Origin of the sequence: Paenibacillus plantiphilus, assembly GCF_927798095.1 — a bacterium.
In the GTDB taxonomy this organism is placed as follows: Bacteria; Bacillota; Bacilli; order Paenibacillales; family Paenibacillaceae; genus Paenibacillus_Z; species Paenibacillus_Z plantiphilus.
Window position 1 is genome coordinate 1 of the sequence record NZ_CAKMMF010000024.1, and the last position, 57,671, is coordinate 57,671.

Annotated in this window: 58 protein-coding genes (1 of these 58 running past the window's edge); 50 read left to right on the plus strand and 8 right to left on the minus strand. The window is 49.9% G+C overall.

Annotated elements, in window-relative coordinates; translation table 11 throughout:
* Positions 1 to 460: 460 nt before the first annotated feature.
* On the minus strand, positions 461 to 1,054 hold the full coding sequence (locus L6H65_RS19000) for an HAD-IA family hydrolase (protein WP_236344237.1): 594 nt from the start codon (positions 1,052 to 1,054) through the stop codon (positions 461 to 463).
* A 113-nt stretch (positions 1,055 to 1,167) separates the two neighbouring features.
* On the opposite strand from L6H65_RS19000, the gene L6H65_RS19005 reads away from it, so the two are divergent.
* From L6H65_RS19005 to L6H65_RS19015, 3 genes are read left to right on the plus strand one after another with little or no spacing between them, the layout of a single operon-like run.
* On the plus strand, positions 1,168 to 3,150 hold the full coding sequence (locus L6H65_RS19005) for an RsmB/NOP family class I SAM-dependent RNA methyltransferase (protein ID WP_236344238.1): 1,983 nt from the start codon (positions 1,168 to 1,170) through the stop codon (positions 3,148 to 3,150).
* On the plus strand, positions 3,151 to 3,927 hold the full coding sequence (locus L6H65_RS19010) for a pseudouridine synthase (protein ID WP_236344239.1): 777 nt from the start codon (positions 3,151 to 3,153) through the stop codon (positions 3,925 to 3,927).
* A gap of 58 nt (positions 3,928 to 3,985) precedes the next feature.
* Complete coding sequence (locus L6H65_RS19015) at positions 3,986 to 4,780, plus strand: Cof-type HAD-IIB family hydrolase (RefSeq protein ID WP_236344240.1); 795 nt, start codon at positions 3,986 to 3,988, stop codon at positions 4,778 to 4,780.
* Positions 4,781 to 4,899: 119 nt separating this feature from the next.
* Here the strand turns inward: L6H65_RS19015 and L6H65_RS19020 are convergent, their stop codons facing one another.
* Together L6H65_RS19020 and L6H65_RS19025 are read right to left on the minus strand one after the other, a co-directional pair.
* Complete coding sequence (locus tag L6H65_RS19020; RefSeq protein WP_236344241.1) at positions 4,900 to 4,992, minus strand: dihydroorotate dehydrogenase; 93 nt, start codon at positions 4,990 to 4,992, stop codon at positions 4,900 to 4,902.
* Between the two features lie 211 nt (positions 4,993 to 5,203).
* On the minus strand, positions 5,204 to 6,610 hold the full coding sequence (locus L6H65_RS19025; RefSeq protein WP_290370457.1) for an RsmB/NOP family class I SAM-dependent RNA methyltransferase: 1,407 nt from the start codon (positions 6,608 to 6,610) through the stop codon (positions 5,204 to 5,206).
* A gap of 298 nt (positions 6,611 to 6,908) precedes the next feature.
* On the opposite strand from L6H65_RS19025, the gene L6H65_RS19030 reads away from it, so the two are divergent.
* Entirely contained in the window at positions 6,909 to 7,457 is a 549-nt protein-coding gene (locus L6H65_RS19030) for a nucleotidyltransferase family protein (RefSeq protein ID WP_236344242.1), read from the plus strand.
* 31 nt (positions 7,458 to 7,488) lie between these two features.
* Here the strand turns inward: L6H65_RS19030 and L6H65_RS19035 are convergent, their stop codons facing one another.
* Entirely contained in the window at positions 7,489 to 8,241 is a 753-nt protein-coding gene (locus tag L6H65_RS19035) for an MBL fold metallo-hydrolase (RefSeq protein ID WP_236344243.1), read from the minus strand.
* Positions 8,242 to 8,449: 208 nt separating this feature from the next.
* Here L6H65_RS19035 and L6H65_RS19040 point away from each other — a divergent pair, with 208 nt between their 5' ends.
* The 16 genes from L6H65_RS19040 (at position 8,450) to L6H65_RS19115 (ending at position 22,387) form a co-directional block, all read left to right on the plus strand.
* Positions 8,450 to 8,617, plus strand: coding sequence for a hypothetical protein (locus L6H65_RS19040; protein ID WP_236344244.1), 168 nt, complete (start codon positions 8,450 to 8,452; stop codon positions 8,615 to 8,617).
* A gap of 54 nt (positions 8,618 to 8,671) precedes the next feature.
* Positions 8,672 to 9,553 carry a hypothetical protein gene (locus L6H65_RS19045; protein ID WP_236344245.1) on the plus strand — a complete coding sequence of 294 codons (882 nt, stop codon included), beginning with the start codon at positions 8,672 to 8,674 and terminating at the stop codon, positions 9,551 to 9,553.
* Positions 9,554 to 9,639: 86 nt separating this feature from the next.
* Positions 9,640 to 10,248 carry a LysE family translocator gene (locus L6H65_RS19050; protein WP_236344246.1) on the plus strand — a complete coding sequence of 203 codons (609 nt, stop codon included), beginning with the start codon at positions 9,640 to 9,642 and terminating at the stop codon, positions 10,246 to 10,248.
* A gap of 577 nt (positions 10,249 to 10,825) precedes the next feature.
* The gene (locus L6H65_RS19055) at positions 10,826 to 11,269 is read left to right on the plus strand and encodes a Fur family transcriptional regulator (RefSeq protein ID WP_236344247.1); all 444 of its coding nucleotides are present in this window, start codon (positions 10,826 to 10,828) and stop codon (positions 11,267 to 11,269) included.
* Positions 11,270 to 11,512: 243 nt separating this feature from the next.
* A complete protein-coding gene (locus tag L6H65_RS19060) occupies positions 11,513 to 12,802 on the plus strand; it encodes a Calx-beta domain-containing protein (RefSeq protein ID WP_236344248.1) in 1,290 nt (429 codons plus the stop codon).
* A gap of 307 nt (positions 12,803 to 13,109) precedes the next feature.
* Complete coding sequence (locus tag L6H65_RS19065; protein ID WP_236344249.1) at positions 13,110 to 14,309, plus strand: GTP-binding protein; 1,200 nt, start codon at positions 13,110 to 13,112, stop codon at positions 14,307 to 14,309.
* A gap of 226 nt (positions 14,310 to 14,535) precedes the next feature.
* Positions 14,536 to 15,018 (plus strand): SRPBCC family protein, encoded by a 483-nt coding sequence (locus tag L6H65_RS19070; protein WP_236344250.1) that lies wholly within the window; start codon positions 14,536 to 14,538, stop codon positions 15,016 to 15,018.
* A gap of 70 nt (positions 15,019 to 15,088) precedes the next feature.
* Positions 15,089 to 15,709 carry a M24 family metallopeptidase gene (locus L6H65_RS19075; protein ID WP_236344251.1) on the plus strand — a complete coding sequence of 207 codons (621 nt, stop codon included), beginning with the start codon at positions 15,089 to 15,091 and terminating at the stop codon, positions 15,707 to 15,709.
* Between the two features lie 27 nt (positions 15,710 to 15,736).
* Positions 15,737 to 16,195 (plus strand): GNAT family N-acetyltransferase, encoded by a 459-nt coding sequence (locus L6H65_RS19080; protein ID WP_236344252.1) that lies wholly within the window; start codon positions 15,737 to 15,739, stop codon positions 16,193 to 16,195.
* 54 nt (positions 16,196 to 16,249) lie between these two features.
* Positions 16,250 to 18,211, plus strand: a complete 1,962-nt coding sequence (locus L6H65_RS19085) for a dihydroorotate dehydrogenase (protein WP_236344253.1) — start codon at positions 16,250 to 16,252, stop codon at positions 18,209 to 18,211.
* A 73-nt stretch (positions 18,212 to 18,284) separates the two neighbouring features.
* Positions 18,285 to 18,794, plus strand: a complete 510-nt coding sequence (locus tag L6H65_RS19090; RefSeq protein ID WP_236344254.1) for a GNAT family N-acetyltransferase — start codon at positions 18,285 to 18,287, stop codon at positions 18,792 to 18,794.
* 54 nt (positions 18,795 to 18,848) lie between these two features.
* Entirely contained in the window at positions 18,849 to 19,634 is a 786-nt protein-coding gene (locus tag L6H65_RS19095) for a GNAT family N-acetyltransferase (protein WP_236344255.1), read from the plus strand.
* Positions 19,635 to 19,663: 29 nt separating this feature from the next.
* A complete protein-coding gene (locus L6H65_RS19100) occupies positions 19,664 to 20,536 on the plus strand; it encodes an aminoglycoside adenylyltransferase domain-containing protein (protein WP_236344256.1) in 873 nt (290 codons plus the stop codon).
* Between the two features lie 13 nt (positions 20,537 to 20,549).
* Complete coding sequence (locus L6H65_RS19105) at positions 20,550 to 20,990, plus strand: VanZ family protein (protein WP_236344257.1); 441 nt, start codon at positions 20,550 to 20,552, stop codon at positions 20,988 to 20,990.
* 1 nt (position 20,991) lies between these two features.
* Complete coding sequence (locus tag L6H65_RS19110; RefSeq protein ID WP_236344258.1) at positions 20,992 to 21,453, plus strand: GNAT family N-acetyltransferase; 462 nt, start codon at positions 20,992 to 20,994, stop codon at positions 21,451 to 21,453.
* Positions 21,454 to 21,559: 106 nt separating this feature from the next.
* The gene (locus L6H65_RS19115; protein WP_236344259.1) at positions 21,560 to 22,387 is read left to right on the plus strand and encodes an HAD family hydrolase; all 828 of its coding nucleotides are present in this window, start codon (positions 21,560 to 21,562) and stop codon (positions 22,385 to 22,387) included.
* An 828-nt stretch (positions 22,388 to 23,215) separates the two neighbouring features.
* On the opposite strand, the gene L6H65_RS19120 is transcribed toward L6H65_RS19115, so the two are convergent.
* Positions 23,216 to 24,568, minus strand: a complete 1,353-nt coding sequence (locus L6H65_RS19120) for an ABC transporter substrate-binding protein (RefSeq protein ID WP_236344260.1) — start codon at positions 24,566 to 24,568, stop codon at positions 23,216 to 23,218.
* A gap of 590 nt (positions 24,569 to 25,158) precedes the next feature.
* Here L6H65_RS19120 and hisA point away from each other — a divergent pair.
* The 3 genes from hisA (at position 25,159) to L6H65_RS19135 (ending at position 29,590) form a co-directional block, all read left to right on the plus strand.
* Positions 25,159 to 25,920, plus strand: coding sequence for a phosphoribosylformimino-5-aminoimidazole carboxamide ribotide isomerase (gene hisA, locus L6H65_RS19125; RefSeq protein WP_236344261.1), 762 nt, complete (start codon positions 25,159 to 25,161; stop codon positions 25,918 to 25,920).
* Positions 25,921 to 26,164: 244 nt separating this feature from the next.
* Positions 26,165 to 27,304: an N-acetylmuramoyl-L-alanine amidase family protein gene (locus L6H65_RS19130; RefSeq protein WP_236344262.1), complete on the plus strand. Its 1,140-nt coding sequence runs from the start codon at positions 26,165 to 26,167 to the stop codon at positions 27,302 to 27,304.
* A gap of 759 nt (positions 27,305 to 28,063) precedes the next feature.
* Complete coding sequence (locus L6H65_RS19135) at positions 28,064 to 29,590, plus strand: Calx-beta domain-containing protein (protein WP_236344263.1); 1,527 nt, start codon at positions 28,064 to 28,066, stop codon at positions 29,588 to 29,590.
* A gap of 114 nt (positions 29,591 to 29,704) precedes the next feature.
* On the opposite strand, the gene L6H65_RS19140 is transcribed toward L6H65_RS19135, so the two are convergent.
* Entirely contained in the window at positions 29,705 to 30,232 is a 528-nt protein-coding gene (locus L6H65_RS19140) for a hypothetical protein (RefSeq protein ID WP_236344264.1), read from the minus strand.
* A 508-nt stretch (positions 30,233 to 30,740) separates the two neighbouring features.
* On the opposite strand from L6H65_RS19140, the gene L6H65_RS19145 reads away from it, so the two are divergent.
* From L6H65_RS19145 to L6H65_RS19175, 7 genes are all read left to right on the plus strand, one after another.
* Positions 30,741 to 32,072 (plus strand): DL-endopeptidase inhibitor IseA family protein, encoded by a 1,332-nt coding sequence (locus L6H65_RS19145; RefSeq protein WP_236344265.1) that lies wholly within the window; start codon positions 30,741 to 30,743, stop codon positions 32,070 to 32,072.
* Positions 32,073 to 32,190: 118 nt separating this feature from the next.
* Positions 32,191 to 33,129, plus strand: coding sequence for a cysteine synthase A (cysK, locus tag L6H65_RS19150; protein ID WP_236344266.1), 939 nt, complete (start codon positions 32,191 to 32,193; stop codon positions 33,127 to 33,129).
* A gap of 112 nt (positions 33,130 to 33,241) precedes the next feature.
* Complete coding sequence (purN, locus tag L6H65_RS19155; protein ID WP_236344267.1) at positions 33,242 to 33,832, plus strand: phosphoribosylglycinamide formyltransferase; 591 nt, start codon at positions 33,242 to 33,244, stop codon at positions 33,830 to 33,832.
* Positions 33,833 to 33,856: 24 nt separating this feature from the next.
* Positions 33,857 to 34,279 (plus strand): metallothiol transferase FosB, encoded by a 423-nt coding sequence (gene fosB, locus L6H65_RS19160; protein WP_236344268.1) that lies wholly within the window; start codon positions 33,857 to 33,859, stop codon positions 34,277 to 34,279.
* Between the two features lie 68 nt (positions 34,280 to 34,347).
* The gene (locus L6H65_RS19165; protein ID WP_236344269.1) at positions 34,348 to 34,938 is read left to right on the plus strand and encodes a DUF4269 domain-containing protein; all 591 of its coding nucleotides are present in this window, start codon (positions 34,348 to 34,350) and stop codon (positions 34,936 to 34,938) included.
* 183 nt (positions 34,939 to 35,121) lie between these two features.
* Positions 35,122 to 35,844 (plus strand): HEAT repeat domain-containing protein, encoded by a 723-nt coding sequence (locus tag L6H65_RS19170; protein WP_236344270.1) that lies wholly within the window; start codon positions 35,122 to 35,124, stop codon positions 35,842 to 35,844.
* Between the two features lie 66 nt (positions 35,845 to 35,910).
* Positions 35,911 to 36,597 (plus strand): hypothetical protein, encoded by a 687-nt coding sequence (locus L6H65_RS19175; protein WP_236344271.1) that lies wholly within the window; start codon positions 35,911 to 35,913, stop codon positions 36,595 to 36,597.
* A gap of 231 nt (positions 36,598 to 36,828) precedes the next feature.
* Here L6H65_RS19175 and L6H65_RS19180 read toward each other — a convergent pair whose 3' ends face one another.
* Positions 36,829 to 37,380 (minus strand): dihydrofolate reductase family protein, encoded by a 552-nt coding sequence (locus L6H65_RS19180; RefSeq protein ID WP_236344272.1) that lies wholly within the window; start codon positions 37,378 to 37,380, stop codon positions 36,829 to 36,831.
* 323 nt (positions 37,381 to 37,703) lie between these two features.
* Here L6H65_RS19180 and L6H65_RS19185 point away from each other — a divergent pair, with 323 nt between their 5' ends.
* The 17 genes from L6H65_RS19185 (at position 37,704) to queC (ending at position 51,917) form a co-directional block, all read left to right on the plus strand.
* The gene (locus L6H65_RS19185; RefSeq protein WP_236344273.1) at positions 37,704 to 38,594 is read left to right on the plus strand and encodes an ATP-binding cassette domain-containing protein; all 891 of its coding nucleotides are present in this window, start codon (positions 37,704 to 37,706) and stop codon (positions 38,592 to 38,594) included.
* Positions 38,591 to 40,675, plus strand: a complete 2,085-nt coding sequence (locus tag L6H65_RS19190; protein ID WP_236344274.1) for an ABC transporter permease — start codon at positions 38,591 to 38,593, stop codon at positions 40,673 to 40,675. The genes L6H65_RS19185 and L6H65_RS19190 overlap by 4 nt, the downstream gene beginning before the upstream one ends.
* Positions 40,672 to 41,385 (plus strand): hypothetical protein, encoded by a 714-nt coding sequence (locus L6H65_RS19195; RefSeq protein ID WP_236344275.1) that lies wholly within the window; start codon positions 40,672 to 40,674, stop codon positions 41,383 to 41,385. Before L6H65_RS19190 ends, L6H65_RS19195 begins: the two co-directional genes overlap by 4 nt.
* Positions 41,386 to 41,388: 3 nt before the next feature.
* The gene (locus L6H65_RS19200) at positions 41,389 to 42,024 is read left to right on the plus strand and encodes an RNA polymerase sigma factor (RefSeq protein WP_236344276.1); all 636 of its coding nucleotides are present in this window, start codon (positions 41,389 to 41,391) and stop codon (positions 42,022 to 42,024) included.
* A complete protein-coding gene (locus tag L6H65_RS19205) occupies positions 42,021 to 43,007 on the plus strand; it encodes a hypothetical protein (RefSeq protein ID WP_236344277.1) in 987 nt (328 codons plus the stop codon). Before L6H65_RS19200 ends, L6H65_RS19205 begins: the two co-directional genes overlap by 4 nt.
* A complete protein-coding gene (locus L6H65_RS19210) occupies positions 43,004 to 43,696 on the plus strand; it encodes an ATP-binding cassette domain-containing protein (protein ID WP_236344278.1) in 693 nt (230 codons plus the stop codon). The genes L6H65_RS19205 and L6H65_RS19210 overlap by 4 nt, the downstream gene beginning before the upstream one ends.
* Positions 43,697 to 43,816: 120 nt before the next feature.
* On the plus strand, positions 43,817 to 44,290 hold the full coding sequence (locus tag L6H65_RS19215; protein ID WP_236344279.1) for a GyrI-like domain-containing protein: 474 nt from the start codon (positions 43,817 to 43,819) through the stop codon (positions 44,288 to 44,290).
* 28 nt (positions 44,291 to 44,318) lie between these two features.
* On the plus strand, positions 44,319 to 45,275 hold the full coding sequence (locus tag L6H65_RS19220) for a DMT family transporter (protein ID WP_236344280.1): 957 nt from the start codon (positions 44,319 to 44,321) through the stop codon (positions 45,273 to 45,275).
* On the plus strand, positions 45,241 to 45,723 hold the full coding sequence (locus L6H65_RS19225) for a hypothetical protein (protein WP_236344281.1): 483 nt from the start codon (positions 45,241 to 45,243) through the stop codon (positions 45,721 to 45,723). Before L6H65_RS19220 ends, L6H65_RS19225 begins: the two co-directional genes overlap by 35 nt.
* Entirely contained in the window at positions 45,695 to 46,450 is a 756-nt protein-coding gene (locus tag L6H65_RS19230; protein ID WP_236344282.1) for an HAD family hydrolase, read from the plus strand. Before L6H65_RS19225 ends, L6H65_RS19230 begins: the two co-directional genes overlap by 29 nt.
* A 102-nt stretch (positions 46,451 to 46,552) precedes the next feature.
* Complete coding sequence (locus L6H65_RS19235) at positions 46,553 to 47,365, plus strand: PhzF family phenazine biosynthesis protein (protein WP_236344283.1); 813 nt, start codon at positions 46,553 to 46,555, stop codon at positions 47,363 to 47,365.
* 62 nt (positions 47,366 to 47,427) lie between these two features.
* Positions 47,428 to 48,150 (plus strand): metallophosphoesterase family protein, encoded by a 723-nt coding sequence (locus tag L6H65_RS19240; protein WP_236344284.1) that lies wholly within the window; start codon positions 47,428 to 47,430, stop codon positions 48,148 to 48,150.
* 88 nt (positions 48,151 to 48,238) lie between these two features.
* Positions 48,239 to 48,571, plus strand: coding sequence for a PadR family transcriptional regulator (locus L6H65_RS19245; RefSeq protein ID WP_236344285.1), 333 nt, complete (start codon positions 48,239 to 48,241; stop codon positions 48,569 to 48,571).
* Positions 48,568 to 49,881, plus strand: a complete 1,314-nt coding sequence (locus tag L6H65_RS19250; RefSeq protein ID WP_236344286.1) for an FtsW/RodA/SpoVE family cell cycle protein — start codon at positions 48,568 to 48,570, stop codon at positions 49,879 to 49,881. Before L6H65_RS19245 ends, L6H65_RS19250 begins: the two co-directional genes overlap by 4 nt.
* 88 nt (positions 49,882 to 49,969) lie before the next feature.
* A complete protein-coding gene (gene queD, locus L6H65_RS19255) occupies positions 49,970 to 50,449 on the plus strand; it encodes a 6-carboxytetrahydropterin synthase QueD (protein ID WP_236344287.1) in 480 nt (159 codons plus the stop codon).
* Entirely contained in the window at positions 50,442 to 51,200 is a 759-nt protein-coding gene (locus L6H65_RS19260) for a 7-carboxy-7-deazaguanine synthase QueE (protein WP_371877737.1), read from the plus strand. The genes queD and L6H65_RS19260 overlap by 8 nt, the downstream gene beginning before the upstream one ends.
* Before the next feature lie 15 nt (positions 51,201 to 51,215).
* Entirely contained in the window at positions 51,216 to 51,917 is a 702-nt protein-coding gene (queC, locus tag L6H65_RS19265; protein WP_236344288.1) for a 7-cyano-7-deazaguanine synthase QueC, read from the plus strand.
* 118 nt (positions 51,918 to 52,035) lie between these two features.
* On the opposite strand, the gene L6H65_RS19270 is transcribed toward queC, so the two are convergent.
* Positions 52,036 to 53,238, minus strand: coding sequence for a GGDEF domain-containing protein (locus L6H65_RS19270; RefSeq protein WP_236344289.1), 1,203 nt, complete (start codon positions 53,236 to 53,238; stop codon positions 52,036 to 52,038).
* Between the two features lie 205 nt (positions 53,239 to 53,443).
* Between L6H65_RS19270 and L6H65_RS19275 the strand changes: the two genes are divergently transcribed.
* The 3 genes in view from L6H65_RS19275 to L6H65_RS19285 are tightly spaced (at most 17 nt apart) and all read left to right on the plus strand, a layout consistent with a single transcriptional unit that may run on beyond the window.
* Positions 53,444 to 54,586: a glycosyltransferase family 4 protein gene (locus tag L6H65_RS19275; RefSeq protein WP_236344290.1), complete on the plus strand. Its 1,143-nt coding sequence runs from the start codon at positions 53,444 to 53,446 to the stop codon at positions 54,584 to 54,586.
* Positions 54,587 to 54,603: 17 nt separating this feature from the next.
* Positions 54,604 to 56,100 carry a metallophosphoesterase family protein gene (locus L6H65_RS19280; RefSeq protein ID WP_236344291.1) on the plus strand — a complete coding sequence of 499 codons (1,497 nt, stop codon included), beginning with the start codon at positions 54,604 to 54,606 and terminating at the stop codon, positions 56,098 to 56,100.
* Between the two features lies 1 nt (position 56,101).
* On the plus strand, positions 56,102 to 57,671 hold the 5' end (the start) of the coding sequence (locus tag L6H65_RS19285; RefSeq protein WP_236344292.1) for an AAA family ATPase. 2,084 nt of this gene lie beyond the right edge of the window; 1,570 of the gene's 3,654 nt are visible here — the first part of the coding sequence; its start codon is at positions 56,102 to 56,104; the stop codon falls past the right edge of the window.

The following is a 57,671-nucleotide window of genomic DNA, read 5'->3' on the forward strand; positions in this document are numbered from 1 at the left end:
GAAAAACCGGCTTACAGCAGGAAAACTAGTCGATACTCATGTTCGATGCAGCCAATAAGACGGAAAAATCCGCTTACAGCGTATCATCCGCGCAGAAAGCAAGCTGTAGCACGGAAAAACCATCTTACAGCAGGAAAACTAGCCGATTCTCATGTTCGATGCAGCCAATAAGACGGAAAAATCCGCTTACAGCGTATCATCCGCGCAGAAAGCAAGCTTTAGCGCGGAAAAACCGGCTTACAGCAGGAAAACTAGCCGATACTCATGTTCGATGCAGCCAATAAGACGGAAAAATCCGCTTACAGCGTATCATCCGCGCAGAAAGTAAGCTGTAGCGCGGAAAAAACGGCTTACAGCAGGAAAACTAGCCGATATTCATGTTCGATGCAAATTTAATGTGGGCAGGGATAAGCGATTGCTGAGAAACCAAACCAATTAGCATTCGTTCAATCAATCTGTATTAGTAGGATGCAGATAGTTGAGGGATCACCTGCCCGAGCCATCTGCCTTCCTCGTCTGCAAGCAGTGTATGCCAGCCTAGACGCGAGGCTTCAAGCAGATTGGTCTCTTTATCATCGACGAACAAGATACGCTGGTTCGGATTTAAACGCGATGCCGCCAATTTGTAAATGTCCAGATTCGGTTTAGCCACTCCGACTATGCTGGATATGGTCATGCTTGTTATGAATTGCTGGACTTCGGTCAAGCGTGGGGCGATCCATTCTGTTCTGTGGTTGCTAAGTATATGTATGTCTGCTAAGCGGCTCCACTCAGGCAGCAAATCCAACGCTGGCAGCGGCTGCAGCTTTGCTTGCAGTAATTCGCGAGCGCTTGGACCGTCAATCGTTGAGCACTGCTCGCATAACCAGTCCCAGAATTGATCTTCTGATATACGGCCAGACCATAATGATGGACTCATTTGTGCCTGGTAGCGTGCTGTGAGTTCTGAGTGTGAAATAGTCGTAGCGGCGGTCAGTTCCTGCCAAAATTGCGGTGATAGATTGGTGAGTAGTACACCCCCGATATCAAGGACAAGCTGAGGTTTGGTATGCATGATTGGCCTCCTTCGAGAGCTGTTGTACATTTTGATTGGATAAATGGAATATATCTATATTTGCGCTATCTGTTGGTCAAGTCAACTGCTTTATTATACAATAGGATTCATAAATGATGGTATCGATTCTACTATTGAGCGAGGGATCGGCGGAAGGGGTTTCGAATGTGAGCATCACGCTGCCGCAATCGTTTTTGGATAAAATGCAAGGTCTGCTGGATCACGAGTATGAGGCATTCATGGCATCGTATGAACAGCCGCGGAAGTATGGTTTGCGTGTCAATGGCTTGAAATTGTCTGAGGGTGAATTTTTGAAGCTGTCGCCTTGGGGGGACAGGCTTGTTCCTATTCCCTGGGCTTCGGGGGGGTATTATTATGTGGATTCTGATCGCCCAGGGAAGCATCCGCATTATCATGCGGGGCTTTATTACATTCAGGAGCCTAGCGCCATGGTTCCGGCAGAATTGCTGGATGTAAGGCCGGGCGATCGTGTGCTTGATCTCTGCGCGGCTCCTGGCGGGAAGTCTACTCAGCTGGCAGCGAAGCTGCAGGGTAAGGGTGTTCTTGTCACGAATGACAATGCACGGGAACGGACGAAGGCGCTGGCGAAAAATATCGAGCTGGCTGGAATACGCAATGCTGTTGTTCTAAATGAAGAACCTGCAGCTTTGGCAAAGGTGTTCGAAGGTTGGTTCGACCGTGTTCTGGTGGATGCGCCTTGCTCCGGTGAAGGCATGTTCCGTAAGGATGAGTCTATGATAGGCGAATGGGAACGGCATTCTGTATCCCGCTGCTCTGCCATGCAGCGGGATATAATGAAGCATGCGTATCGGATGCTGGCACCCGGAGGTACTCTCGTTTATTCTACCTGCACCTTCTCGCCAGAGGAGAATGAAGCGCAAATCGCTGAACTGCTCGCAGCTTATCAAGATTTGGAGGTCGTTCCAGTTGCGCTGGCTCATGGCTGGGCTCCGGGTAGACCTGACTGGATCGGATCAGACTTGGTGGCGACGCTGCCTGCTGGGAGTGAATTGATCAATAGCCTCTCTGGAACAGTGAGGCTATGGCCGCATTTGACTGGTGGCGAAGGCCACTATGCAGCTGTTCTGCGAAAACGGATGCTCGGCGGAGTGGTGGAGAAGGACGCTGATAATGACGTTGGAAAAGGCTCGTTGGAGCGAGTGGGACGCGGGAGCAAGGGCGAGAGGACGGAGCAAGCGGGACGCGGCGAGCAGCGGAATGGCGTGCGAGCGGATGCGGAGCGCGGGAGCAAGGGTGAGAGAACGGAGCAAGCGGGACGCGTGGAGCGACGGAGTGATATGCGAGTGGATGCGGAGCGCGGGAGCAAGGGTGAGAGGACGGAGCAAACGGGACGCGTGGAGCGACGGAATGGCGTGCGAGTGGATGCGGAGCGCGGGAGCAAGGGTGAGAGAACGGAGCAAGCGGGACGCGTGGAGCGACGGGGTGATATGCGAGCGGATGCGGAGCGCGGGAGCGTGATGCGAGCGGAAGCGGGGCGCGGACGAAAGGCCCGCGGTGATGGGCTTAAGCGAGCCAGTGGCGGCGGCGCGGCCGGGGTGGTTGACGCCGTCGAGGCGTGGCGGCGCTTCGCCGCTGAGCGATTGGTCGGCGCGGAGCGCTGGAGCGGCGAGCCGGTGGCCTATGGCTCGCGCGTCTATTTGCAGCCGCCAGGCTTGCCGCGGCTGGATGGTCTGCGCGTGGTGCGCGCCGGCTGGTTCGTTGGCGAAGCCGGCACGCACCGGTTTGAGCCGTCGCAAGCGCTGGCCATGGGGCTGCGCTGCGGGGAAGCGGCGCTGACGCTGCGGCTGCGGGCGGATGAGGAAGCGACGCTTCGTTATTTGAAGGGCGAGACGCTGCATGTCGATGCGTCCCGCCTGGTCTTGCAGGACGCTTCTGAAAGCCGGACTGCCCCGCATGATGGGGATATGCGAGCATTGGCTCCTGACGGTACGAAAGAGATCGCGGCAAAAGGCTACGTCCTCGTTTGCGCGGATGATTGTCCAATCGGATGGGGGAAATACGGCGGGGATGGCTTGCTGAAAAATGAGCTGCCCGCTGGCTGGAGGTGGATGTAGATGACGAAGAAAATGCGGCTGGACAAGCTGCTTGCCAATATGGGGCGGGGAACCCGCAGTGAGGTCAGGAGAGCGGTCAAGCAAGGACGCGTCTCGGTGGATGGCATGATTGTGAAGGACAGCGGGCTTATTCTCGATCCTGGGACTGCTCTCGTGCTGTTCGATGATGAGCAGGTGCTCTATCGGGAAACGATCTATCTGATGCTGAATAAGCCCCAAGGTGTTGTTTCGGCTACGGAGGATAAACGAGATCGGACGGTAATTGATCTGCTGGACCCTGAGGATGGGGTGCTGCAGCCGTTTCCGGTTGGCCGTCTCGATAAGGATACGGAAGGTCTGCTGCTGCTGACGAACGATGGCCGTATGTCGCATGAGCTATTGTCGCCGCGCAAGCATGTGCCGAAAATCTATGAGGCTGACGTTCTCGGTGATGTGGGAGATGCGGATGTACAGGCTTTTTCCGCTGGCGTAACGCTTGATGACGGGTATGAAACGATGCCCGCTCAGCTGACGGTAAGAGAACGGGTATCAGGCGAGAACGGCGTGCTGAGCCGGATTACGCTGACGATTCATGAAGGGAAATTCCATCAGGTGAAACGGATGTTTCAATCGGTGGGCAAGGAGGTCGTCTATTTGCGGCGGGTGTCGATGGGTCCGTTGCATCTGGACGAGACTTTGGCGCTTGGAGAATATCGGGAGCTGACAGATTCTGAGCTGGCAACGTTAGTTGCCCTGCGAGACGGACTTTCAGAGGCGGGCAGTGTCATTAGCAACTAGATGATTACTTTCGATATTGCTTTCTGCCTTGCAGAAGGCTAAGGGAGGAAGAGACAGCATGAGTATTCATTATGACATGATTGCACTTGATGTTGACGGAACACTGCTGAGAGATGATCACGTTCTGACGCCAGCGGTGAGAGAGGCTGTACGGGAAGCCGCTTCGCGAGGCGCGGAGATTGTTCTGTGCACAGGCCGCGGTCCAACGAATACGCTGCCGGTATTAGAGGAGCTAGGTCTATCGGGCACGATAATTACGCATAATGGGGCGGCAACGGTAGACGCTGCCAGACGCGAGGTTATTCATCAATATGGTTTTACAGCGGATGAGGTTGCGCAATTTCGCGATTATTGTCTGCTTGGCGGACATCATTTTGATCTGAATACGGCGTTTGATCTTATGATTGAAGGGATTACGCCGGGAGCAGAGGCGATGTACAGCAGGTATAGGGTTGAGCCGATTTGGCGAAATGCTGCCGATTCTCTGCCCGATGGGCTGATCAAGTTTACGGTGTTTGGCGAGCAAAGAGAGATCGACATTATTGAAGCGGATTGGCAGCAATGGACGGATGGTCTGCAGTTTATCCGGAGCGGCGATTATTTTATCGATGTGCAGAATCGTGAGGCCAGCAAGGCCGCAGCATTGAAGCAGCTTGCACAGGCTCGCGCAATTGACCCTTCCAGAATTATGGCGATCGGCAATTATTTTAATGATGTGGGCATGCTCTCCTTCGCCGGTTTGGGCATTGCGGTAGCGAATTCGCCAGAAGCGGTAAAAGCTGCGGCTAATGCCGTCTCCCTCTCAAATGAAGAGGATGGCGTTGCGCACGCGCTCCGCTCATATGCCTGGTAAGGATTGGACGCGTGCAGGAATATGCTGGAGTCGGATAAGGGTATGTAATGGATATAATGAAATGTAAAACAGCCGAAGGGAATCCTTCGGCTGTTTTGCATTATTGGCTAAGTGTTGGATTAGTGCAGAATTCCGCGGGATACGATGACCAGCAGAATAAACAGTACCAGGATTACACCAGCAGAGGTAAACCCTCCATGTAGACCGGACATGCTAATTCCTCCCTGAAAAGTATTTCCGGTACCGCGCTTCTTCGTTCGCGTCGATAGTTCTCGGCACTCGGTATACAGTATTGTATGAATTTCCGCCCTTGGCGATTGGACAGATGCCCTTGCTGTCTCACAATTGGGCAGTTGTCCTGCCTTGAATCGCAGCAGTTCGGGATGCTTGTACGAAAGACAGCCGACAGGGAGGGACGGCTGTCTATTTGAACCACCGGAGCCCCTTGGGGAGGTGGTTCTTGATTTGGCCGCCGCTGGCTTTGCCCCAGCCAAGCGGCAGGCCGTCTACGGCGACGAGGCCCCAGCCGGAGCTGGCTTCGTGTGCGGGGAGGGTCTCCCCGCGCAGGAAGGCGGCGACCTCCGGGGCCTCTGGCCGGTAGGTCTGTACCCACCTGGCGGCATCCGCCGGAACGGCGAGCGCGAGCGCATGCGAGGGCTCGATCCGGTTCGTGCGGATGTCGCCAAGGTGCAGTCCCGGGCGGGCGACCTTGAGACCCTTCAGGTCGCCTGCCCGGATCGGGCTGCCGCTTGCTGTATGCGGCAGCCAGTAAAGGGCGTCGCCGAAGCGAAGCGGCTCGCCGGGTCCAAGCTCGAAGCCGTCGCCGGGCAAGGCGGCTTCGGCAAAGCTGTGCAGCATCGCCATATCCCCGGCGATGCCCTTCTTGGCACGGCCGCCGGAATCATGGCGGCCGCTGCCCGCACCGCCGCCGCCGCGATTCCGACGGTCATCGCGCGTGCTGTGCATGGCTGTGCTGTCTGCAGCCTTGCGCAGCACAGCGACAAAATGCCCTTCGCCGCGCGATTCATGCGGCCAAATCCGTTCGGTCTGCAGCAGCTCGAACGCTGGATTGACCTTGCAGAAGGCGGCGATTGCATCTTCATTCTCACTGCGATTGAAGGTGCAGGTTGAATACACCAATCTTCCTCCCGGCTTCAGCATGATTGCCGCGTGCTCCAGAATATCGGCTTGTCTGGCGGCGCACATGGCGACATGAGCATCCGACCATTCGGCAATCGCGCTCTCGTCCTTTCGAAACATCCCTTCGCCCGAGCATGGGGCGTCCAACATGATCCGGTCGAATAGTGCAGGGAATCTTCTGGACAGCTCATCTGGAGCTGCACTGGTTACAATGGCGTTCACGACGCCGCAGCGTTCAACGTTCTCGCTTAATATTTTGGCTCTTGCGGGATGAATCTCATTAGCGACTAGCACGCCCTGACCACGCATTCGGCCTGCGATCTGTGTGGTCTTGCCGCCAGGGGCCGCTGCGAGATCCAGAATAACCTCTCCAGGCTGCGGGTCCAGCAGCTCGGCAGCAGTCATCGCCGATGGCTCCTGTATATAATACAGCCCTGCTGCATGATAAGGATGCTTGCCCGGTCTTGAAGCTTCGTTATAGTAGTATCCGGCAGGACACCACGGCACAGGCTGAAGCCCGAAAGCTTCCTCAGCGTAAGCCGTAACAAGCTTCGGGTCGTACGACTTAAGCGGGTTTATGCGCAATCCGTACACTCTCGGCTCGCTATAGCTGCTAAGAAACGTATCAAGCCGGGGACCGAGTATAGTTCTCATATTATGAATGAATGCTTCTGGCAATTGAGGCTGCACGTCTTTTCAGGCTCCTTTTGTCCTTATACTTATGTACATGAATCGATGTTTCGCTGCCCATCATTATATCATAATTACGGGATTGTTCGAGCGCTGGGAATGGAGGAGAACAGAGGTGCTGCAACTCATTCTTTTGCCAAAAAGGAAAATAAAGGGTCTGTGTCGAATTGTGAAGAATACTCGGAATCAATTTTTATATAGATGATTGAATGAATAATAAACACTAAATTCGAAATACAATGCTGAAGTGGAATGTGATGTGAAGTGAAGATTGTGCGTGGAAAGAGGAGGAAACGAGGTGCTGGATTCTCGGTTGAAGCAATCTATTATGGGGCATGACACGTTATTGAACGATTTGAGATTAGTAAGAGAGCTGGGACTGCCTCAATGTTATATCGCTGCCGGCTATATTCGAAATTATATATGGGATGAGCTACATGGCTTTGCGAATAGGAAGCTGCATAATGATATTGATGTCATCTATTTTGATAGAGAAGACCTGCTAGAAGAGCGGGATCAGGTATTGGAGCAAATGCTAATCGCTCGGACCGGCAACGACAAGTGGTCGGTGAAAAATCAAGCAAGAATGCATGTAGGCAATGGCGACCAGCCCTATCATTCCACGGAGGATGCGATAAGCAAATGGCCGGAGACTGCAACCGCTATTGGAGTCAAGCTGAATGACGCTGACGGTGTGGAGCTGTGCTGTCCTTATGGATTAGAGGATTTATATGAAATGGTCGTCAGGAGAAGCCCCTTATTCATGGATCGGAATTATTATAGGAGACGTGTGAATGGGAAGGGCTGGAAGAAGCAATGGCCTCTTCTTACTATTATTGAAGAGTGATCGCTGCCCTCTGCCAGCCCATGAATCCCTTTTATTCCGCTGCTGCAAGCTCTGCTATACGCTGATTGACATCCGCAGTGTATATGCCGCCATGGTAACAAATCACGGCGGCAATATCGAATGGAACAAATTTTGACAAGGATCGCTTGGCTTGGGCGTAATCGAGGCTTTGCTGTGGATCAGGTCCCAATAATTGCCCATCTACAACAATCATTGCATCTGCGGCGATTAAAGTTTTGCTTTGCTGGTGATAGAGGCTGATATGGCCTGGAGTATGCCCCGGGGTAGCGATAACGGTCAGTCCTCCGCAGTAAGGGAGCTCTTCCCCGTCTGTCAGCAGCGTATCTACCTTCGCTTTAGGCGGATTCTCCAGCAATTGCCGAAATGCCCGGCGCCACTCGTCCGGCACTTCTGCGGGGATAGCTTCCATAGCCTGAGCGATGGAGTCGGGCGTGATTTTGAGCAGCATTGCATCTCCTTGTATATAGGGCTGCTCCAGCTTGCTTGCGAATACTTCTACGGCAGGAGCCAATTCGGCAGCTATGATCGGCAGAGAACCAATGTGGTCCAGATCCTGATGCGACAAAATGACTTTGTTCAGCTTGTTAAAGGAAATCCCCAACTTCTCCATTTCTTCGCGAATGAGAGGCAGTTGACCGGGATATCCAGTATCTACCAATATCGTCGTATGCTCGTCCCAGATTAAGGCGGGATGAATCACCTCGGTTCGACCCATCATCGCGGCTGAAATGGTTAACATGCTGATTCCTTTGGCAATATGCATAATAGTCTCCACCTCTTCTGGCTGCAATCTGTCTAATAGCAGCGCATTATAGAATGAGACTAATAGTAGCAAAGAGAATGATACCTGTAAATATTTAAAATTTATATTATATCACAAAAATATATTTTTGTCAATAAAAATCACGTTATGATTTTTTGTAATTATTTTCGCAATTAAGATGGTATCTCACAAGGGAGTGAATGTTGAAGTGGATGAAATTTTCGTTGTTATTTGCATACTGATGGTCGTGGTGTTTTTCGGATTTTGCGGTATTTTATTTCGAATGAAGCAGCATTTGGATAATGAAGAAAGAATAATTGGCAGGCTGGATCTTCTGATCAAGGTGGTACAGGAGAAGGGGAAAGACAAGGTGTAATGAATGAAGAAGTAGAGAAATTCGCAACAACAGCAGGAAGAGGGAGGCTTATTTATGAGGAAGTTAATTGTTATCGTTATGTCGATTGTGGCGCTGGTTCTAGTTCTGGCTGCGGGGTGCTCGAAGGAAAAGACGGAGCTTAATATAGGGGAAAAGGAGTCGAATAAACCCGAAGCGGCTGCGATTCTTGATTCTGCGAAGCTGACGGATGTGTTTGGTTTCGCTGATGCGGAGGGCAAGCACCTTATCGTGACCGGCCTAGAGAGCTCGCGGCTGGATGACGTATCCAAGCTGAATAAGGCGATTGGGGAGAACGGAAAGGTGTTGTATCTATCTTTTATGAGATGGCAAGAGGAAGGGGAAGCGTCTAACGGTAGACAAATGGCGCATAATTTTGATAACCTTGCAGGGTTTATTTTCGCTATAGAGGAGGGTACGGCGACAGGGGATGAGACTTATTATTTGTTTGATGGCAATGAAGTGAGTATGAATGCATTTGTGCCGATCGTGAAGCCATCGAGCTCTGACGTTGCAGAGGAAATGAAGAGTGCTATTGTGAAGGCCAAGAATAGAGCGATCATGAATATATGGCATGTTGCCGATATGGGAGAGAATGCGGGGCTGTATGTAGCGCAATTCGAGAAACAGGATAAGGATATGCTGTTCAGCATCGTGCTGAAGCGAGATGATAAGCTTGTCTTTAAGGACTATCCAGCGGTTATGGAGGATGGGACATCGGTATGGCGGGTAGATGATGGCGGAGAAGTGATTCCGGATATGTTCAATTTCCTGTTCGCCGCGAACACAGGCGACGGACTTGTTATAGGTGTAGAGTGGTGGGCCCCTGAGGGCGCTATTTCCTTCCTGCTGCAGGAGAATGGGGATATATTCACGGAGTCGGAATTCGGGTATTCCCGCTACACCTCGCCGATTTAGCAGGACAAATCAATGATTGCGCAAGGTTGCGGATGAGATGGACTGATTGGAATCGAAGATGAATTTGCGCCGGAGGCTTGAATGAGATGTTAATAAAGGGAATTATGATTGGAGTTGCCATTGCCGCCCCAGTCGGTCCGATTGGACTTCTATGTATGAAGCGAACGATTAATCAGGGCAAGTTATTCGGTATAGTATCGGGACTGGGAGCAGCAACTGCCGATGCTCTCTATGGCATTCTTGCTGCTGTCGGCTTCGGAGTATTGATGCAGCTGCTGCTGGAGCAGAGGGTATGGATTTCTCTAATAGGGGGTTTGTTCCTCTGTTATTTGGGTTATCAGGCGTTGAAAAGCAAGCCGAATCAGAATGGTGAAGCAGAAGCAGGCTTGAGCGGAAGATTGTCCGGCGCGTACTTCACAACCTTCGTCCTCACGATCATAAATCCTGTAACGATCGTATCATTCCTTGGCATATTCGCAGGAATAAGCGCAGCGGATACGAGGATTTGGGAGGGGATGACGCTCGTGCTTGGCATATTCCTTGGCTCGCTGCTGTGGTGGCTGCTTCTATGCACGATTGTTGGTTTCATCAGGCAAATGATCAGCGCCAATGTCATGCTCTGGATTAACCGAGGCTCAGGTATCGTATTGCTGCTGTTCGGAGCTGTAAGCATTGTGGGCATTTTTCGCATGTAGGTAGAGTGAAGTGAGGGAGAACTTGCTAGATGTTTACGGTATGCGTGCCTGCTCCCCCCATGCATTGAATTTACTTTGTTCAATTGTGTTGATCCCATCGTCCCACAGCTGCTCGTTTGTCTTATTCAGTCGCATATAGTCGGGAAATCGACTGCTAATTGTTTTGCTTGGCAACGGGAGGTCACAGATTTCTGTCATCGATTCCGCATGCAAGGGGAACACTCTAGGACCAACTATAGGGCTTATATATTTTTGAGGATGCGCCAATGTTTCAGTTAAAAGATTAGTCGTCTCAATAGTTCGCAGTGTGGGACTTGCGATAAATAGATGCTGCCGGTTCAAATTTTCAAATTGGTCCCGAAACGAAATCTGTATGTTAGGATTAGTAGACCTTTTATTCCTAATTTTATCCATTATATTATTCGGCGCAGCCTGTCGAACTCCTTTAACGATGGTGGAAATATGTCCTTAATGCTGTTAAGATAGGATGAAAGTGCCGGTATGTCAATGATCTTGAACAGGTATGCATCATGGACCTGAAACTGATCATACACCGGGTTGGAGATGAATTTAACTCATGGCGGAGAAAAATACAGTTAAACAGATGATTGATATTATGTCTCGAAGCGGATGGCGTATTACGGAGCAACGCCGGACATTAGCAGAAATATTCGCGAAGCATGAAGGCTATCTATCGCCTAAAGATGTCTATGATCAAATGACCAACCAGTATCCGAGTGTGAGCTTTGATACGGTTTATCGCAATTTGCGTCTATTGAGCGAGATGGGCGCTTTGGAGCAGTTTTATTTTATGGAAGGTGGGCTGAAGTTCCGCGGGAGCTGTCTGTCTCATCACCATCACCATTTGATTTGCATCAACTGCGAGAAGACGCTAACCTTTGACTATTGCCCGATGGAGCAAACCTTGGAGCTGCCCGGCAGCTTCAAAATTGTTAACCACCGCTTTGAGGTGTATGGCGTTTGCGAGGAATGTCAGAAGGAACCCGGCAAGGAGAATTAACGAGCGAGAACAGATAGCAGCGTGTTGACGACTTGTTTAATAACAATTTCGACAAAGCCCTTAATCATAAGGTGAATGCAATTCATGCAGCCTTAGGACGAAGGGTTTTTTCTGTGTAGACTGACACTAGTGCGTATCAGGATTAGTATGGGTATAAAAGTAAAATAAACCTTGACATGCCATTTGTGGTGGATTACGATACGAAATGTATCGTAAATCAGTGTAAATGGAGGCGTGCGGCATATGAATCGTTGTAACATAAGAAGGAAAGCATCACGATGGTTTAGAGTATTGACTGCCAGCTTGCTTGCAGCAGTATGGGTGTTGACTATCTTTCAAGGGGGAGCTGCGGCGGCAGGAAATTCAGCAGCAGCTGTCAATGGTAAGCTAGTGCCGCCGAATGATATGATCGATTTCGGTTTTATGGGACTAGGCATCGAGTATGATATTGCGAATGCTACTCCCGGTTATATTGATATTCCGTTATATCGTTGGTTCAACACAAAGGGTGAAGCAAGAGTAGACTATGAAACGTATAGTATCACAGGGGTTCCAGGATGTGATTATGTTGAAACAAGCGGAACGGTCGTATTTGCGGACGGAGAATTGAAAAAAACGATTCGAGTTTGGATTCCGGTTAAATACGAATTTTGTACTAATGACGCAATGTTTGGTGTGAAGCTCTTGGATCCCTCTACAGGGGAGGTTAAAGTTACCAACGATTATGAGATATGGTGGTATGTATTCGATGAAGATGCAGAACCGCGTACAATTGAAGTGTATGCCAGGTGCACAGATATCGAAAATGTAGTTCCTTGCGATGAGCAGAATGAAGGCGAAAATGTTATTTTCAGGATTGCACCTAATTATCCAACAAACAGCAGAGTAACGGTAGATTACACCATAACCAGTGATACAGCAATTGCCGGAGTTGATTATACAGGCCCTGTAAGCGGCACAGCAGTGATAGCACCAGGAGAGTATATGACGGAAGTTGTTGTTCCAACTATTAATGATGGACTTCAAGGACCGAATAAATCGATTACGATAACGCTTTCCAACCCGACGGGCAATGCGGTGCTTTCATCCGAAATCGAACCTAGTTTGACGGTTCCGATTGTTGATACGCCTGCACCCTCTACTATAGAATTCAAGGACCCTATTTATTACTCGATTGAAGAAACAAAATGGGTAGACGTAGAAGTCGTTCGTAAAGGGAATACCAAAGGCCGTATAAGTGCAGAGTATTATTTGTTCTCGAATACGGCGACATTTGGAGTGGATCTCCTGGGTGATCCATTAAATTACGGAAATCCATGGGGAGTTATCCACTCTGAGGATGGAACGATCACCTTTGAGGATGGAGAAACGAAGAAGAACATTAGAGTGAAGCTTGTAGATGATTCGCTGAAAGAGTACAGAGAGTCCTTCGGGATTGTATTGAGCGCGAATCGGAACAATCGTGTTCGCATTGGCGACAAATATGTAGCGGAAGTGGTTATTTATGACACGGATCATCTGCCGAAGAAATAGATCTGTTTCTTGATATTAGCACCAAATGAAGGACTTATGAAGCTCAGTCCAGGCAAGTGGATTGAATCCGAATAAGTCCTTTCATGGCGCAATGATAGAAGTCGCTGCAGGTAAATTGGTTGACAGAAGAGGAGAACAATTGTTACTCTAATTTAAATAGTAATTATTACGTTTAAATAAGTGAGACTTATTTAAAGCGAACTAAAGATGGTTCCTTCTTCTTGCGCTGCTCCTTTGTCTGTTTCTTAACTTTGTTTTTTATTTTCCCTTTAAATCGTAATTATTACATAAAAAGAGGTGGCAAACAATGAATGATCACAAATTGCCTGTAACTGTCCTAAGCGGATATCTGGGTGCGGGAAAAACAACGGTACTGAATCATGTGCTGAACAATCGCAATGGGCTGAAGGTGGCTGTAATCGTCAATGATTTAAGCGAGGTTAACATCGACGCCGAGCTGATTAAGGATGGCGGAGGCTTATCCAGAACGAATGAGACGCTCGTGGAGATGTCCAATGGATGCATCTGCTGCACGCTTCGCGAGGATTTGCTTCGTGAGGTGGAACGGCTCGCCAGGGAGAACAGGTTTGATTATATTCTGATCGAATCGACGGGTGTAGGCGAGCCGATCCCGGTTGCACAGACCTTCTCTTATATCGACGAGGAGCATGGCATTGATCTGACGGCATTCTGCCGTCTGGATTGTATGGTTACGGTAGTGGATGCTTACCGGTTCTGGCATGATTATTCATCTGGCGAGACGCTGCTGGACCGTAGTCAGGCTGTCGGTGAAGAGGATACACGCGAGGTAGTTGATCTGCTCATCGATCAGATTGAATTCTGTGATGTGCTGCTGCTTAACAAATGCGACATGGTGGACGAGGAAGAGCTCACGGAGCTTGAGGGAGTGCTGCGCAAGCTGCAGCCAAGGGCCAAGCTCATCCGTACGGAGCATGGCAATGTGGCTCCATCCGAAATCTTGAACACAGGCTTGTTTCATTTCGATGAAGCAAGCGTATCCGCAGGCTGGATGCAAGAGATGGAGAAGCCAGCCCATACGCCTGAGACGGAGGAATATGGCATAACCTCCTTCGTATATGAACGGAGTATGCCGTTCCATCCTGAGCGGCTCATGCGCTGGATGCAGGATTGGCCGACTGAAGTAGTCCGCGCCAAAGGGATGGTGTGGCTTGCAACCCGGCCGGCTTATGCGCAGAGCTTGAGTCAGGCTGGCCCATCTATACAGTTTGGCCCTGCCGGCTATTGGATTGCCTCACTGCCCCAGGCGGAGCAGGCGGCGCTGCAGCAGCAGGAGCCCGAATTGATGAAGACATGGCATCCTGAGCACGGCGACCGCATTAACAAGGTTGTTTTTATCGGTATTGGGATGGAGAAGCCGCAATTGATCGCCAGTCTTGACGCCTGCCTGGTGAACGATGAGGAGATGAAGGGGGATCTCAGCCTGCTTTGGGATGAATTTCCGAATAATATCGGAGAGACTGAGTAGCCCCTTGTTCGATCCATCTGGTCCTGTTCAAATGAACCCCTTCACTCTCGAACTGGAAGCCCAATTGGGTATTCCACTTGTGAATGAAGGGGTTTCGCTATGATATCCAAACTAGATCTGGACCGGAAAACCGAACAGCCGTTATTTCTCGACATCTATTTTTCCCTCAAAGTAGTCCGTTGCCTTCCATCTTATTGTGCCTCATAATAATTGTTGAGGTGTTAGCATGATTGTGATCCGAACAGAAATTGAGATGGATGCGCCTATTGAATTATGCTTCGATTATGCCAGAGATATTGATATCCATACAAGGACGGTATGGAAGCATACGAAAGAACGCGCTATTGAAGGCAGAACTAGCGGGATGATAGAAGCGGGCGAGCTGGTTACGTTCGAGGCGACTCATTTCCTGATTCGACAGCGGCTGACTTCAAAAGTGACGGCATACGAGAGGCCTATATATTTTGTGGATGAAATGGTATCGGGCGCTTTCAAAAGTCTGAAGCATTCCCGTACTTTTACTGCCAGTTCAACTGGTACTGTAATGAGGGATGAACTGGCACTAGAAGCGCCTTTCGGCATTGTCGGCCATGTTGCAGAGCGTCTAATTCTGAAGTATTATATGACCCGTTTTCTTAATGATCGGAATCGCAAGCTGAAGCTGATGGTTGAAGAGTCCTATCAGGCGCTGGGCTCGTGCGCCCGCTAGTTGATAGCGGACTCGTCAAGAACCAAGCTCGGCATATTGTGTGCGCAAAATTTAATGGGGGAGATATCGAATGAACGCTCAAGAGGTCGCTATAGAAGCTTGTCAGCGAGCCAAGCCGTTCCTGACACCGGGAATTACGGAGAAGGCATTCGCGGAAATATGCGAGCAACAAATGCTTGCTTTAGGAGCGGAGGGTTTATGGTATCCGATGCTCGTTAATTTCAATACGAATTCGATTTACTGCACAAGGGGCGGCCATTTGCCGTCTGAGGATGTTATTTTGCAGCCTGCAGATATTGTTCTGATAGATTTTAGTCCGATGGTACAGGGGCTATGGGGTGATTATTCGGAGACGATTGTCATCGGAGATGCGCCCGACTTCCACCGATTAGCCGACGCTGCCAAAAGGATATTTGAACAGACGTATCGGTATGCCGCAGCGTGCAGAACCATCGGTGAGCTGTTCGATTACGCTCATGATCTTATTGTTAAAGATGGATACGAGCTGCTGGACCCGAATGGGAATATAGGCCATTCTATAACGAACTACAATAATCAGGATCAACGGATATATCTATGTCCCGAGAATCGGGATATAGAGCTGGCGGGGCAGAAGTGGGCGATTGAGCCTCATATCGGCATGGGCGGTTATGGCGCGAAGTTTGAGAATGTGATCGATAGAAGCATTTGAAAATATGTTCGGCAGGAGATGTTGAGTTTGGATGCGATAACGTTGGTGGAGGTTAGTGCGCGGCATGCTGACTTGGCTTATTTGATCGGAAAGCTGGACGAAGAGCTGCTGCAGCTGTATCCCAGTGATGAGATATTCGGAGTGGATGTCGATGATCCTGAAATAGAAGAAGCGATATTCGTCATTGCCTATCATAACGGAATACCTGTTGGCTGCGGCGGAATTCGACCCATCGATCAGGAAAGCACGGAGCTGAAGAGATTTTACGTGGACCCTTCTCGGAGAAATCATGGAATTGCGGGGCGGCTGCTTGTTTACCTTGAACAGAGGGCACAGCAGTTTAATTTCAGCAGCATCAAGCTGGAGACAGGTCCCCAGCAATTCGAGGCGCTCCAATTCTATCGGAAACATGGGTACTGCGAGATTGAGCGATTCGGACCCTATACGGACTGCCCTTCAAGTCTTTGCTTTGCCAAAGGGCTATAGGGCTTGAGCGGGCGCGTAGAGGATGGGGAAATCGGTTCATAAGGAGACATGTATATGCCGGATTGGTCCTATCAGACATTGTTTCGACCTCTATTATTCCGACTGCCTGCCAAGATAGCGAGAAATGCGACACTTCATGCAATGGGAGGGCTGAGTCGCATTCCTGGCGGATCACTCGTCATCCGAACCTTGGGCCATATGGAGGTATCCCCTCTTCTGGAGGGGGAAGCTATGGGGGTCACATTCAAATATCCAGTTGGGCTGAGCGGCGGTCTTGATCCGCAAGGCACGGCTCACACTGCGCTGGCGCAATTCGGGTTCGGGTTTATTGAAGTCGGTCCTGTGACGATTGATCCAATCGATGAGGAAGCAATCATTCGCGATGCGGCACAAGAATCGATTATTTATAAGCAAATTTACGCCAATGTGGGTTTGGAAGCTATTGTGAAACGGTTGAAGGGAAGGCGCGGACATAAGCTGCCAATGCTTATGCGCTTGCGTCATATGCCAGGTCGCACACCGGCCGAGGCAACCGCAGAAATGAAGGAAATGCTGAAGCAATTGTCGCCATATGCCGCTGGCTTCTATCTCGATATATCGGATGCAAGCTGGTCGCTGGAGGATGAACGGCTCTATTTGTCTACGGTGATGGAGTCAGCCCGGTTGCTGGCTCCGGGCATGCCGCTGCTGCTGTATTGTCCGCTGGACGCAGGGAAGGAGCGGCTTGCTGCATGGCTTGACAAGCTGGAGGAAGCGGGGGCTGTATGCGACGGTATTGTTGTTGGAGATGCATGGAAGACAGAGCAGGGCTATGTGATTGGCAGAGGCGGTCTGCAGCATGCGATTCAACTGACGAGCTGGGCCCGTCAAGCCTGCGGGGATGCGCTGACCATTATCGCTGCGGGCGGTGTTCATGAGCCGGAGGACGGGCTTGCGCTGACCGAAGCAGGCGCTAATTATGTGCAGCTTCATAGTGGACTCGTATTCTCGGGACCAGGTCTTCCCAAGCGTATCAATGAAGCGCTGCTTCATCGGATTGTAGAACACGAGGAAGTGCCGCAGCCGCCGAGCTTTTGGCAGGGCTGGGGGTGGATGTGCTTGTTAGGTATCAGCATGATCATTGGCGGCATTATTGCTTGGGTTATAGCTGCCACCACCGTTGTGCTCCCCTATGATCTGGCTTTTCTCTGTGCAACACCAGAGATGCTCAATCAGTTGAATGACCGACTTCTGCCCTTCATGTCGCATGATCGCATCACACTTGCGGGCACGATGATTTCCATTGGCGTTCTCTACTATCAATTGGCCCGTTATGGATTGCGACAACGGCTGCACTGGGCGCGAACAGCGATTATGACATCGGCGCTATTCGGTTTCAGCAGCTTCTTTCTTTATCTTGGTTACGGTTATTTTGATCCGCTGCATGCTGCTGTCGCTGCAGTGCTTCTGCCGATGTTTGTATTGTCCATGCGGGATCGCAAGGAAGAGCCTTATCGTAAGCAACCCAATATGCGTAATGACCGGGTTTGGAGGATGGCCCAGAGAGGTCAGTTTATGATGGTGTCACTAGGCTTTGCGCTTGTTCTTGGCGGCATCATTATTTCGTACATCGGCATCACGGATGTTTTTGTGCCGGAGGATCTTGCCTTCCTTATGACTTCTCCAGCTGTATTGGAAGGAGCGAATGAGAATTTGATTCCGCTTATTGCGCATGATCGGGCTGGTTTCGGAGGCGCTTTGCTCTCTGTTGCGCTGGGGCTGCTGGCTACGGCGCTATGGGGAATTCAAGAGGGCCAGCGCTGGTTGTGGTGGACTTTTCTCGCGGCTGGACTGCCTCCCTTTATTGCGGCGTTCAGTGTTCATTTCTGGATCGGATATGTGAATTGGTGGCATTTGACGCCGCCGCTAATCGCGCTGCTGTTGTTCGTGCTCGCGCTCATCTGGCTCTACCCGTATCTGATGCGAGCTGCTCCTGCTGTCCCGCTTCGTATTCATAATAGAGAGCGAGCGTCATGAGTTGAATGCTGAATAATGGAGCAGGATATAGATGATTTATTTTCCATTATTTGATGAATGGAGTGCAACTAACTTGAGTTCTATTTCGTTTCATGAATATACGGAATCTTATTTGGAAGCGGTTCGTCATACGTACAACTATTTTGTCGAGCATACAACGGTTTCATTTGATATGGAGCCGTTGACTACGGAGCAGATGAGCTTGGCGATTCAACCGCTTCATGACCGTTATCGATCACATGTGGTCTGTATAGACGGGCGTTATGCCGGATATATGCTCATTACTCAGCATAAGAAGAAAGCCGCCTTTAACCCTACAGGGGAAGTGACGATTTACTTGAACCCTGAGGAGACAGGAAAGGGTTTGGGCAGCCATTCCCTGCAGTTTGTTGAAGACACAGCAAGAGAGCTGGGCTTCCATTCCCTTATTGCTACGATATGTTCCGAGAATACAGCCAGCATAAGCTTGTTTACACGATATGGATATGAGCAAGCTGCCCATTATAAGGAAGTTGGATTCAAATTCGGACGATGGCTGGATATCGTTACCTATCAGAAGCTGCTGAATGATTGTATTGAATAAAAATTATAATTAATGTATATTTATTCATATCCTATTTGTGGGACGGTGGAATAAATGTACAAACATATCGAAGAGATCGCACTTAACAGCTGGCCATCTTTGCAGACATACGTTGTGGATGGCTGGCTGCTGCGGTTTGCAGAAGGTTATACGAAACGCTCCAACTCTGTCAGTCCGATCTATGGAGACTGTACGGACGACGTGGAATTGCATGCACGCATTGATGAAGTAGAGCGGCTGTATCAGAAAGCGGGCTTGAACACGATTTTCAAAATGACACCGTTCGTTCAGCCAGTCGCATTGACTGAGGTGTTGGCAGCACGAGGTTATGTGGAAGTAGAGCCTTCCAGTGTCCGTAAGCTGGAGCTGCAGCATATCGCTTCGCCTGAGCTTCAGTGTCACATCACGGCCGTGTTAAGCGAGGAATGGCTTGACAATATTGCGCGCATGCAGGGGATGTCGGAACAGTCTGTCGCTGTCACACGGAGCCTGTTGGCGTCATCCATGTTGGAGCAAGGATTCGCAATTTTGTACAGCGGAGGAATGCCAGTCGCATGCGGCTTAGGCGTTATGGAGCGGGGATATATGGGGTTATACGATATCGTGACGGACGAGCGCTGCCGCAAGCAGGGCTATGGCGAGCAGTTAGTCCGCCATCTGCTTCGCTGGGGGCTGAGCAAGGGAGCTCATACTTGTTATTTGCTTGTCGTGTTAAGTAATGGTCCTGCACTGAAACTATATGATAAGGTAGGATTTCAGGAGATTTATACGTATAGCTATTGGGTGAAGCCGGATAGGCAAGCAGACATCAGCTCTCATGGGGAAGGTGAGGCGACCTAATTCGATTGTGAAATGGATGGGGTACAACTATGTTGAATGAAAAGCGCTACGATCTGACTTGTGATGCTCCAGCCAGCAGCGAGATGCTGCCAGACAGCCGTGTCCGTTCGATTGTGAACGATTACATTCAGCAGGTAGAAGCCGCAGCGCCTGGTCTATTGGCGGGGTTCTATATTTATGGCTCCATATCAATGGGCGATTATTCATTGGAGCTTAGTGATATTGATTTTGTTGCGGTTACAAGTGAGGAGTTGAATAGCGAGCAGCTTGCAGTGCTTGCCGAGGTTCATCGCACGGTCGCTTCGAGAGCCCGCAAACCCAACATGGACGGGATCTATGTGACGTCAGGGCAGCTTGGCAAGCTGCCGCATGAGATTCCTCCATTTCCTTACTATCATCGTAATCGCCTGCATGAATCTGGATATTTCGAATGCAATTCCGTCACATGGGCCGAGCTAAAGGAAAGCGGTATTCGGATTGTTGGTCTGTCGCCTTCCATGCTGGAATATGAGGTGGATTGGAATGACTTGCTGCTGAATATGCAGGATAATCTGAATAGCTATTGGCGCAATTGGATGATGCAATCGGCCAAGCTGTGGTCGGTCAAAGGAATGAAGCTATTGAGCAGAGGAGCAGCGGAATGGGGGGTGCTTGGCATCTCGCGGCTCTATTATACGTTTCGGGAGCGGGCGATTACGACGAAGGCAGCTGCGGGAGAATATATGCTTGAGCATGTCGATCAACGATGGCATCCGATCATTCAAGAGGCGATCCATTACAGAAGAGGTATACCCAGCAGCTATCAGTCTATTAACAAGAGGCGAGCAGACGCGCTCGCATATATGCTGTTTATGATGGAAGAATGCAATAGACAGGCAGCTGAAGCGCTATCTAATAAGTGAGCAAAAGGAGTACATGAACACCATTATGAAGCCGCTTGTTGCGATTATTACCATTTTATATACGGGATTGCTTATCTATTGGATGTTTATCGGATTCGGGCGCAGTCAGGTGAGCATGGATGTGTATCAGTACAATGTTATTCCGTTTGAGACGTTAAAAATGTACTTTCTGCACGCGGACCACTTCAGTCTGCGCAATTGGCTTGTGAATGTTGTCGGCAATGTGGCCGTGTTCGTGCCTTTCGGAGTTGCACTGCCTTACTTGCTCCGTATAAAGCTTGTTCGGTTTACTATGATGTTTATAAGTGTCTTGTTTATGCTTGAGCTGCTCCAACTGCTGCTGCATCGCGGCAGCTTTGATATTGATGATGTGCTATTGAATACAATAGGTGCTATTATAGGATATATGATTTATCGACTGGGGGCCCTGTTGGGACGGTCAGAGGGAGTGTAAGGTGGAATATATTAGAGCGCTGGCGCTGAATGAACCGCATCCGGTTGATTTGCTGCTGCTGGCAGATCCAGAGATTGAGGTTGTGAAGAGCTATATCGATAGAAGTCTATGCTTCGTGATGGAAAGAGAGCAGGGGCAGCCAATGATTGGCGTATATGCACTGCTGCCAACAAGACCGCAGACGATTGAGTTGGTCAATATTGCAGTAGCCGAACATGAGCAGGGCAAAGGCTATGGCAGGCAGCTAACGCTTCATGCCATTGTGACGGCTGCAAGTCTCGGCTATAAGACGATAGAGGTTGGAACAGGGAATTCAAGCCTGCTGCAGCTCGGTCTTTATCAGAAATGCGGGTTCCGCATTGTTGGGGTCGATCGCGATTTCTTCCCCCGCCATTATGTGGAGCCGATCTATGAGGATGGCATTCCATGCCGGGACATGATCCGTATGGAGATGGAATTATAAATGCTGGATGGAAATGAAGGAGGTCGGCTTAGGCTGCTCATTTTTCGTTTCTTCCAGCTTTTGTCGTTATTGCGTTAATCGATGGATCAAGGGGGACGAACCATTCATGACAACGCTGTATGTATCGGATCTGGACGGGACATTGCTGAACAGCAGGCAGGTAATAAGTGAAGAGAGCAGGGCGATACTTAATGAATTGATTGATGACGGGCTGCAATTTACGATTGCAACTGCACGGTCAATCGACTCAGCCGGCAAGCTGCTGGAAGGAATCCGGTTCAAGCTGCCGCTTATTTTCATCAACGGTGTATTCATTTACGATCCGATTGCGAAGCGGACGATCAAGTCGAATCTGCTATCTGCCAGACATGCGTTGGATGTGATCACAGCCTATGAGAATCACGGGCTCAGACCGCTTGTATATACGCTCGATGAGAATGCGGTCCCACATATTTATTACAAAGGCATTTATAACGAAAGTGAAGATAATTATATTACCGGACGCCTCCAGCAAGGAGATTCGAGGTTCAAGCTTGTCGACAGCTATGAGGAATGCCTGCGGCAATCCATCATTACGATTAATGCGATTGATACGCAGGAGCGATTGCTTCCTGCTTATGAAGCCTTTTATGATCATGAGGCGATGACATGCCATTTTGGACCGGATATCTATACACCGGGCTTTCATTGGCTGGAAATTGCGGATTGTCATGCGAACAAGCGCGAGGCTGTGCTGTTCGTGAAGCAATATGTGGGGGCGGATAAGCTGGTATGCTTCGGAGATAATTTGAACGACTTGTCCATGTTCGAGGCGGCGGATGAGAAATATGCAGTATCGAATGCGCATGAACAAGTTATTCAGGTCGCTACTGCCACCATTCTTTCGAATGAACAGCATGGCGTAGCTGCGTTTCTACATAAAGCGAGACTATGATAAGGGGCAGAAGCCGCTGCGCAGGAAGAAGGATCTAAATCCGAGGACAGAAGCCGCTGCGCAGGAAGAAGGATCTAAATCCGAGGACAGAAGCCGCTGCGCGGGAAGAAGGAGCTTCCGATCGCTGTTGTTCCCGGATTTCCTGATGATAGGGTCAGGGTTGAAATCCGGGAACAAAGGCGAACGCTTACGCTTCTACAGTATCCTCTTCCTGCTCCGCTACTTTGCCCGTTTCTTAAGTTCATTTCATAAAGATTCCAAACCAGGGTGAGTCATTCACCGACCACAACCCACAACCCACAACCCACAACCCACAACCCCACGGACTACGGCTAACAGGGTGACTTTATGTTGTTGAGAAAGTCAGGTGGACAGTGCACCTGACTAAATCTCCGATATCCACTAACAATCCGCACATTCCTGTGAAAATCAGGCTGGTTGAGTAGTCCACGGTGGCATTTCTCGGTGGAGCGGGCGTTGCATCATAGTCTTTTCCGCAATACAGTGATAGCTGAAGAGGATTCTACGACGCCTAGTCATCTGTAAGATGGGTTTTCATGCTTACAGCGCACATCGCTCCTCAATTACGCGCTGTAACGCGATATTTCCATCTTAAATCGATAGCCGAGGAGGATTCTACGACGCCTAATCATCTGTAAGAGGATTTATCATGCTTACAGCGCGCCTTACTCCAATTTTTCTTGCTGTAACGCGGTATTTCAGCCTTACAGCGAATGCCTGGATAGTCTTTTTCAAGGGTAAGGCACAACCGATGTACATCGCTTTAGTTCGGTTTTTATCGTTAGCGGGAATGGTTATCATTTTCTTCTATTCAGAGATCATTAGTATCGATTCTTCTTTGTAAGCTCTGTCCAGTGCTTCATTCCCTTGTTCCTGTAGCTGTTGAATAGCTTGGTCGATGGTAAGCTCACCGGCAATCATGCCGGATACTGCTCTGCTCAATACGGGATAAATGTTGAAGTTGGGCGGCAGGAGTTTGTAACGTTTACTGTTCTCCTGCAATTCTGTCAGCGTATAAAAGGCGTCTAATTTATTATTCGCTTCAGATATTACGGCAGGACGAACAGGCAATGCTCCATCTGTTGTGTTTAGCAATGTTTTGGCTAATGGCTCACTGTTGACGAACTTCACGAATGCCCAGGCCAGACTTTTATTCGATGATTGGCTGTTAACGCCAAATAGATCGGATAGCTGCGAGTAAAGCGATTGATTAGGACTAGCTGGATCGACGGGCGTACTTGCGATTCCCCAGTTTAAAGGTTTATCCTTGCTCGTATAGGAAGCAATCCGGTTTCTATACGAGGAGCTCTCGTATCGCATCGCTAAGCGGCCTTTCATAAATAATTCATTTGGCCCTTGCTCTCTCGATGTGTAAATTGTGCCTGACTGGTAGGTTTTCACGACATTTTGAATAATGTCACGCCACTGCTCTGTGTCCATCGTCACTTGTTTGGCATCAGAACTAATATAGGATAATCCTTTTGTTTTACCGATATCTACAATCATAGCAGGCAACGGGTCACTTACAAGATAGGTATAGGCATACCCATACACACGTTCGTCCTCTTGGCCGGTAGTTGGGAATCGTGCGGCTAGCTCTAATAGTTCCTCCCATGTCATTCTGTCGCGAGGCAAATCTATCTTATATTGATTGAACAAATCGATATTGTAATAAATGGCATAGGTATGAAAGCTAGTTGCCAGCCCATAGATACTGCCAGCTCCCATTCCTTTAATGCGCTCTATGACGAACGGGAGAATGCTGTCCACATCAAATGCATCCCGTTGAATAGCCGAATCGAGACGGTATAACAGCTCCTTATCCACCATCGTTTCCATATAGCTCTCATCGATTAGAATAACATCAGGCTTATGGTCTTCAATCAGCTTATAATAATGTTCCTCTTGTTTGGTTTTAGGCAATAAGAAGTTAGATTGTGTACTAATGACCTCCAGCTGGACATTGGGGTATTGGGATGTGAAATAGTTGCCGTAATTTTCGAAAAAAGCTTTTTCATCATAATACATGACCTTTAAAGTTGCTTCGGCATTCATGTCGATTTCTTGCAGCTCTTCATTCGCATTGTTCGAACAGCTGCTCAGTATGAATGACAAAGCAAGTAAAAGTGTGATACATGGATAGATTATTTTATTGACCATTGCAATTGCTCCCCTCAGTTTGTGGCTGTTCCTAGTATAATTGAGCTTGTTAACGCAAACATTCGAGCATATTCTCATCACTTTCCAGTATGAGTTGAGAATAGAAATGCAAACGAGGAATAGGGGATCACTTGGCATACGCATCACTCTTGCCTCTCACTGATTGTTTGCTTCTTGTACTCTAATTGCAAATGAAACATGTTAAGAAGCAAGAGCAAGCCAGTGGTTATAAGGAATGAAATCAAGCGAATATGGATAACTTGGGGAATGTTCTTCTCGTGATGTGCAGTGTTAGAAAGGGAAAGCGAGAGTTCAGAGATGCTAGTATAGCATACCTGATAAAAATGATACAAAAATTACAATATGTACAAAATTTATTATCTAGTAGTAAATATAGTTTGGTGAAACTAATATGTCAACTAATCAATATCCAATACTTGCGAAAGTATTTCAAATCAAAAGGTTGAAAAAAATAATGCTTAGCACCAAGAAAGGGATAGATAAACTATCCTCTCCAATTTAGTTTAGCATTCGCGATTCATTCATTTCTGTTACAATGGGAAGCAGATAATCGGAAAGAGGAGAAGTGTATGAAATTCAGACCATGTATTGACTTGCATAATGGAAAAGTGAAACAAATCGTCGGGGAGACACTGGATGCCAATCCGCAGCATGTGGTGGAAAACTTTGTGTCGGAGCATGACCCCGCCTATTATGCAGCCATGTTCAAGCAGGACGGATTGACGGGCGGCCATGTCATCATGCTTGGCGGGGGTAATGAGGAAGCGGCATTGGCGGCGCTAAGGGAATATCCTGACGGATTGCAGATTGGCGGAGGGATCCATGCTGAGAATGCATCGCGTTATCTTGAGGCGGGGGCGTCGCAGGTCATTGTCACTTCGTATATTTTTCGAGATGGCAAGCTGGATATGGACAATTTGCGCCGAATTGTCTCTGAAGTCGGCAAGGACAGGCTTGTAATCGATCTAAGCTGCAAGCAACGCGATGGCAAATGGTTTGTTGTTACGAATCAATGGCGAACTTTCAGCGATTGTGAAGTAAATGCAGTCCATTTGCGCGAGCTGGAGTCGTATTGCAGCGAGTTTCTAGTCCATGCTGTTGATGTGGAGGGGAAGCGGACAGGCATTCTTGAGAGCCTGGTTGAACAACTGGCGGAATGGGTGACGATACCGACGACGTATGCCGGGGGGGCGCGCTCGCTTGCGGACCTGGAGCTGTTCCAGCGTTTGACGGAGGGCAAGCTGGATATTACAATCGGCAGCGCGCTTGATATTTTTGGCGGGAATTTGCCCTATGAGGCTGTCGTTGCTTACTGTAACGGGAAGAAGTAGTGTTGCAACGGTGACGGTGTTGAAGCATAAGGGGTTGAAGCTGCCTGGAAGGGCAGCTTTTTTTTGCATCTGATTTGGCGGGAATATATCATTCTTATCGCATGTGGTTGACAGACCGCCGTCATGCAGCGAAACACCGCCCCCTTTCCCGGATATTTGGGACTGCATCAATCTAGTATTTACTGGTATAATGGTAGTCCGACGATAGAAGATTCATAATCTATGAATACTAAAGAGGACAACGATGAGAAAACTGATAAACGCAGTTATGATGCTCAGTGTGCTGCTAGGGCTCGCCTGCTACGGACCAGAGCCAGTTGAAGCCAAAGGGGAATACACCGCTAAAGCGATCGGCAGCGCGATCAATGTGCGCGATGAGCCCTCACTTGAGGGAACCGTGGTGGGATCGTTGAATAATGGGGATATAGTAACGGTTTCACAAGAGAAGCATGGCTGGCTGCAAATCAAGAACGATAAAGTATCCGGATGGGCTGCTGGCTATTTGTTGAAGAAAGTTGACGGCAGCTCTGAGAGGACTGCTGTCAATGACAAGGCGGCGGTCAGCTCCAAGTCGGCGAATGCCAGTGACAAGGCGACCAGCGGCTCGGCAGTGAAGAAAGCAGCAGCCGGTCAAGCAACGGTTCTGGCGGACAGCTTGCGAATTCGGTCAGGAGCAGGGTTGAATTACAAGGTGCTAGGCGGAGTTGTGCAGGGCGAGCTTGTAACTGTTCTGGAGGAGAAGGGCGACTGGGCCCAGATCCGCACCAAAGGAGGACTAGTTGGCTGGGTCTCTGCCGCTTATATCGGCGAGGGGACTGCTGTGAAGCCAGCTTCCGGCAAGCTTGCGGGTAAAGTGATTGTTATCGATCCGGGACATGGCGGAGGCGACCCCGGCAAGATCGGTATTCAACACAACACGCTTGAGAAGGAGCTTAACTTGAGCACTTCCTTCTACCTTGTGGAAGAGCTGCGCAGTCGCGGGGCCCATGTCGTAATGACACGAACGAAGGATGATCAGAAGCCCGCGTTATCCGACAGGGTAAGGACGAGCAAGGCTGCAGGAGCGGACGCATTTGTCAGCATACATTATAATTCATCGGAGAAGAACACTTCTGGCATATTGACCTTCTATCATTCGGATACCAAGGATAAGCCGCTTGCCCATGCAATAGAAAACAGGCTGGGAGAAGGAATCGGACTGAAGAGCAACGGAGTTTCCTTTGGCGATCTCCATGTTTTGAGAGAGAATGATACAGCGTCAGTATTGGTAGAGCTCGGATTTCTGTCCAACGTCAAGGACGAGGCAATCGTACGGGAATCCGCTTATCAGAAGAAAGCGGCGGCTGCAATTGCCAAAGGGCTTGAAGATTATTTTGGCATTTGATGCGATAACGGAGCTGCTTCTCGTTCTCGTTGCTGCAAAAATGCAGGTATCAGGGCCAGAATGGACCATTTCTAGCAACTTAGCTGCAAAAGTGCAGCAAAAATGCGGAATAGTACCAATGCGCTAGGTTCTGGACGATATTAGATGTATTGGTGCAATTACTCTGCCTGTGAGCAGCTCTATTGGATGCAGGAGATGTATTTCTGCAAGTGTGTGCGATTAATAGCAGGAATAGTTGGAGTTTACAAATTACTTTGCATCGGACTTTCAGGGCAAACTGATTTACGCGGCTACGTTGCATGTGATAGACCGCATGATGCTACGCCTTTATGTGATCGACCGCATGATGCTACGCCTTTATGTGATCGACCGCATGATGCTACGCCCTGTATGTGATTCACCGTATGATGCTACGCCTGTATGTGAATCGACCACATGATGCTATGCCAGCCCGCGCGCTGGGAACCGCGCAGGCTGCTTCACTAGGAGGGTCTTGAATCCAAAGGTCATCCTCTTGACGTTGCGGAGTGGTCGTCTGTAATTGAATAGTTTAACATCCTTCGACAAAGAAGGAGGAGAATTCTCTCATAACGCGCACTTCTCTGAATGTTAGTCACAGAGAGGTGCATCGTACGCCTCCATCAATAGAACCAGGAAGCCAATCAGGAATAAGTCTAATGACACTTGATGATGGAGCAACGGTATACTACATTATGAATGATACATATTGTATCTAATATAGTGTGAAGGGTGAACACAATGCAGAGAAAAGTAGGAAGGGTGAAACGTAAGGCGCGCTTGTTGACATCGATGCTTATAGTGCTGTCCTTATCTATGGCTAGCTTTGGCGGTGCGGTTTATGCGTATGATGAAGTTCTAGCAGAGGTTAGCTTAGACAGTGATTATTATTATGTGGGTGAGGCAGAGGGCACGCTCTACGTAACGGTTGGACTTTCGGAAGGGACGGATGAGGACGTATCTGTCGAATATGCTGTCAGCGATGGTTCTGCCTATGGTGGAAGTGACTATGCCGTAGTTTCCGGCACGCTTGTTTTTTCAAGCGGTGAGCTTTCGAAGACGATAGAGGTTCCGATCTATGATGACTACGATGTGGAGGGCGACGAGGATTTCTCTGTTCAGCTAAGCAATCCATCAGGAGCTGTTCTTGGCGTCAATTCGAATGCCTATGTCGTCATTGCAGACGATGACTATTGGATTCCAGACCCGCCTGGTGATCTAGAGTTCGAGGTAGGGGATGTCGTGGTAGATGAAAGCGGGAGTTATGTGTCGCTAGCTGTTATCCGCAACAATGGGGCTGGCGGTACAGTAACTGTCGATTACAGCACCAGCAGCGGCAGTGCAACGGAAGACGCCGATTATGGCGCGACTAGCGGCACGCTCGTATTCGATGAGGGCGAAACATGGAAAAGCATTGATGTGCCAATCTATGAAGATAGTGATTATGAGGTGGAGGAAAACTTCTCTGTTTCCTTGCACAACATTACGGGTGGGGCAGGATATGGTTCGATTACGGGCGTGAATGTTACGATCGTGGATAATGATATCTGGACCTGGCATCCGGGAGAGCTGCAGTTTGAAAGCGATACCTACTATGTCAATGAAGGAGATGGCAGTGGTGTTGTTTATTTAACGGTAGCTCGCAATAATGGCACTGACGGTGAAGTTACGGTCAATTATTCAACGAGCAATGGCTCTGCGATAAGCGGCAGTGATTATGCAGTGTCATCAGGTACGTTGACTTTTGCGCCTGAAGAAAGCTATCAGACGATTGCAATACCGATTATTAATGATCTCGTTGTTGAGGGTGAGGAAAGCTTTCAAGTGACGCTTAGTGACCCGACTAATGAAGCTACGCTCGGCTCCATCACAACGGCAACGGTCACGATCGAGAATGATGATACAGCTCCTGCCTCTGAGCTGCAGTTCAGCGCATCTAGTTATTATGTTATTGAGGAAACAGGCTGGGCGACTTTAAAAGTTGTACGTACTGGCAGCACTGCTGAAGCAGTAAGCGTGCACTATGAAACTCTGTCAGGCACTGCAACGACTGGCGTTGATTTTGTCGCGGCGTCAGGCACGCTGAGCTTTGGGGCTGGTGAGACGAGCAAAACGATAAAAGTTAAACTGCTGGACGACAAAGCTTCTGAACAAAGGGAGACATTCAAATTGAAGCTGTCCAATCCATCTAGCAATGCTGTGCTAGGAGTGAAGAAAGCTGCTGAGGTTGTTATCTATGATACGGATCATCTGAGTCTTGGGCATTGATAGATTGGAAAGCAAGCGGCAAGAGCAATAGCTGTGGACTAGCGCAATAGGTCGTTATCGTTATTAGAAGGAGCCCCGAATCACAGCTATCATGTGATTCGGGGCTCTTATCGTTCAATCCATATCGCCAAGATCAAGACGTATCATCGTTACTTCGCCATCGTGAAGCCAAAATTCTAGGGTTTGGTTCAAATGCTGGTCAACGTATCCGATAATAGCAGCGCCTTGCTCTGATCTCTCATAATAGGCTGGACCATATAAGGAAATCAGCCTTTGCTTGGAATCGTGAATACCCGCCCCCCGTGTCGTTGCCAGGTCCGTTGAAGCCTCTTCGCTTAGAATAATTCGAACGATTGCATCGCTCTCTTTTTCTACTGCAACCCTCAAACCGCGGCTAGCATCATAATAATCATATCTTTCATGCTCCACCCTAGCGTTCGACAGTGTTGTGATCGATGTTGCCGGCTGCAGCAAACGAATGGCTCCAATTCGCTCCTCGTCAAGCGAAATGCTCTGTACCCCGAGGTAGTGGGATTGTCTTGGACCATTAGCCAAGTAAAAAGAGTACCCTATATAACCAGCAATCATAATCATGAGTAGGACGCTGGACAGAGCCAGCTTTGATCTGCGTGTTGAAAGCATGGGACACCTTCTTTTTTGATTCATTTATTTATCACTTATGTATGTTTATACCAAATCATGTTATCAGCTGAAGGTGACTGGGTCAATAAGAATGATTGACGTTATCGCTGCGGTCACGCAATGCGTACGTTATGAATCTATTGAGGCTCTAATTCAAAATCTGCGGTTGCTTTACATGCGAACGCAGCGGAGGGTCGGGGGGATCTGGAGAAACGATAGTGCTCGCCTTTAAAGCCTGAATTCAACCTATAATCATTATACAGATAAGAAATCGGGCTTTAACAGCGATCGGAAGAACCCTCCGAACCCGCAGCGGCATCTCCATCGATAAATCAACCGCCAACCGCCAACCGCTGATTTCAGTTTTTGAACCTTTATTATACAAATTTGAATGATTGCCAGCATGCATATTACCGAAATAATGGTATGATCGAATGTAGAATGCGGTAATAGGAATCTGGTGAATTTTGTTTATCATAGTATTTTACAAGAGAGGGTTAATGTCATCATGAAAAGAGTGATCGCAGCGTTCGCAGTTCTCGTGCTGCTGCTTACAGCTTGCAAGGAGACTTCACAGCAGGGCCATGAGGTCGAAAATAGACCAAAGGCTGAGTCAGCCGACTCCATTAAGCATGATATCAATAAAACAGACATCTATCATCTTCGGATGAAAGCTGAACGGGCGAATCAGGATATTTTCCAATCCAGCGAGGCATGGAACTGCAGCAAGGATACAGAGCCGGAGATTGCGATTCCTTCGGATAGCAACGGGCAGTTCGATATCTATTATATGTGCTCGAAATTTGATACGAGAGAGAAGATGATGAGCCATCTGACGAAAGCTTTTACGAAGGAAACGGCGGCAGCTATGATCGATCAGCATATAGATTCCGGTTTGATGGCGGAAGTGAAAGGAAGAATGGGAATCGCACCTTATGAAGGTGTGCCTTCATTGGACTGGGACGAGGCGGAAGTGGTGGAGCTGACGACAGGGAGGAATGAGGCACAAGCAGTGTTCAAGGTTTGGGACCCTGCAGATGAAGCGCATTACACGTTCATGACCACTTATATTTATGAAAGCGGCTGGAAGGAAGAGCAGCTCATAAAGACTGCTGCGGAATCAGCGCCACCGGATAGTTCCGAGGATGAAGCTTCTGCAGAAGAGGATGATGAGGCAGCGAAGCTGAAAACAGTCAATGAGCAATTATGCCGGGATACGCTGGCGCATGGAGATCTGGATCAAGCGGTTGAACAGTACGATGACACTTATTCGGAGCAGCAGCTGGACCTGTCGGAGGCGGGGCAGGATATGATGTTCATTGCAATTGGCGATTGCTTTCAGGAGGAGACGGTACGCTTAACAGCCGACAATGCGGGCTTGTTGAACAGAAGCGAAGCGATGTTTGAGAGCTTGGCGGAAATCAACAATACGATGGTAACGATTGAACATCTATATTATGGCGGGGGAACGATGTATACACATGTCGGAATTCGGAATATTGGCGTTTATCGTTACAATATGAACCAGTATGTCAAGAAGATCCAGGGCGGCGATGCCAAAGCGGCTGTCGAAGCCTATGACATGGAATGGGTCGAGATCGATAAGGGGCTAGACGACCTGCGAGCAATTCATTTCGCCGAGCAGGAATATTTGCAAGGAATTAAAACCAAGGAAGAATTTGCGGAGATGCAGGGTGAGCTTGAGGCTGCTGTCCAGTCAATCGAGCATGAGATCGATGAGTTGAAGACCCTCTTAAACGGGAAGAATGATGCGGAGGTTGAAGTGCTAGAATCGATAACCGGCAGAATTCAAGTTATGGATTTCGACACGATGGAGTGAGCATGCCCGCTGGGGGGCGAAGGAAATGTGATTTACCATTGTATTATTTTACCAATAATGTTAGAGTGGTTATAACCGACTGGATTTATCGGATTATTGATACTCGGAGGCTGATGATATGACCAGAATCGCCACTAACCTGACAGAGCTTATTGGTAACACCCCTTTGCTGGAGCTATCCAGATACAATGAAATTCAACGCATCGAGGCGACAATAATTGCGAAGCTGGAATATTTCAATCCTGCTGGAAGCGTGAAGGATCGTATTGGATTTGCGATGATTAAGGATGCAGAGGATAAGGGTCTGATTAATAAGGATTCTGTCATTATTGAGCCAACTAGCGGCAATACCGGTGTTGGCCTTGCTTTTGCCGCTGCCGCAATGGGCTATAAGCTTGTGATCACGCTTCCCGAGAGCTTCAGCATTGAGCGGAGAAAGCTGCTTGTTGCTCTGGGAGCCGAACTGGTTCTGACACCTGCAAATGAAGGAATGGCCGGAGCGATCAGGAAGGCGGAAGAAATTGCAGCGGCAACACCTGGCTCGTACATTCCACAGCAATTCAACAATCCAGCCAATCCAGCCATTCACAGGTCGACTACTGCGGAAGAGATCTGGAGAGATACTGCTGGCGCTGTAGATCTGTTCGTAGGCGGCGTTGGAACTGGAGGAACGATTAGCGGAGTGGGAGAGGCGCTGCGAAGCAAGAAGAGCACGATAAAAGTCGTTGCTGTTGAGCCCTTCGATTCTCCGGTGCTGTCCGGCGGTACGAAAGGCTTCCATAAGATTCAAGGCATCGGAGCTGGATTTGTTCCTGCCAATTTCAACAGGGCGGCTGTCGACGAAATTATGACGGTGAAGGAAGAGGATGCCGTTGAGACCGCCAGACTGCTGGCAAGGAGCGAAGGGCTGCTGGTTGGCATTTCATCTGGAGCGGCTGTATTCGCGGCTTCAGTACTGGCGAAGAGGGCGGAGAATAAAGGGAAAACAATTGTGGTGCTTCTGCCTGATTCGGGAGAACGGTATTTGTCGACGGATCTGTTTAAAGGGGAGCAGTAGGACAGGAAGTTAGCGGGATATCAGGGACTAGATACGAAGCAGCGGATGAAAAGTTATTTATGATGCATGTGATATGTGATTGCATGACTGACTAAAGGAGCAGGTACATACGATGAGACTCGGATTTCTGTCTTCACATAGCGGGACAACGATGGAAGCAGTATTGAAAGCTATACATAATGGGAGGCTTGCGGCTGAGCCAGCGCTATTAATCTCTAATAACAGTAAATCCAGATCGGTTGAGATAGCCGCACAATATGGCATGCCATTTTATCATATTAGCCAGAAGACGCATCCTGAATTCGACAGGAATGACGAAGTCATACTGGCCAAGCTTCGCGAGCATGGGGTAGATATCGTGCTGTTAGTCGGATATATGAAAAAGCTCGGCCCCCAAACATTGAAGGCATATTCAGGGAAAATGATTAATATTCACCCGTCCCTGCTGCCGAAATACGGGGGGCTGGGCATGTATGGACAATATGTTCACGAAGCAGTCCTTCAGCATAATGAAACCGAATCCGGTGTTACGATTCATTTGGTTGATGAGGAATATGATACAGGCGCGATTATTAATCAGCGCAGCACGCCTGTGTATGCGACAGATACAGTTGAATCATTAAGCAACAGAGTGCTGGAGCTGGGATATGAAACACTGGTCGATACATTATCCCAAATTGCCGCCGGTGAGATCGTATTATAGGCTTTGAACAATCTGGAGGTATCGATGAACATTCAAGGGATTAACCATTTTTGCTTCTCGGTTTCAGACCTGCAGCGGTCCATAGCTTTTTACCAACAGGTGTTCGGAGCCAAGCTATTAGTGAGCGGGAGGAAGCTCGCTTATTTTGATTTGAACGGTCTGTGGATTGCGTTGAATGAAGAGGATATTGAGCGGCCGGAGCCTATTAGCTATACGCATATCGCATTTACGATTTCAGAGGAAGATTATGAATCTGCGTTTAATCGTTTGCTACAGCTGGATGTCAAGCTGCTGCCCGGAAGGGCTAGAGATGAACGGGATAAGAAATCCGTCTACTTTGTTGATCCTGATGGACATCGGTTTGAATTCCATACTGGTACGAGACAGGATCGGATGGATTATTATAGAGCCGCCAAGGATCATATGATTTTTTATGATGAGCAGTGACGAATTTCATCGTCGACATCATCAAGGCAGGGATATTCATGGATTCGCAAAGGAGCGCATGATTGCAAATGAGCTTTTGTGAGGAACGATTCCATACGATCGATTATTTGGCTGAAGGTAATGGGTCACAGCGGAGCGCGTATGAGATTTTAATGAAATTAAAGGTGATTCAGAGCTTAAAGGTCTACGACCCGATTCTTATCGGGACGGTTCCCATTGATTTGAATATTGCGGGCAGTGACCTCGACATTGCATGTGAAGTTAGCGATATGAAGGTATTTGTTCAACGTGCTTACGAGCTGTATGGGGCTTGTGACGGTTATCGCTGCATTCATAGATTGAAGGATGAGGTGGAGCGGTCAGTCGTTCATTTTGAATATGCTGGTTGGCCGATAGAGATATTCGGGCAGCCTGTGCCCACCAAGCAGCAGAATGGCTACAAGCATATGATTGTGGAAGCAAAAATATTGGCACTGCTGGGAAGCGAGCGCAAGGAGCAGATCAAGCTGCTTAAGCGATCCGGCTTGAAGACCGAACCGGCCTTCGGACAGCTGCTTGGCTTGCAGGGGGACCCCTATCGAGCATTGACGGATATGTATCATTGGAATGATGAGCAGCTGTTGCACATGGTGAAAATGAGCATGGACGAAGTCGTTTGAAATATAATGAGACGGGTGTTTGAACCTGCGTTGCAATCTGCATTGTAAGCGCTGTATATGACTCGATTGTATAACAATCATGCTGGGCGAATAATCGCAAATTATCCTCATATTATGTGTAGAGCCGACTTCAATCATGACAATGAAGAAGCAGGTTGGCATTCTTATATTAGGAGGGTGCATGTGCGTAAACAGAGTAATGATTCGCCCAAAGTAGCCAGAGATCATTCCTTCGCCGTAGAAAAGAAAACGCAAACGTTCAGCTTTCGGAATTTCCCGAACAATCCGCTTAATGATAAGGTAACCGAGACGGTGAACCGAATGGGCGGCGTTGGTGCGGATGCTGAGCACAAGTACCGCAAGGCATTGGCTGAGCTGTCCAAGACAGCGAAAGAAGCAACAGCTATTATTGCCGCAGAGTATGAGCATATGCAAGCGGATCAATATTTGGACCGGTGGTCCCTTGTTCAGCTTTTGACTGATCTCAATGAACCGTCAACGATATCCGCTCTGGAGCATGTCGTGTCAAGCGCGATACCGCCTGAGAAGTCGGAGGACCCTCACAGCTTTAGCACGGTTGGAGAGGAAGTCATTATTCGTACGACTGCCATCGAAGGCATTACACAGCTAGCGGCTTCAGGCGATGAACGGGCAAGAGAGATTCTGCTCAAGCATGCGACCAATGAGAACTTTTCCATCAAAAGAGCGGCCATACAGGGCTTCTTGACCTACGGAGGCAAGGATGCTCGCGAGCTGCTGCTCAAGACGCTTCCTAAGCAGGATCATAGCATTCTCGATATTCAACGTACCGATGTTCGGCGGGTTCCACAAGCGCAGGGAGGTCTTCATATCGTGAACCTGGATAAGGATGAGCTGCCTCCTCCAGATTTGGGGAGCTTGCGATAAATACTTAGAGCATCACGCGGAATATTGTGCAATTCGATAATGATTCCTATCCATAGGAGGCGTGTTATGGCAAGCTGCAGCTACACAGTACCAGACAAGAATGCTAGTGGAGATAATTTGTATGGCGCCATTATTTGCAATCAGGCTTATATTGATTACTTCTGGAATACGTACGGATTCAGCGGCAACAAAGAATACTGGGATGATGGATTCGGCTGGGAGGACCCCTGCAACACGGACAAACCTCTTGCCCGCGCCTTCAATGCGTGTTATTTGCTGACCTACTCTGCGGAGGATTTCTCGAATGAGAGCTGGAATGCGCCAATTCTGAACTGGGGCAGACGTTACGTTCGGAACAATATCGATGATCTTCGTTCCTTATGTGGAGATGGAAGCGCGATAGCTAGAGCCTATTCCGGCATTTTCGTCGATGATCGGGTAGAAGTATATTTGGGTTTCTTTTACTCCAAGGATGTTCCTGGTCGTGCGGAGACTTTGATACATGAAGCGCGGCATATGGGAGGCAAGAGCCACAATGCCAATTTCCCTGCCGGGTCCGTATTCGGAGGCGGAAAAAGCGGCGCAGATTCAAGCTGGGGCTATGAGGGCGCGTGGATGTACGGCGCATTGTACCTGTGGTGGTTCTTCGCTGCAGGCGCGCGGACGACCTCTGCTATGAAGCAGCGCGCGCGCCAACGCGGAAACCTCGTTATTGACAATGCATTCGCCACGCATCCAGGCTTCAGTATATAATCACTAGCCGACCTATTGGCTGAGACAGCAGGTAGCTAATAGGAAGATAAATGGAAGACTTAAGGAAGCTAACTAGAGGCTATTTGGAAGGCTGCTGTATAAATCGAAGATGGTTGGCAATGTAGAAACAGTTGAGCCCGCGAGAATCGTCGCGAGCTCAACTGTTTTGCGCGTAATCATGCGAGCTGCGGAGGGTGTTTGTGCTGCTGGATTTGTTGGATCTTTCGTTTATTATTTAACAATACGATATTGAAGATGCGTGACACCTGGTGATGGTTTTACCATCATGCATTCCAAATCCGGATAAACTCCACTATTATGTTCGAACAAATGCAAGCCATCACCCAGAACCACTGGAACCAGGTGGATATGGATTTCATCGAGCAATCCAGCTTTGATATATTGCTGAGCTGTATTGACGCCGCCTGCAATGATGACGTGTTTGTCGCATGCCGCCGCTTTTGCTTGTGCCAAGGCGCTTTCTATCCCGTTGGAAACGAAAATGAATGTCGTGTCTCCCTTGGGTAATTGATCCGGTATACTGTGGGTCAGTACAAAGTGAGGGACTTGATAAGGGTTGTTCACAAAACCATCGAAGTAGTCTCCCAGCCCGTAGTTTGTTCTTCCCATAATAATGGCACCAGTATCTTGTATTAACTCATCGACAACTTCATTGATACTGTTGTCTTCTCTTTTGAAATACCATTCATGAAGCCGATAATTGTCCGTCTTGGCTACAATGCCATCCAGAGACATTGAGATGTCTAAAATGATTTTTCCCATTGCATTGCATTCCTCCAGTCAAATGAATATTAGACATAATCGAAAATTGTGCTCACCATTCTATTTGTAGTTTTATGTATAGTTTATCACGTTAGTTTGTGGAAACGGATATTTTTTGTAAATGATTGGCTTCATCTAAGTTTGTTTCGCCACGGGGCGTATATGCCGAAAGAAGGATGCTGTATCGCATCTAGTTGCGAAAATATCGGGACAGCGGCATCTTATTTCATCCGCTGCAGCAAGCTTGAGAAAATAATCATACAAGTGCGGGAACCTTTCGCTTGTCATGGTCGTGTAGGGCATGAGAGAGGAAGGGATCAACGATGAAGGATGAAAGGATACATACGGTACATATTCAAGATTTAGCCAAATCCTATCGAAGGAAACATGCGCTGCAGCCGCTCCAATTAAAGCTCATGAAAGGCGTCACAGGTCTGTTAGGCCCGAATGGAGCGGGCAAGACAACTTTTATGAGCCTGCTGGCGACATTGGTGAAGCCAAGTAATGGCACCGCTCAAATTTATGGTCATGATCTAATTGATGGTGCGCGGGACATTCGAAGTCTCCTTGGGTATATGCCTCAGCGGGTAAACGTGCCCGGGCAGCTGACCGGGGAAGAGCTGCTGCTGTACGCCGCTTCGATGAAGGGAATCAAGGACGCCGCTGCGAGAAAGCAGGAAGCCGAAAGAGTGCTGAATGAGGTCAACTTGTTGGAGCGTTCAGGAGATAGATTGAAGGGTTACTCCGGCGGGATGCGGCAGCGGATTGGCATCGCGCAGGCGCTGATCGGCCAGCCTCGCCTGCTGCTGTTCGACGAGCCAACGGCAGGACTCGACCCGTCAGAACGGATACGCTTCCGCAATCTTGTGCGGGGCTTGGGTCAAGAGCGAACGGTGCTGCTGTCCACGCATATTGTAAGTGATCTGGATTCCACCTGTGAATACGTTGTTGTATTCCACAAAGGACGATTGCATTTTCAAGGAACATTGCAGGAGCTTGCTGATCAGGCAGCCGGAAAAGTGTGGGAAACGATTGTCTCGCCCTTGCAAGCAGAGGAGTGGTACGCCAAGCGGCTCGTCGTTTCCGGAAGTCGTGAAGGTGATGGAATGCGGCTGCGGTTGATTGCAGACGAGATACCGACGGCAGAAGCGAAGTCCGTTGAACCGACCTTGGAGGATGGCTATGTTGCCGTTTTGAAGGAGAACATGCTATGAGGCGCATAAGGGATATTTGCAAGGTGGAGTGGAAATATCTCGGACGCAGCCGGATGTGGTCGCTTCTCCCGTTGCTGCACCTCTTCTATTGGATCTGGCTGATAGTCCGATATGAGACGGATTCCAATGGCGGCAACGGTATGAGAATGGAATATTTTTACGGGAATTTTTTGACGATTATGCCGGTTGCAATGCTGCTGTGCGGGTTGTTAGCAAATTTTATCGTTCAGCGTGACCGCCGCAGCGGGATGGAACGGCTGATTCTGGCTTGGCCAGTGGGAAAGACGGAATGGCTCGCTGGCAAATGGCTGGCGGCTCAATCGTATGGACTTGCTTTTACCGTACCTGTCGTTCTTGTGCAGGGAATCTGGCTGGCAGCTTTCGGCAGTCATGAAGAGCGGCTGCTTGACTATCTGTTCTATACAGTATGTCAAATGGGTGCAGCCCTCTGTTTCTTCATCTCGCTCGGATTGCTGATTGGCGTCATAGTCCGCAACCGCTTCGCGTTCCTGCTCCTGCCGCTTCTATGGTGGGTTCTATTCACACTGCAAAATGATGCCCAAGGCACAGGGAACATTAATGTCCTATGGCGGTGGCTTGCTCCCTACGATCTGACGAGATTTCGATATAATATCGTGAGAGATAGCAGAGGGCTATGGGATATTCCGTGGACCGGGCTCCACCAAGGAGTTGTTGCGACCGCTTCCCTGCTGATCGCCGTGGCGGCTTGTTTGGTGTCCTATACGCATCGCAATGAGAAGAGAGAGTCTCGTATCCTGCTGGCAATCTGTGCGGCTCTCCTGCTGCCGGTGCTCGTTGGGGGATGGATCAGCTATTCGGAATTTTCCGATCGGGTGGACCGCTTCCGACATGATGGAGCTATCTATGCGGTTGACAATCGCAATGAGCAATATCAACAGGGTTACGGCAAAGTCGTCAGTGACTTCCGTATGCAAGAAACGATGCTGTCGCTTCGATTCCCGGGGGAGAATCGTTTAGCCGCAGAGGCGGAGCTGCTGCTTGTTCAGTCGGAGAAGGAGCAATCGTCACTGCTGGAGCTGACGCTGAATCGCAGGTTTCAAATGGAATCGCTGACCTCCGAGCTGCCGATGAAATGGGAGCATAAGGGTGATCTGCTGACGATTCGTTTGAGCGAGCCGTTAAGGAGGAACAGCACGCTCCGTCTTAGCCTGGCTTATGAAGGGTCCGTTGACAGCTATCGGCAGCAGGGGCTGAATCGGTATAGCTCTGTGACAAGCAGCAGTATCGTGCTGCCCAAAGCTCTGGCCTGGTATCCTCAGCTTGGCAGCCGAATGCTTGCGAAGAGCTTTGAGCATAATGGGGTCGCGCTTGGATTCACAATGGCGGATGAATATTCTTACATGGAGCCCGGCGCTACTCATTATGTGGTGAAGCTGGAGGAAAAGCGGGATGGTTCGGTACTGCTGCCGATCCCGGCTTCTGGCAAGTCGGATGCTGTATATGCAGGCAGCAGCAGCAGCGGGTTGTTCATTTATGAGGGAATAATGGAAGAACGTCATATGGGGAGCATTCGTATCGTCAACCATCCGGACCTGATGGATGAGTCGGTACGCGGTGTGGAAAAGCAGCTTCGCCAGATTGAGTTTCTAAACCGCTGGTTTGGGATGAAATTGAAGCCTGCCGAACTATACTCAGGCATACTTTTGTTTAGCCCTGATGCGTACTATCAGGATGATGAGTATCCTGTACGTTCTCCGTGGCACATTCTACGCCTGCCTGAGGTCAAGTCTTCATCTTTGAAAATACTGCTGGAATGGATCTACGAGCATCAATTTCCTTTGCCGGGAAGAGCGCCGCTGCCGGATTTCCGTTCCCATTATGAGCTGTTGAATTCGAGTGGTGCAGATAAGGAGTTGACGGCGGATCAACTACTTTTCGTGGAGGAAGTTGAGAAGCTGGATCATAGCGATTGGGATGAACTGGCTGCTCTTGGCGGCAAGCTGTACAAGGCTTATATAGAATCGGGCAAAAGCGAGAGCTTTGACCCGCTTGCAGCTCTTCGGCAGCTTTCTCTTCAGAAGGGCAGTGACGCAGAATGATGAGCGAGGGATGGGGCTACCGCTATCGCCTGTGGACGTTCACTTGGCTGAGATCGCCTTTCATATGGCTTGTCCTTGTTATCCTATGGGTGATGATGGATGGGCTGCGAAGAAGTACCGGGCAAAGCGTGCTGGATCAGGTTTCCGTCGTGTATGAGAAGGGCGGCATGCTGGTTATGGTGATCACGATCGCGCTGGCATTCGCATTGGATGCCGATTCACGCTGGCTTGCCCAGCTTCGCACGTATCCGGTCCGAAGGTGGAGCTTGATAGCTGAACGGGGAATATTCGGCTTCATTGCAGGCTTTGCCATTATGCTCCTGCTGACGATCCCGTTGATACTGAATATAGGGGTTGTCGAGAACATTAGAATATTTATTTTTATGCTTCCTGTCTATTTGACATTCGGCGGGATCGCAGCGGTTGGCGTATTGGCAGCCCGCCATTCCATCGGCGGCATGCTCGCAGGTTTGCTATGCTGGGCCGCTGCGCTGGGGGGAGCAGAATATTTAGGCGAGCTTAATCCAGTCATCTTGCATTTTACAAGTGCATACTTGTCTGTTATTGACGGATTCAATGAGTCGCATAGAGGATCGCCAGATAGTTACTGGCCCTCGTGGCTGATTCGCAATCGCATCTATTTTGCAGGGAGCAGCCTATTGGTGTGGACAGGCGCGTGGTTCGTCTTTCGTCTGTGGAAGCGTGAATAGAATATGCAGCCTAGAGCATTGGAGGGAGCTGGACCGTTAGTGGAGGATGAGGATTTAATGAGGGAATTGGCTTCAGGCAGCGGTTCGGCGATGGATGTGCTCGTTCATCGCTACCATCAGCCGCTTCATGGCTATCTGTACCGAATGACGATGAACGAGGGAATAGCGGCAGATCTCGTCCAAGAATCATTTCTAGCCATTTACCGGGAAGCGCGCAGGGGCAATGTGCCGGAGAAATTGAAGCCATGGCTGTACCGGATTGCGACGAATCTGTGCAAGGACTACTGGAAGAAATCGTCAACTCGCCGCGAGATCGCTTTGGAGCCGGATACTGTCGAGCAAGCCGGAGAATCTGCAGCAACAGTTAATATGCTGGAGCTTCAAGTTGAGCGCCAATGGATGCTCGATGCGTTGAACCGGCTGCAGGAGGACTATCGTTCCGTACTTTTCCTTCGCTTCTATCAGGATCTTACTTATGAGCAGATTGCAGAGACACTCGGTCTTCCGCTCAATACGGTTAAATCCAGAATGTTCCGTGGCTTGAAGCAACTGGAGTCCATTATTGGCATCGATAAACAGGAGGATGAGGGCAGCGGCCTGCCTGAAATCGCACCACGGCGAAAGGGGAGAGCGGAATGAATGGTGCAGATGATTGGGATGGCAGGTACACGGCTGCCGATGATGAGCAGCTGTTGAAGCTGGAGGCGCAATGGCGGACGAGGTTTGAGCGGGTCACCGTTCCTGAGCCTTCACGACAGGATACATTCAGATTGATCGAGGTCATCAAGGAAATTGGCCGTCTAGAATCACAACGTGAAGCTGAGCGGCAGGAGCAAGCTCAAGAGCAGTATCAAGAACAAGCTCAAGAACAAGCTCAAGAACAAGCTCAAGAACAAGCTCAAGAGCAAGCTCAAGAGCAAGCTCAAGAACAAGCTAAAGAGCAAGTAGTGAACGCGGCTTCGGAACCAGCAGAATCAGCGGAAGGATTCATTCTTCGAATCGTTAGCCTGCTGCGCTCCCAGTGGAACTTCTATGGCATTCGCAGCTGGTTGCTGACTTGCATCGCTGTCGGAGCAACGGGATATATGGCCTATAACGGATATTCGGAATGGAATACTTCGGGAGGACTTCATCTGTGGATATTCGGACTGACGCTTGTCATCATAGGGGGGATTGCTGCAGCCTTCCGTCCACGCGACGAAGGAACCATGATTTTGCAGCAGCTGGGCAAGTACTCGCTGCTTGAGCAAACCTTGACACGCTTTCTCCTTGTTACCTGCTTTCAACTCGTCATTGCGCTTCCGTTATCATTGCTGCTGTATAAAGAAGCGTTCGGCATGCCGCTAACGGCGTTCTTATATGGCTGGATCGTACCGGTGCTCGCCGTGGCTGTCTGCGCATTTGTTCTGAATCAGTGGCTGGGAATGTGGCCTTCTGCAGTATTTCTATTGACGGTGTGGAGCTTGAGTCTTGCCGGAAGCGAGGACATCGAGTGGCTGCAAGGTCTTGCAGACATGAGTTCTCCGTATTTCATGAGAATACGTGCCGTGATGCTTGCAACAGCTGCATGCCTGCTCATCTTGTATGCACTAAGGCAACGGCAATGGAGCGTGAAGCAATGAGCGGGCTCTTCATCGAATGCGATCAATTGGTAAAGGAGGACGGGGGAAAACGAAGCTTGAGCGGGGTGTCGGCAACGTTCCGACCGGGTATTACCTATTTAATTGGAGACAATGGCGCAGGCAAAAGCACATTGCTGCGGCTGCTGACTACGATTATTCGGCCAACAAAGGGGAGGCTGCGATTTCGCGAGTATGATCAGAATCGTTCAGCAGAGGAGGCTTGGCGGGATCTGCCGCTCAGAGAAGTCAGACAAACGATCGGCTACCTGCCCCAGCATTTTATCGGCTATCCAGAAATGACAACCTCCGCTTACCTTTATCATCAGGCTTTGCAAAAGGGCATTTCAGCCAGAACAGCAGGAAGAGAGCTGGACGCTTGGCTGACTGATGCCTCTCTTCTCGCGGAGCGGGGCACGAAGCTCGAACAGCTCTCTGCCGGACAGCGGCAGAGGGTTGGTCTATTGCAGGCAATGCTGGGCAATCCCCGTGTATGTCTGCTTGATGAGCCTTTCGAGAGCTTCGATATAATGGAGGCGATGCTGTTCCGTTACCGTATTCAGCAATTGGCGAGAAGGTCAACCGTCATTATAAGCACGCATCGATTGGAATGGATGGACGAAGGGGAGCAGGATCGGGTTATTGAGCTGGCGGAGGGAAGGATAATAAACAGCTCTGTGCTGGGCAATTAGAAATAAAAAATCTATCAAACCGTGCAGAGAACATGTTAGAATGAGTAAGGGAATACAATGAAGTCAAGCCCGAGTTTGTGAGCTGTTCGCTTCGCCAAACTTAATGGGAGGTCATTCGCGATGAATAATTGCACAGTGGTTACGAAACCAGCTATGAACCTCGTCGGTATCAGTTACTGCGGTCCATATTCTACGTTTCCAGATGAAGCTATTCGTTTGCAAAGCGAGTTTCTCTCAAGAAAGCATGAGTTGAATGGAGAAGTGAAGTCCACAGCGCTGCATAGTCCTTACTTCGGCAACGAGGTGTTCGCGACTTACTGGGCATGCTACGAGGTTGCCCATATGGAGCAGGTTCCGCAAGGAATGGTTCAGTTCATAATTCCGGAGCATCATTATGCAATGGTGACGAGTACGAATAAACGGATCGGCGAAGGATATGAGCAGCTGTTCGCCTGGATGAATGAGCATAAGCTCATTAAGCAGGACAATGCCGTTTCCTTGGAGATTTTCTATATTGATGAGCATTTGGAGGAAGAACCGGTGGACCTGCTTATACCGATTCAGGGCTCCGATCGCCAAGCGCTTGATATGTAAGGTGTAGGGACAGGGGATTGGGAGAAGCATGACCGCAGCAAAATTCTACACGCATCCATTGGGCATTATGGCTGCTTCAGTCGGCGCAACGCTGCTGTGGGGCAGTGCTTATCCTTTTATTAAATTAAGCTATGAGGCGCTGGATATTCGTGCTTCCGAAACATACGAGCAGCTGCTGTTCGCAGGCTACCGCTTCACGTTGGCGGGGCTGCTCATTCTGTTGTTTATGATAGTCAGACGGGAGCGGCTGGCATATCAGCGAGGCAGCGGTTCGCTGGTAGGCGGGATAGCGATGCTTCAAACCGTGCTTCAATATGCTTTTTTCTATGCAGGGATGTCGATGAGCGCAGGGATGGTGGGAGCGGTAATTGCGGGAGCGATTTCGTTCTTTCAAATTTTGCTGGCTCATTTTTTTTATCGGGATGATCGAATAACGGGCTCCACTGGGGTGGGGCTGCTCGTTGGATTTACAGGGCTCATCGTGCTGGCGCTATCGAAAGAAACTAGTGGAAGCAGTCTACTCTTCTCAACAGGGGAGCTGCTGCTGCTGGCTGCCGCTTTATCGAATGCAGGCGCGAATCTGCTGTCCAGACGGGCGGCGGCTGTTTATTCGGTATCCTATATCAATGGTTATCAAATGGTGATCGGCGGCATCATTCTATGTGCGGTCTCGGCATGGAAGACAGGCTTGGCGCCCTTCATATTCGATTGGCAATCGCTGCTAATCCTGCTTCATCTGTCCGCTGTATCGGCTCTTGGTTTCATTCTGTGGAATAATGTGATGAAATACAATCGGGTGGGCAGTGTGTCGATGTATCTGTTTCTCATTCCGGTATTTGGCGTGCTGCAATCTGCGCTGCTGCTCTCGGAGCAGCTTCACGCGGCCGTATTGCTTGCGCTAGTGCTGGTGAGTATTGGGATTGTCATTGTGAACAGAAGGAAGGTCCGAAGTGATACAAGCATTCATGCCAATCAAAAAAGCTGACGCAGCGAAATGTGCTGTCCGCGGCATTATTGCGGGATTAGCCTCTGGTATCGGTTTGGGTATGCTGCTGAAAGTACTGCAAGCCTTAACGAATGAGCGTGTGTATACGCTGCTGTTGAATATTGATTTTGTTCCATTCATGCCTACGCGATTGCCGGAGATTATGGAGTTTGCGCTTCATCTCGCCGTGTCTCTTCCGCTGGGCATTGTTTATTTGCTGGCGGCAGAGCGCTCCGGAAGGCCGGTGATGACAGGTATAGCGTTTGGTCTGGTCATTGCTGTTCTGACATGGATTCCGCTGACGCTGCTGTCGGATCGGGTTCCGTCGATTGATGATGGACGGGCATTGCTGTTGTGGCTTGCCGCGCATATTTGCTATGGTTTGCTGCTATCGATATTTGCCAGGAGGGAACGGCTTGATGAGAGCGGATATAAAGCAGGAGGGTAATCCAATGGAGGGCGCTGAGCTTTCCGGAATTAAGCTTCTGCTGTTTGATATTGATGATACTTTATATGATTTCGGAGCCAACTGGGAGGAAGCGGTATCGATCACCTTCGCAGGCCATGAGCTCACTTGCGCGCTGGAGCATGGCAGGGCATGCCGTACCTTTAATCATTACAGCGAGCTGCGCTGGGAAGGCTTGGCGCGAGGGGAGCTGACGTTCCAGCAATACCGCCATATGAGATTGCAGGATACGCTGGAGGTCTTCGGTCTAGAGCTCTCGACGGAGCAATCGGAATCCTTCACAACGCTGTTTATTAGCAACAGCCTGTCGCTGCTGCGATGCGATCCTGCAGTGAAGGGGTTGCTGGAGAAGCTGTCCCGGCATTATGCACTAGGGGTTATATCCAACGGCGCGCATGACACAGCCAGGGAAAAGCTTGCGGCGCTTGGCTTGAAGGAGCTTTTCTCAGAGCGAGGCATTGTGGTCTCGGGCGATGTTGGCATCTCCAAGCCTAACCGTGCGATATTCGAGCTGACACTGGATCGTCTTGGCTATAAGGCTGCCGAGACATTGTTCGTCGGCGATTCCTGGCCAGCAGATATTGTCGGTGCAATGGAAGCGGGTCTATCGGCGGTGTGGCTCAATCCCAAGGGCAAGGAGCCGCTGACGGAGCATAGACCTTTCGCTGTAATTGCCGATTTATCCGAATTGGAAGCGATGCTGCTCTAACTAGATAAGTTTGAACGATTGAAAGGAACAAAGAGGTCGCTGCGCTGGGGAATGTTCTTACGATCGCTGTTGTTCCCGGAATTCTAGGAGGTTGATGATAAGATGACAGTTCCAATCGCGATCATAGATGCGTTCACTTCGGAGCCGTTCCGGGGAAATCCGGCAGCCGTTTGTCTTCTGGAGCAAGAGGCTCAAGATGAGTGGATGCAGAACGTAGCTGCTGAGATGAATTTATCAGATACGGCATTTCTGCTGCGGCAAGCGGATGGCAGCTATTCCCTTCGATGGTTTACACCGCAGACGGAGGTTGACTTATGCGGACATGCTACGCTTGCGAGCGCCCATTACTTGTGGGAGAGCGGCCATTTGGGAGATCTCCAGCATCAGGTGAGCTTCCATACGCGGAGCGGCTTGCTGACTGCGGAGAAGCTGGATAACGGCGGCGTGCAGTTGAATTTCCCTGCCGAGCCCGTTGAGCCGATCGTTGCTCCCGAGGAGCTTATCCAGGCGCTAGGACTGATTCCGAGATATGTCGGGCGCAATCGGATGGATTATGTTGTTGAGGTGGACAGTGAAGAGACAGTGAGGACATTGAAGCCGGATTATTCACTGCTGGGACAGGTTGAGGCGCGAGGCGTAATCATTACTAGCAGAGCAGATGGCAGTCATGCCGATTCGCGCTTCGACTTTGTTTCCAGAGCGTTCTTCCCTGCCGTTGGTATTAAGGAGGACCCCGTTACGGGGTCAGCGCACTGCGCGCTTGCGCCGTATTGGCAGCGAAGGCTTCGCAAGAACACGCTCCAAGCCTACCAAGCATCTCCGCGCGGAGGCAGCCTGCAGCTGCAGGTGGAGGGCAATCGTGTTTTGATGACAGGATATGCGGTTACGGTATTAAAAGGGTTTCTTGAGGTGTAGCTGTACATGCGACAGCAGTATATCGAAAGTGGATGGTATGAGGATAGGAGGCGAGCCTTGTTATGAAGCGAACACTGGTCATCAGCGACATTCATGGCTGCATGGAGCAGTTTCAATCGCTGTTGAAGCTTGCGGAATATGATCCGTCAAGCGATAAGCTCATCTTAATCGGCGACTATGTGGATCGCGGTCCACGAAGCAGGGAGGTTGTCGAGCAGGTGCGCACACTTGTACAGCAGCATGGCGCAATCGCATTGCGCGGCAATCACGATCAGCGACTCGTAGATTTCATTCGCTCGGGTGATCCGGGTGTAATCGATAAGTTTATGACGCATGGCGGGCAATCAACGATCATCAGCTACCTGGGTCTTCAATGCTCGGAAACGGAAGTGGATGAGCGGATGGTTGCAGAGGCGCGAGCTTCCATTGCCGAGCACTTCTCATCACATATCGATTTCTTGGCTGGGCTGCCGCTCTATGCTGAGGATGAACGCCATATCTTTGTTCATGCAGGCTTGAATCCTGCCTTTCGGAACTGGAAGGAGCAGCCGGAGCATAACTTCATGTATATTAAGGATCAATTCTATGGACATCCGACTGTAGTGGAGAAGACGGTCATATTCGGCCATACGAAGACCAAGGACATTCATGACAGCGCGGACATTTGGTTCGGCAATGGAAAAATCGGCATCGACGGCGGCTGCGCTTTCGGCATGCAGCTGAATGCTTTGGAAATTGCAGCGGATGGACAATATCGAGCATGGAAATGCCCCATGGAGAAGTAGTTGCCATAGGGCATTTTTTTATGCTATTATACCTAGTATATCTATACATAGATTTACGATGTATTAGTGAGCTAAAGGAGAGTGAAGTATGAAGGTGAACAAGGAGCTGTTGAAGGGCAGTACGGTCATTATGATTCTAACCTTGCTGGATCGGAAGGAAATGTACGGCTATGAGATGATTAAGGAAATTGAGCGGCAGTCGGAAGGTGTGTTTAGTCTTAAGGAAGGTACGCTGTACCCGATCCTGCATATGCTTGAAGCTGAGAGCTGGGTTGAGGCGTCATGGAGCGAGCATGAGGGACGGAAACGCAAATATTATGTCATCACCGACAAGGGAAGAGGCCATTTGAAGGATAAGAAACAGGAGTGGACGCTGTTCAGAGGCGCATTGGAACGGGTTATTGGGGAGGGGCATGCATGAAAGAGCTGCAATCGCATCCATTGGTTCAACAATTTCTGACAGATGTATGCCGCTATGTGAAAGCTGTGGATCAGCATCGATCTATTAAAGCCGAGCTAGTCGATCATATCAATGACCGGATAACGGAGTATAAGGGCAAAGGGATGGAAGAGGACGAAGCGGTTGCGCTGGCGGTAGCTGATATGGGAGCAGCTGATGCTGTCGGCAGCGAACTGCACCGCATTCATCGTCCGATTATGGATTGGAGTCTGGTAGGCTTGCTGCTGTTATTTCTTGCAATGGGTGTCGTAGCGATGCTGTCCGTGCAGGCAGGAGCGGCTATCAATAACGGCGTCAGCTTAGTCGAGAGAACAATTTTATTCAGTGCCATGGGGCTTGGAATTATTGTGGTGTTATGGTTCTTCGATTATCGTAAAATCAAGCTTTACAGTCATTGGATATTCGGTTCAGCGCTTATGCTCATGTTATTTTCAGCCATGTCAGGGAATCAGATAAATGGTACAAAGCGATATCTGTTCATCGGATCGATTGGCTTTGATACGACCATGATCGGGCTGCTGCTGCTGTTAATTGCTCTTCCGGGAATGTCAGCGGCCAAGGAGTGGAGCGCAAGGCAGACGGTGATTCAATTGGCCTATCGTCTCGTTATCCCGCTTGTTCTGTTCATGATTTGTGTAAGCACGGTTGCCGCCGTCCTCTACATTATCGGGTTCTTCATTCATCTGTGGATGACGCGGCGCTCAGTCCGGCAATTTGGCCTGCTTGCAGGGGGGACTGCAGCCATAGTATTATTTCTGATCTTATTTGGCCCTTCCTATCCATTCAACAACTATCAGTTCGTTCGGCTTACGGCGTTTCTGTTGGATGATCCGGAGGGCTCAGGATATATGACAGCGCAATCCATGGAGGCGATTAATGCCGCCGGCTGGTGGGGGCATGGTATAGGCGCTACGCTGGATCGGCTCCCGTATGTGCATAGTGATCATGTGATTCCGTATGTTGTCTATTGCTTCGGCTGGGCGGGAGGAATAGCTATTGCAGTGATCGCGGTATTTTTCATCGTGAAGGTCGGGCAGCTTGTACACAGGCAGCGCAATCATTACGGCAAGCTTATTATGCTCCTGCTCTTCATGCTGTTGTCGATCCAGTTCATCTTTCCGATGCTGGCGGCATACGGTCTAGCACCGATAACTAGCATTGCGATTCCGTTCATCAGCTACGGAAACATTCAACTGCTACTGAACTGTGTGGCGGTCGGATTGATTCTGACTATCAACAAACGGAGAAACATGATAACGTCCATGGATTGAACTGGAGATTTATGGTCCTCTCTCGCTAATTGAAGGGGCATCCCGCCCGTGCTATAATAGGCATATTGTAAAGGGCGAGGTGTGAAACGTGACATACGAGATTCCGAGACAAGTTCAGCAGCTCGGTGAAAATATTCAAGAACATCAGCTCCGTTACCATAACCGGCGGGTGCTCGTGTCCAAAGAGTTTACTTTCGACAGTGCGCATCATCTGCACTTATATGAGGGCAAATGCAAGAGTCTGCACGGCCATACTTATAAATTGCAGCTCATTCTATCAGGGAAGATGGATAAGAGGGGAATAGCAATTGATTTTACAGATATGAAGAGGATAGCCAAGGAGCGGGTTCTAGACAAGCTGGACCATCGTTACTTGAATGAGGTACTGCCGCCGATGAATACGACAGCCGAGAATATGGTTGTCTGGATGTACGAGCAAATTCAGCTTGCGCTGCAGGAGGAAGGATATGCTCCGAATATTCGTGTGGAGGAAGCTCGTCTCTGGGAAACGCCGACTAGCTACGCTGCAGTTACAAGGGCGCTGATGGAGGCGAATGAGGATGAGTGAGGGGCATGCGGACAATTTGGAGCTAGAGCAGGCCAGTGAGAATGAACGTGGTGCGGTCATTCGCAATCCCATGGCAATTCCTCTCCCAATGGTTGAAATATTCGAAACGGTCGAAGGCGAAGGCACGCGTGCCGGTTTTCCGACCGTTTTTGTTCGTTTGTTCGGCTGCAATCTGCGCTGTGTCTGGTGTGATACGAAATACAGCTACCCCCCGGCAAAAGCGGAGTTTACTATGTCTATTGGCGAAATTGTGCGTCAGGTCGAGGAGAACTATCAAGCTGCGCATATTTGCATGACTGGCGGGGAGCCGCTGCTCTATGGAGATCGTTCGGCAGCGCTGCTAGAGGCATTATGCGGAATAGAGCGCATTGTTGATGTTCATGTGGAGACGAATGGAGCGATCGACCTTGCTCCGTTTCTGGCTGCTGTGGGCTCACAGAAGGCACGATATATTATGGATTACAAGCTGCCGGATTCGGGCGAAAATGACGGGATGGCGCACAGCAATTTCGAGCTGCTCAGGCCGCAGGATGAAGTGAAGTTCGTTATTGCCAGTGATCGGGATTTCGATGCGGCTGTAGCGGTGCTGCAGCAGTATCCAACAGCGGCGCTGCCGATGTTCAGTCCGGTATGGGAGAGCATGCCTCCGGCCAGACTTGTGGAGAAGATGCTTGCCCACGGTCTGTCAGGGGTGAAGCTGAATATGCAGCTTCACAAAATTATTTGGGACCCGGCGCTCCGGGGCGTATAGATAGGAGTAGAGAGAATGAGTCAGCAAGAGAGAAAAGCGGTCATTATTCTAAGTGGTGGCTTGGACAGCACGACATGTATGGGATTCGCCAAGGAAGCGGGATATGAGCTGTATCCCATCACCTTTGACTATGGGCAAAGACATCGCATCGAATTGAACAATGCGCGAAGCGTTGCTCGTCATTATGGCGTGGAGGATCGGTTCAAAATCATTTCACTCGGTTTTCTGAGAGACTTTGGCGGCAGCGCATTAACCGATGATGCAATTGCGGTTCCGCGTTCCGATGGGGATGCAACGGAGCAGGAGGAGGGCGAAATTCCTGTAACGTATGTGCCTGGCAGAAACCTGCTGTTTCTGTCGATTGCTACCTCTTTCGCAGAAACGGTTGGCGCAGAAGCGATCTATATCGGAGTCAATGCATTGGATTACAGCGGCTATCCAGACTGCCGTCCAGAATTTATCGCCAAGGTGGAAGAGGTGATGGCACTCGCTACCAAGGTTGGCGTGGAGGGAAAGCCAATATCGATCAAGACACCGCTCATTATGCTGACCAAGGCACAAATAATTCGCGAAGGCATTCGCATGGATGTGCCGTACCAGCTAACGACGTCCTGCTATAACGGGGAGGAGAAAGCTTGCGGTGAATGCGAGAGCTGCCGGCTGCGACTGAAGGGCTTCTCGGATGCGGGTATGGCAGATCCGATTGCGTATAGTTAATCATAAATAAAGGGTTGTTCCAATAGCCTAGCCTATGCTGGCTTCATGGAACAACCCTTTGTTGTTGCAGCAATGGCAGGGCTAAAATCCCTCATTGCTATACATACATGAGCGTTGCTTATACGGACACATTGCGCTTGGAAGCTTCGTCATGGGAACGGCTGCGGCTCTTCTGCATCGATGGATGCAGGGAAACCTTGTTCTTGCCTGTCGTCTTGGACTTGTACATCGCTTCATCGGCTTGCTTGACGATCTCTTCAACCGAGCTGCCCTCGCGGGAAATACTGACCCCGACGCTAATGGTCACCATCGTCTCCAGCTCGACGCGACTGCGGATCGTTTCTGCGACTTCCTCCGGCTTGATGCCAGGCGCAGCAACGAGGCCGAGAAGCTCTTCGCCGCCATATCGTCCGGCAGCGCCGATTCCGGCTGTCTCTTCTTTAATAATATCGGCAACCTGCTTGAGGACGCCGTCTGCCTTATGATGACCTTGTGTATCGTTGAGCTTCTTGAAATTGTCGATATCGCAAAATATTATGGCGATTCGCTTATGTTCGCGAAGCATGACTTCGGACTTCTTGTTGAAGTGCCGTCTATTGTACAGGCTGGTCAGCCCATCTGTTATTGAAGATTGGAAGGTCATAACCAGACGTTCTATCACCCATTCGAACAGCAGCAGGAACAGCAGTGTATAATAAACAAGCGGGAGCAGATGACTGAGAATGACGAGCATCGGCACTTGACCATGGAACACATAAGCGTCCGTCAAATTGGACAATTGGTAGACAAAATAGACAATGAGGCTGGCCGAGTAGCTGAAGCGCTGGTCGATTCCGCGCAGGTTCAGAAGAATGGCGAACGTAAGCGCCAATCCATAGAAATCAAGCGCGAGCATCGGCAGCTTGCTGTCGCTCACGGGCTGTTGCAGCAGCTCGGGCATAAACGCGAGCTGGGCGCCAGCAACTGCGAAGACGCCGATTGCCATCACTAGAAAAGGCAGACCCTTCAATCTTGTTGAAGGCTGAGTATACAATTTCATAAACACAAAGTTTATAATAATAAAGGTAAGCAGCTCTGCCAGTGAATAGAACAGATGCAAGTATGGAGATTGGGATAAGCCCGGGAATGCCGTGCTTACAATCGCGCCTTGCTGCAGGATGACAAAGGGCAGCACAATAATGAGCAGGCGGTATAGCTTGTTTCTGCGGTAGCTCTTGTAAAGCCGAATCGACATAAACAGCATGAGTACGAGAATGGTAATTACGGATGCAGATGCGAATATTTGTCCGGTTGGACCGGCCAGCCATTGTACAATCGTCATGTTTCGACCACCTATAAGAAGTAGATTCACAGATTCGAAGGAATAGATAGAGTTGCTTTACAGAAACATATGTTCCAGCAAAGATGGGACTCATCGAGTTGCTTTACAGAAACATATGTTCTAGTATATCATGTTTCTGGCAGGAACGAAAAGGTTATCGTTACCAAGCCGCATTTTCGCTGAAAATGCTTTAGGAGGTAGAGCTTTGAATATTTTACAGGCGTTATTCTTCCCCCCGGAACAGCCGGGCGGCGTATCTTCGATGATTCCGTATATTCAGGAGCGATTCAATAAATTGGGGTGGCCGATGGAGTTGTTTTCCTTGCCCAAACGGGTCAGAGGGAAGGGCCACGAGGAGCTCCTGTTTCAAACATTCGATGTTAGCGAGTTCGCGGGCAATCCGATTATCGATAAATATTTGCAGACCTTCCGCGATTATATATGGTGGACCAAGCTCAGGATGGGGAAGAGCTACGACCTCATTCATGCGCATCATCCGATTCCGGCGCTCGTTATGAAGCAGCTGTATCCCGACACACCGCTTGTCATGACGATTCACTCCAGCTATGAACGGGAATTGATTCTCAATGCGAAAATATCCGAGGGCGGACAAGAGCATCGCTTCCTTACCTCGCTTTATGGAGAGCTGGAGGCCAAGTGCGACCGGATATTGACGGTTTCGAATTCCTTCCTGCACTATATGAGCCCGTATTTGCAGCAGCCTCAAGCGGTTGCGGTCATTCCGAACGGGTTCGACGAGAAGCGATTCAAGCCGATCTCTCATGAGAATGAAGTGATTCAATTTATTACGGTATGCCGGCTGGTCCCTGCAAAAGGGCTTGACGTTCTGCTGCATGCCTGTGCGGAGCTGAAGCGCCGGGGACATGCTTTTGTCCTTCATATTATTGGAGACGGGCCGATCCGCACAGAGCTGGAGCAGCTCGCTATATCGCTGGATCTGTATGATGAAATTATTTTCTACGGCTATATGCTTCATCCCGAGGAATTTATGCCGTTCTTCGATATATTCGTGCTGCCGTCCCGTGCGGAGGCATTCGGATCGGTGTTCGCGGAAGCGGCGCTTTGCTGGCTCGCTCTTGTAGGTACGGATGTCGGCGGAATATCGGAGCAGATTGACGACGGGGTCAACGGTTTGCTTGTGCCGCCGGAGAATGCTGCAGCGCTGTGCGATGCGCTCGAAACGCTGGTGACAGACCCGACCTACCGTTATAACCTGGCAAGAGCTGCATGGAATAAGGCGAAGAAGGCCTACTCGCTCAGCCGTGTCATATCGCAGCTGAAGCAGGTCTATTCGGAGTTTCAAGCCGCATCGCCAACGAAGGAGTAGAGAGGGAGGAGAATGGCATGGGGACCGGTTTTCGTTTCATTCATGCGGCTGATCTGCATGTAGACAGTCCGTTTCGGGGGCTGTCGGAGGTTCCGCCGCCTCTGCGCGAGGCGCTCCTGGCTTCGACGTTTGCTGCTGTTCAACGTTTGACAGAGATAGCGATTTCGAGCAATGCTGATTTTGTCATCATCGCCGGTGACCTGTATGATGCTGCTGATCGTTCGCTGCGCGCGCAGCTGGCGCTGCAGCGGGAATGGAAGAAGCTGCACGCCGCTGGCGTGGGGCTTTTTGTCATTCACGGCAATCATGATCATCTCTCCGGTGCAAGAGCGAATCTGGAGTGGCCGTCTTCGGTCAAGACATTCGGCTCTCGGGATGTGGAATGTGTTCCGGCTTACCGCAAGGATGGCGAGCTGGCGGCCTATGTTTATGGGATGTCCTATGGAACTAGGGCAGTAACGGAGAATATTGCTGCAAGGTATAAGCCTGGATCGGACGGGCCTTATCATATCGCCATTCTGCATGGCAATGTGGACGGGGATGCCGCCCATGATCCCTATGCGCCCTGCTCGCTCTCACAGCTGGCTGGGGCAGGCTTCCAATATTGGGCGCTTGGACATGTACATGGCCGCAGAGTGCTTCATACATATCCGCATATTGTATATGCGGGCAATACGCAAGGAAGGCATTCGCGGGAGTGTGGCGCAAAGGGCTGTTATATCGTCGATGTTGGCGCCGGGAATGAAACAGCTTTAACATTTGTAGCGCTTGATACTGTTCGATGGTTGGAATCGGAAGCGTCAATTGAAGGTCTGACAAATGAGCAGTCCTTGTTCGATGCGATTGAAAATTCCGTACTGGAGTCCATTGCGGAGAGCGGCGGCGGTCGTCATGTCATGATCAAGCTGCAGCTGACTGGTCGCGGAGCGATGCATAAACGGATCACTGACACTGACTACCTGCAGCAGCTGCGGGAAGGGCTGCAGGAGAGATTGGACGATAGCGAAGCGCTGCCGAAAGGACTGCAGGAGAGATCAGGTGAGGGTGAAGCGCTGCCGGAAGGACTGCAGGAGAGATTAGGCGATAGCGAGGCGCTGCGGGAAGGACTGCAGGAGAGATTAGGCGATAGCGAGGCGCTGCGGGAAGGACTGCAGGAGAGATTGAGCGAGGGTGGTCAGGTGCGGCCAATATGCTGGATTCATGCCATTGAAGCCAATACGGGCGCTGAGCTGGATGCAGCGGCTCTTGCAAGCGAGGACAGCTTTGCGGGTGAACTGCTGCGATTGAGCATGTCTCTTGAACACGATGCGGAGGAACGGTTGAGCTTTGAGGAGGAGGCACTGGGTCCGCTAATGTCAAATCCGAGATTGCGGAAGTTAATCCGTGAGAATATGAAGCTTGCATCGGACAGATGGCTTGTGCAGGCTCGTGAATTAGTAGCGGGGCTGTTGATTGACGACTCTAGTAGTCCGTCTTCATTGGCAGGAGAGTCCTTGAAGAAAGGAGAGGGTTAAGATGAGATGGGTCGGCATGCACGCAGAAGGCTTCGGCAAGCTGTATGATTCGCGGTTTCATCTGGATGCTCCCGTTACGATTATTTATGGACCGAATGAGGCGGGAAAAAGCACGACTTTAGCCTTTATCCGCACGATGCTTTACGGCTTCGCTACGCGGGCGAATGCAGTGGATCGCCAGGAGCCTGTCGCAGGAGGTCGTCATGGCGGCAGGTTGCTTTTTCGTGATGAATCCGGGAACTCTTACGTGCTGGAACGCTATGCAAACTCAGCGGGAAAGGTGACTTTAAGACGGACAGGCGAGGTTGAGGGCGCTCTTGTCAGCGATGACGTGCTGACAGGCTTGCGGAATGGTGCAGGAAGTGAGGGCAGGCTATTCCAAGTTGATGTCAAGAGTTCAAAGGGTGCAGGGCAAGCCGAGGTGCTGACTCAAGCGATGTGGGAAAAGCTTTATTTGGGCGGGGTCAATGATCGCGTATTTCGTGAGCTGTTCGCCATTACGTTGACGGAGCTTCAAGCCATCGGGATGCTGGAAGGCGATGAACTGGGCAAACAGCTCTATCACGCCGGATGGAGCGGCGGCGGGGCAATAGCGGGAACGGAGAAGCTGCTCGGCGGGCAGTTGGATGAGCTGTATCGGCCAAGAGGTGTCAATCAGCGGATCAATCGCTTAATTAAAGCGCTGGACGGAACAGAAGCTGCATTGCGCCAATTGGAAGACAGCATAACAGGATTTAATGAGCTGACGGACGCGCTTCGTCATTCGGAGCTTGCTTTGAGCGGGCTTGAGGACAGGCTGCCCGTTCTTCGGGAGCGGGCGCTTCTGCTGGAACGCGCTGTAGAGCTGCATCCTGTATGGGTAGAGCGTGCTGCGCTGCTGCGGGAGAAGGCCGATCTTCACTTGAACGGTCAAGTTCCCCTGGATGCCCGCAGCCGCTGGGAAGCGCATGCCGCTGAGCGGAACCGTATTCTTGATGAAAGGGAGCGGATCAAGCTGGCGTACGGTCATGACGAGCGTGCGCTGGAGCTGCTTCAATATGATGACAGGCTGATTGCGGCTGCTTCCGAGACTGAAGGGCTTGTCTTGTCTCTGGAGAGTATGCAAGCATTGCGATTGCAGAAGAGCGAGCTGTTTGCTGAGCAGAGAGAGCAGCTTGAAGAGCTGGAACGGCTGCTGCTGCGAATCGCTCCCAACTGGGGAGAGCGAGAGCTTCGCGCGCTGCATGTTACGATTGCTGAGCGTGAAGAGGTGCGCAAGGCGCGTATGTCGCTGTTGCAGGCGGATCGAGAGCGAGAACGGATTGCTGCAGAGCTGCGCGCATTGAGGGACAGCACTCGTGAGCTGTCCCTTCAGCTGGAGGAGTCAGGCGGCTTGGACGAGTCAGCATTGGTTGAAGGGCAGCGCAAGGCGCGAGAGCTGGATTCGAATGCGGGGGTTCGAGGGACGACAGCAACGATAGCGATGGCACAGTCAGGCGGGGCTAGAGAATCGATAGCACTGTCAGGCAGGACTAGGGAAGCGATAGGAGAGTCAGGCAAGACTAGGGAAGCGATAGGAGAGTCAGGCGGGA

Excerpts from the sequence above, each read along its gene's own strand:
- L6H65_RS19175 (WP_236344271.1), top strand. The coding sequence starts at position 35,911 with ATGGCAAGCTGCAGCTACACAGTACCAGACAAGAATGCTAGTGGAGAT.
- L6H65_RS19065 (WP_236344249.1), top strand. The coding sequence starts at position 13,110 with ATGAATGATCACAAATTGCCTGTAACTGTCCTAAGCGGATATCTGGGT.
- L6H65_RS19130 (WP_236344262.1), top strand. The coding sequence starts at position 26,165 with ATGAGAAAACTGATAAACGCAGTTATGATGCTCAGTGTGCTGCTAGGG.
- L6H65_RS19070 (WP_236344250.1), top strand. The coding sequence starts at position 14,536 with ATGATTGTGATCCGAACAGAAATTGAGATGGATGCGCCTATTGAATTA.
- L6H65_RS19095 (WP_236344255.1), top strand. The coding sequence starts at position 18,849 with ATGTACAAACATATCGAAGAGATCGCACTTAACAGCTGGCCATCTTTG.
- cysK (WP_236344266.1), top strand. The coding sequence starts at position 32,191 with ATGACCAGAATCGCCACTAACCTGACAGAGCTTATTGGTAACACCCCT.
- L6H65_RS19195 (WP_236344275.1), top strand. The coding sequence starts at position 40,672 with ATGATGAGCGAGGGATGGGGCTACCGCTATCGCCTGTGGACGTTCACT.
- L6H65_RS19055 (WP_236344247.1), top strand. The coding sequence starts at position 10,826 with ATGGCGGAGAAAAATACAGTTAAACAGATGATTGATATTATGTCTCGA.
- L6H65_RS19085 (WP_236344253.1), top strand. The coding sequence starts at position 16,250 with ATGCCGGATTGGTCCTATCAGACATTGTTTCGACCTCTATTATTCCGA.
- L6H65_RS19200 (WP_236344276.1), top strand. The coding sequence starts at position 41,389 with ATGCAGCCTAGAGCATTGGAGGGAGCTGGACCGTTAGTGGAGGATGAG.
- L6H65_RS19060 (WP_236344248.1), top strand. The coding sequence starts at position 11,513 with ATGAATCGTTGTAACATAAGAAGGAAAGCATCACGATGGTTTAGAGTA.
- L6H65_RS19250 (WP_236344286.1), top strand. The coding sequence starts at position 48,568 with ATGAAAGAGCTGCAATCGCATCCATTGGTTCAACAATTTCTGACAGAT.
- L6H65_RS19215 (WP_236344279.1), top strand. The coding sequence starts at position 43,817 with ATGAATAATTGCACAGTGGTTACGAAACCAGCTATGAACCTCGTCGGT.
- queC (WP_236344288.1), top strand. The coding sequence starts at position 51,216 with ATGAGTCAGCAAGAGAGAAAAGCGGTCATTATTCTAAGTGGTGGCTTG.
- L6H65_RS19220 (WP_236344280.1), top strand. The coding sequence starts at position 44,319 with ATGACCGCAGCAAAATTCTACACGCATCCATTGGGCATTATGGCTGCT.
- L6H65_RS19120 (WP_236344260.1), bottom strand. The coding sequence starts at position 24,568 with ATGGTCAATAAAATAATCTATCCATGTATCACACTTTTACTTGCTTTG.
- L6H65_RS19235 (WP_236344283.1), top strand. The coding sequence starts at position 46,553 with ATGACAGTTCCAATCGCGATCATAGATGCGTTCACTTCGGAGCCGTTC.
- L6H65_RS19115 (WP_236344259.1), top strand. The coding sequence starts at position 21,560 with ATGACAACGCTGTATGTATCGGATCTGGACGGGACATTGCTGAACAGC.
- L6H65_RS19015 (WP_236344240.1), top strand. The coding sequence starts at position 3,986 with ATGAGTATTCATTATGACATGATTGCACTTGATGTTGACGGAACACTG.
- L6H65_RS19075 (WP_236344251.1), top strand. The coding sequence starts at position 15,089 with ATGAACGCTCAAGAGGTCGCTATAGAAGCTTGTCAGCGAGCCAAGCCG.
- L6H65_RS19010 (WP_236344239.1), top strand. The coding sequence starts at position 3,151 with ATGACGAAGAAAATGCGGCTGGACAAGCTGCTTGCCAATATGGGGCGG.
- L6H65_RS19035 (WP_236344243.1), bottom strand. The coding sequence starts at position 8,241 with ATGCATATTGCCAAAGGAATCAGCATGTTAACCATTTCAGCCGCGATG.
- L6H65_RS19260 (WP_371877737.1), top strand. The coding sequence starts at position 50,442 with ATGAGTGAGGGGCATGCGGACAATTTGGAGCTAGAGCAGGCCAGTGAG.
- L6H65_RS19190 (WP_236344274.1), top strand. The coding sequence starts at position 38,591 with ATGAGGCGCATAAGGGATATTTGCAAGGTGGAGTGGAAATATCTCGGA.
- L6H65_RS19105 (WP_236344257.1), top strand. The coding sequence starts at position 20,550 with ATGAACACCATTATGAAGCCGCTTGTTGCGATTATTACCATTTTATAT.
- L6H65_RS19100 (WP_236344256.1), top strand. The coding sequence starts at position 19,664 with ATGTTGAATGAAAAGCGCTACGATCTGACTTGTGATGCTCCAGCCAGC.
- L6H65_RS19245 (WP_236344285.1), top strand. The coding sequence starts at position 48,239 with ATGAAGGTGAACAAGGAGCTGTTGAAGGGCAGTACGGTCATTATGATT.
- L6H65_RS19145 (WP_236344265.1), top strand. The coding sequence starts at position 30,741 with ATGAAAAGAGTGATCGCAGCGTTCGCAGTTCTCGTGCTGCTGCTTACA.
- hisA (WP_236344261.1), top strand. The coding sequence starts at position 25,159 with ATGAAATTCAGACCATGTATTGACTTGCATAATGGAAAAGTGAAACAA.
- fosB (WP_236344268.1), top strand. The coding sequence starts at position 33,857 with ATGAACATTCAAGGGATTAACCATTTTTGCTTCTCGGTTTCAGACCTG.
- L6H65_RS19230 (WP_236344282.1), top strand. The coding sequence starts at position 45,695 with ATGAGAGCGGATATAAAGCAGGAGGGTAATCCAATGGAGGGCGCTGAG.
- L6H65_RS19000 (WP_236344237.1), bottom strand. The coding sequence starts at position 1,054 with ATGCATACCAAACCTCAGCTTGTCCTTGATATCGGGGGTGTACTACTC.
- L6H65_RS19045 (WP_236344245.1), top strand. The coding sequence starts at position 8,672 with ATGAGGAAGTTAATTGTTATCGTTATGTCGATTGTGGCGCTGGTTCTA.
- L6H65_RS19050 (WP_236344246.1), top strand. The coding sequence starts at position 9,640 with ATGTTAATAAAGGGAATTATGATTGGAGTTGCCATTGCCGCCCCAGTC.
- L6H65_RS19180 (WP_236344272.1), bottom strand. The coding sequence starts at position 37,380 with ATGGGAAAAATCATTTTAGACATCTCAATGTCTCTGGATGGCATTGTA.
- L6H65_RS19185 (WP_236344273.1), top strand. The coding sequence starts at position 37,704 with ATGAAGGATGAAAGGATACATACGGTACATATTCAAGATTTAGCCAAA.
- L6H65_RS19280 (WP_236344291.1), top strand. The coding sequence starts at position 54,604 with ATGGGGACCGGTTTTCGTTTCATTCATGCGGCTGATCTGCATGTAGAC.
- L6H65_RS19005 (WP_236344238.1), top strand. The coding sequence starts at position 1,168 with ATGATGGTATCGATTCTACTATTGAGCGAGGGATCGGCGGAAGGGGTT.
- L6H65_RS19240 (WP_236344284.1), top strand. The coding sequence starts at position 47,428 with ATGAAGCGAACACTGGTCATCAGCGACATTCATGGCTGCATGGAGCAG.
- L6H65_RS19270 (WP_236344289.1), bottom strand. The coding sequence starts at position 53,238 with ATGACGATTGTACAATGGCTGGCCGGTCCAACCGGACAAATATTCGCA.
- L6H65_RS19210 (WP_236344278.1), top strand. The coding sequence starts at position 43,004 with ATGAGCGGGCTCTTCATCGAATGCGATCAATTGGTAAAGGAGGACGGG.
- L6H65_RS19135 (WP_236344263.1), top strand. The coding sequence starts at position 28,064 with ATGCAGAGAAAAGTAGGAAGGGTGAAACGTAAGGCGCGCTTGTTGACA.
- L6H65_RS19165 (WP_236344269.1), top strand. The coding sequence starts at position 34,348 with ATGAGCTTTTGTGAGGAACGATTCCATACGATCGATTATTTGGCTGAA.
- purN (WP_236344267.1), top strand. The coding sequence starts at position 33,242 with ATGAGACTCGGATTTCTGTCTTCACATAGCGGGACAACGATGGAAGCA.
- L6H65_RS19205 (WP_236344277.1), top strand. The coding sequence starts at position 42,021 with ATGAATGGTGCAGATGATTGGGATGGCAGGTACACGGCTGCCGATGAT.
- L6H65_RS19140 (WP_236344264.1), bottom strand. The coding sequence starts at position 30,232 with ATGCTTTCAACACGCAGATCAAAGCTGGCTCTGTCCAGCGTCCTACTC.
- L6H65_RS19020 (WP_236344241.1), bottom strand. The coding sequence starts at position 4,992 with ATGTCCGGTCTACATGGAGGGTTTACCTCTGCTGGTGTAATCCTGGTA.